The following is a 57,671-nucleotide window of genomic DNA, read 5'->3' as shown; positions in this document are numbered from 1 at the left end:
TCTCGATTTAGCCGATATACCGCGCTTTGCCCAACTTGGGGTTATCGCCTCAATTCAAGCAACCCACGCCACCAGCGATAAAAACATGGCCGAAAATCGTTTAGGTAAAGCCCGTCTAGCCGGCGCTTATGCATGGCGAAAACTGTTAAACGCCAATGCCGTTATCGCCAACGGTTCAGACTTTCCCATCGAGTCACCTAACCCATTTTTTGGATTACATGCATCAGTTACCCGCCAAGATCATGTTAACCAGCCACTCGACGGCTGGCTCTCTAGCGAAAAACTATCACGCATCGAAGCACTCAAAAGCTTCACCATCGACGCCGCCTACGCGGGCCACCAAGAACAATTATTAGGTTCATTAGAACCCGGTAAAAAAGCTGACTTTATCTTAGTCGAAGATGATTATTTTAAAATTGACCCACAACAGATTTGGCAAAACAACGTCATCGCCACCTGGGTCAACGGCCATCAGGTATTTGTACAAGAGTAAATGATTTGGGACGCCGTTTAGCGTAGTAAGTTACTGCGCCTAAACGACTTGGTACTGGCTTGGCTTAACTTGAATCGTCACTTCACTGTGACTAATTGCCAGCCGCAGGCTCAGTGCAGATGATTAAGCGAGACGCCGCAAGCACATCCGTGTGGGCTTAGCCAAAACATCCCTGTTTTGGATACTCGCTGACTCATCTGCACCTGCGATTCTAGTTACTTCGATTTAACCTCATGGTTGTCCGAAGGTAAGATCATATTTGAAAGGTTCTAAAACAGTAGCTAACTCAACTTAGCTACTGCACATTGTTACTGAAAACGTCAAAAGGTTCACATGAAGTGCCTTGATGAAATAACATTTGCCAAGTTTGACCACTCAACTTCCAAGTCGAACAAGGTACAAAATAAGACACTGCTAGATCATTTGGCCCTTTAATCGTTGCTTTATAGATTAACTGAGCCAAGCCTTCTACCAGTATTCGAATTTGATAATCTTGTTGAGTAAAAATAGGCAATACTTCATCTAGAATACGACTCAACGCATGTGACTTATCATAAGGCGCACCTGTACTAGGAATTTCTAAAAAAACATCAGCCAATAGTCGTCCAAGCTCTTCCCGAGAAGAACAAACCTCAGGTTTTAAGCAATACAACTCAATTCTATCAATGTCTCTATAAGTGAGTTCAATCGACTACTATGGCGTTTTAACGCCGCTACAACGGTACAGAATGGCAACCTAACATGATAAGAATCGAACAATAACCAGCAATTTTATGCCAAATTTAATTGTCTGGTATGGCAGCAAGAATTGACCATGTCATCACAACCTAAATGGTGACATAGCCAAAAATGCCGAATAAACGAATTAAGCTTGCGTAAACTGCAGGTAAAGCTTGTCTTTGAGCACGGTTCGGTCAAGCTTGGCTTGATGCATAAAGTCATCACTTGTTGGAGAGTTGCGTAACTCCAGCTTACGAATTTCAGTATCTAAATTATGGTACTGCTTTGCATCTTCTGCAAACTCAGTATCAGTGGCGGTTAACATCAAAATCTTGTCTTGATACTCAGGAAAATCAACTAATAACGCATGGCTTTCACCTAACATATCCTTCTCCATTTCATGTCAATGTTCAATAATGTTAGACCATATTTATACCTCATCGTCAAACTGACAGCGTTATTTTTCAATAGGTCGCACATAAAACTGCAACAGCTTAAGCCTCATAACTGTTAGGATATGCTCATATTCGTACTTGAATGCCACTATTAACGTAATGAGTAATCAATGAAAAAAATTATCCCTGCCATTATTATAAGTCTGCTTGCCACCGCTTGCTCTGATCACAGTACAGCTAATAACAACTCAAAAACAGCCAGCGACCAAACAGGTAACTCAGCGACCAAGCTAAGCCTTAAACAACAAGTAGAGTCGATCACGAGAGATTACTTTCTACTTAGACCAGAAATTGCCACTTACTATGGCGTAAGCGATGCCAGTATCAATGCCAAAGTGATGTCTAAACTCACCGACTACAGCCCATCTGGTGAAACTCACCGTCGAAAAGGCCTTAAGGCAATACTGAGTCAACTGAACAGTATTGATGCCTCAAGCCTTAGCGATTCAGAGAAAATAAGCTTGAGCGCGATAAAATCGGAAGTAAAAGGCGCATTGCTGCCGGCTCAAACAGTGAATTATGGTACGGTATTAGGCGAATATGGTGTGTGGTTTTTACCCTACTCCGTCAACCACCTATCGGGTTTACAAATTGAATTTCCGGGTTATATGGAAGACAAATTTGCCGTAACCAATACCGATGAAGCGAACGCCTATTTAAACCGTTTAAGCATGTACCCTGCAGCAATGGGCACGCTTGTCGATAAGCTTAACCATGATGCCGATATAGGCGTCATTCCACCCGATTTTGTTATTGATAACACCTTACGAGGGTTACAGGCACAAATCAGCAGCCCGGCTAACATGCATCCTTTAGTCACCAGTTTTGGCGCTAAACTTAATACTGCAAAGGTTGCGGGTAGTGATGCGTTAATCAGCTCTGCCGCTGAACTGGTTGAAACTAAATACTATGCCGCAACTCGCCAACTAATCAATGCGTTAGAAGCCGTGCGTCCAAAAGCAACCCATGAAGCTGGCATTGGTCGTTTGCCTCAAGGGGCTAAGCTATATCAGACACTTATCCAACATTTAGGTAACTCAACTAAAACCGCCGATGACATTCATCAACTCGGTTTGGCCGAAGTGGCACGGATTACTCTGGAAATGGACGGACTACTTAAAGAGGTGGGTTATGTTGACGGTACTGTAGGTGAGCGCATGCAAGTATTGCTCAACGACCCACAATATCTTTACCCAAATACGCCAGAAGGTAAGCAACAACTAATGGCCGATATTGATGCCGACTTAGCCTTAGTTGATGCCAAATTACCAGACTGGTTTGGCCGTTTACCTGACCAAGATGTGGCCATTGAAGCGGTACCAGATAGTCGTGCAGCTTCAACTAGCGGTGCATTTTATGATGCCCCATCGCAAGATGGTTCACGCAAAGGCACGTTCTGGATCAGCTTGTATGATACAGCATCACTGCCATCTTATTCATTACAAACCTTGACCTACCACGAAACCAATCCAGGTCATCATTTACAAACCATTATTGGCTTGTCTGATGAATTGCCCCTGTTGAGTACCGTATTTTACTCCAATGCGGCTGGTGAAGGCTGGGCCTTGTACGCTGAACGCTTAGCTGCCGAAATGGGTATTTATGCTAATGACCCAATTGATAATATTGGTCGCTTACAATCTGAGCTACATCGTGCAGTACGTTTAGTGGTTGATACGGGCATGCACGCCAAAGGCTGGAGCCGTGAAAAAGCCATTGATTACGCGGTAGCGACTGAAGGTATTCATCAATCTGAAGCGACAGCTGAGATTGAACGCTACACAGTATGGCCGGGGCAAGCACTGGGTTATAAACTAGGTGAGCTAAAAATTATCGAACTTCGCGAAAAAGCCAAACAAGTTTTAGGTGATAAGTTCGATATTAAAGTGTTTCATGATCGTCTTTTAGAAAATGGTGCATTACCGTTGGATTTAATGGAGCAGAAAATCAATCAGTGGCTTGAAACTGCAGCATAAACAATAACGCAATCAAAAATACGGGGCGAAATATCGCCCCTTATTTTACTGTAATAAACTCACCAGAGTTAATTTTACTGCGCTTGATATTCAGCTAATTGCTGAGTGTATTTACTTTGATAAAACGGATGATCAGTATTGGCGAGCGCTTGTTTTTCAAAAGCGATTGCTTGGTCAATGTCACCTGCTGCTGCATAAACACTGGCTAACGAATGATAAGCGGAGTCAGCTTTTGGGTAAGCGTTAATCGTGTCTTGATACACACTAATGGCTTGCTCCGGAGATAAACTATCAGCCAACGCTAGCAGTGAATCAATCGCAGGTACATCAAAGCCATAAACGTCATCTGAAAGGTGCTTGTAATAGGCTAGAATGGCCTTAGTTCCTTGTTGTGACACCTCAGAGTCTGCCGCTAATACGGTATGCACATCATTAAATATCATCTCAATACCCAATGCCGTCGCCAAAATAGGTTGAGTCATATAATAGCTGCCATCAAAGCGCTTTATTTGATAATTCAATTTGCTATTGGCATGGGTCTGAATAATATTTTCAAGCGTCGCAAACGAGTCGAGCTGCCTTTGCTCAAAGTCGCTGTCGCTGGTGCTCACGAATAAAAATCGCGCCTGGTTTTTCATGCTTTGCAGCTTTTTGGGCGCATCGCTCAACACATAAGCAAACTCTTTAGAAAGTACCGGACTGGCAGCAATATACGCATTAAACAGACTAGGACGATTGATGAGGCTATATAGCACTAAACCCGCATTGCCAGTAAAACCATTAAAAATACGAAAGCCATTGGTGCGATAACGTTTATCTATCGCTGGCAATAAGTCTTGCTCAAAAAAATCCAGTAAAGCTTGGTCGCCTCGCTGTTCAATGGCCTGCTTTTTCAACTTACCTAGCCCTTGATGACCATCTGGCGCGGTGACAATGATAGTCTCTAACCACGGCCATCCGCCATTATGGCTCATCCAATCGTGCATTCCCGACAAATACAAATGGCTACGTGGGTGTAAGTCAAATAACACCACATAACGCTTATCGGTTTGCTTGGTATAACCGTTTGGCAAGGTCACCACAAAGTCAGCTGGGTCACTAAATAGAGTGGAACTGACACTCAGGGTTTCAGTGTTAAGTTGCGGCAATACCTCAGTGGCAGACACCGCGCCTATGGAGAAAAAACTCAGTAATAGCGTGTATCTCGTTATACGGTTAATCCAAATGAGCGGCCATTTGAAATAACGTTTTGTCCCTGTTGTAAGCATGGTGCCTTCCTTGTAAAACTCGAGCATAAAGTTATCCCTGAAGCTACCAGACCGCATCACTCAAGGCAATTTAGCGTTATCTAAACTTAGCTCACACCTTGCACTCAAAATCAGCGAATACAGGGGCAAAGTGATGAATAGCACTAGCCTTAATCCCCAATAAAGCATAGGATCATCATTAAGTTAATTATTGTTTTGGAGTAACAAGTCTTATGAGCATTAGAGCTATTATCGTTGATACCGCCGGTACCACTACCGATCTTAACTTTATTCAGGATGTGTTATTTCCTTACTCAAGAAAGGCTATGGCTGATTTTCTTGAGCAAAACCAACATAACGTAGTCGTTGATTATTGTATTAGCGATGTTAAAGATATCGCCCTAGAACCCGATGCGTCACTTGAACGAGTCATCGAGATTTTACAGCAATGGATCGACGAAGATCGCAAACTTACGCCACTGAAAACCCTGCAGGGATTAATCTGGAAACAGGGTTATAACCGCGTTGAGTTTACTGGCCATATTTATCCAGACTTTATCGAGAGCATTGAGCGCATTAAAGAGAAAGGCATTCGTATTTACAGCTTCTCTTCTGGCTCTGTCGAAGCACAAAAACTGTTATTCAGCCACACCGAAGCAGGCGATTTAACCGGTTCGTTCAATGGTCACTTTGATACCCGAACAGGCAATAAGTTAGACAAACAAGCCTACTGCAATATTTGCAATACCATCAGCTTGAAGCCAAAGCAGATCTTATTTGTGTCAGACGTAGCAGAAGAACTTGTTGCTGCAGAAGCGGCGGGGATGACGACTTGCCAAATGCTCCGTTTTGCCGATCAACGTCAAGCTAAGTGTAAAAAAGTAACTAGCTTTAGTGAGCTAACCTTCGATTAAGACTTTAGCAGCACATATAAAAAACGGCCTCTTGGGTCGTTTTTTTATATGTGCTACTTATTAGCTGCTAGGAAATGCCGGTGAGATGCATTTTTTAACTTCAAAATGATAACCATACACAGCATTGATATCTGGCGTTATCTCAAGTATTTCATAATCATTAAGTTCAACTACATGCGACAGTGGCAGCTTTTGGCAGCGCGATTTAGCATTAGCCTCTAACTGAAAAGCAAACAAGGCAATGGCTTTGCGCACACTGGTAAAATACTGGCTGCGTAAATGGTTATATGGCCGCTTCGCAATCTCATCGATCACGTCACGTTCTTGATCATGCACCAATTCATCAGCACTTTTAATCAACGGAGACTCTGCAACCTCTTGCTGCTCACCTTGTTGTTTTACAACTAAAGGGGTGCCATCATCTGCGATTATTTCATCTTCTGTTTTGGCTTCAACTAATTGCACAACTTGTGGATCATCTAAGGCTTTCTCAATCTGCCCACCCAGATCCATCAGCATGGCAAGGTGATACAGCACAACAGCAGCTAAAATCACCCGCACCCAAAAAGTAGTACGATGAAAATGTTGATGACTAATCAAGCGAAAATTGGTTACACCAAAAGGACGGAGTAAAAAAGACACGGCAAACATCAGCGGGAAAATAAGCTGCAGTACTAACAATACTATACAGCTCATCACCACACTCCATGCTGGGATATACAATAATATGGCAAAGTTATGAGTATAATTAAAACTACTAGCAGCCACACCAACAACATCGTTAACCACTGAACTTGAGCTTGCCAAGGCAAAATTAGCTACGATGGCGTAGAACAATAACAACACCGCTTTACCAGCCAAACTGTGCCACATGCGTTCAAATAAATGCCAGAACTCAATCGACATCGCCATGACGCTGATAATCGCCACCCACACAACGGAGTCAGTACAAAACAACAACACTATCGCGACGAGGTAGAGCTTTTGCGGCGCACTCAGTTGAGTTTGCAGCTTAGCAAACCGTGCAGTAAACACTGCCCAACATGACGATATCCATAAACTCGATGTTGTTAGATAAGTCTCTTTTCGCAAGGTGAAATCCTTATAAGTTCACTGGATATACTTACTGTAATAGCCACTGTCCCTTGTTGTTCATCGTCCAGACTGTTAGATTAACAGTTGAATTTAAACAAGCGTTTAATTTATTAATCCACAACAGAGAACCGCCATGAATGACTTTTTAGCTCAACATTCTATCAGCACAGACATTCAAGTAGCATGGGGTGAAATGGATGCTCTACAACACGTTAATAACTCAGTATATTTTAAGTACTTTGAAACCGCGCGTCTCGATTTCTTTAATCAAATTAACCTACTAAGCGATATAAAAATCACTGGAGTAGGTCCAGTATTGAGCGAAACCAATGCTCGCTTTAAGCGCCCACTGACCTTTCCTGACGCTATCATTGTTGGCGTAAAAATAAGTGACATCACTCAAGACCGCTTTGTGATGCATTACACAGTGTTCAGTAAAGCACAGCAAGCTGTTACGACTATCGGCTGGGCAAAAGTGGTGATGTTTAACTTCAAAACGAACCAAAAAGCCAAATTAACCCCAGAATTACTTGCCGCATTGAAGCTGCATGAATAACGATCTTTTGTAACCGCATGCATAACGACATTAATCTTGCTTAAACAATGCAGCAATCAATAACAATAGAGGACAAGCCATGAGCAACCAAGAAGCTGTAACAGTGCAACATCAAGTCGATCGACATCGTTTTGTGGTCGTCACTCAAGGGGCTGAAGCCGTGCTCGAATACCACTTAGATGGTCAAAGTATCGATTTTCAGCGCACCTTTGTCCCACCCGCATTACGCGGCCAAGGTATTGCCGAAAAATTAGTTCGTACTGGGCTGGCGTGGGCTAAAACGGAAAATTTTAACATCAATACCAGCTGCAGCTATGTGGTCAAATTTATACGTTAAGCCCTTATGTTACCTAAAGCTATTATGGCTCATTAACACCTTAAACCGGACCCGTTAACGCTGCCAATTGCTGACGGACACACTCAGCGAGTGGCTCACTTTTTTCAGTTTGGTAATTATAATGCACCATAGTAGTGGTCGCTTCAGCGGTTTTTTTACCTTGCTGCCAACAGCTTTGTAATATATCGAAGCTGCTATTGCCTAAACGGCTAATATGCGTTTTAACCACAACTTCTGCGCCATAATATGTTGGTGCGGTAAAGGCGACGGTAAAACCAGCAATGATCATGTTCCACTTAGTTAAATCTTGGCCTGGATTTACGATTTCAAAAATGGGCTCACGAGCCGCTTCAAACCACACAGGAATAACCGTGTTGTTAATGTGTCCTAATGCGTCGGTTTCACAAAAGCGCGGTTTGAGAGTCATGCTAAATTGAGTGTCTGTCACAAAGAATCCTTTATTATTATTTTGAGTCCATTGACGTTTTGTTCGTTGAACAAATGTCATTAGCCCATTCTAACGACACATCTCACTCGAGGTCATCAAAAAAGTTATTATCACGTAGGTTTTTTATGGGGGGAGTGCGAGGAGAAATCTGAAATAGTATTCATCTGCCATTACAAAAATCTCCCGGCGATAAAGGAATCAAATCACTATGTTTTCGGGTTGCTAAGCGGCAAATTAGCTACGCTTACTTAACCAAAGTTGTAGCTTCACTATCCTTATTATCGTTCGTGAATTTGCCATATTAACTGAGTTATAAGCCACTCTAATAAAATAAAAAACCTTTTAATATTTAGCTTTGTCTGCAGCAACTTCAGCCGCTATTTCAGCACGAACCTCTTTGATATCTTCTAAGGCATCAAATTGATACTGAACAAATACTTGATAGTATTTACTTTGTAACAAGTAAAGTGACATGAGCAAAAAAACAACAGCTAACAGATATGCATAAATAAATGTTGCCTGCTCTGCGATTAAAAACACTGTTGGCAAAAATATAATAAATAAAATACAGAAATACCATTTTAAGACTTTTACAGCGAAGAAAGATCCTCTAACAACTGCATAATTGAAGCCACTGAAAATAATTACTAATGCCGATAGATATAAGAACAGAAGCTCGCTTCCTATATCAACTATACCAAAATAAAAATCTAAAATGAGCAGATTTAACAGTGCGATGGAAAGCATCATGAATAGTGTCGCAGCTAAAAAAGCCGCTATGGACTTCATAGGTGGAAATAATCCGACAATATCGTCATCACTTTTCTGTTCATTTTGTCTATTCATTAATCGACTAGATCTTCACAGTGACCCATTAGCATCACCCTTTTGATTTATAAGATAAACGTGCTGACGATGCTGGTTACTACCGGAAAATACTCGGATGGAATTGATAGTCTGCCTCTGTTGGATAGCTTAGCGGCTCCAATCAATAATCGTGATACACATGATAGCGACAATGACTAAATACTTGAACACAAGTATCGATCAGATAACACAGATTTAAAGATTAGATTAACAGGCGACAATTCTATAAATAGTGCGATATTTTCCACGAAAATTCAGCCATCCAGTGCTTTAAGTATTTATGGGTGACTTAACGGTTTAATTGCTTTTTTGCAGCAATCTCCGCTTACACAGATTTATAATATTCAACGCTATTTAATCGATGTTGAACAAAAATTTGATATTGTTTGCTGTCTAAAATAAATATTGAGCTAATCGCGATAACAGCTGAAACCAATTTAACAAGGAATACTCCAACGGAAAAATCTTCTATTATCACAACAGGAACCAGCAAAACCAAAAGAGAATATTGAGCAACTCTCAGCACTTTAACGGCAAAAAATGAACCTAGAATTACTTGGTAATTCACCAAGCAAAAACTGATCGATAAAACGGCTAGCACACCTAAAATCACTTCTGCTGAAGGGTCAAAATAAAAATTCAATGTAACAGATGCCGCTACTCCAAATGATATAGTCATCAACACAGAAGCAATTAAAAAGGTTATAAATGACAACAAGGGCGGAAATATCCCAACAGAAACATCTTCACTCTGCGAATTGTTGATCATGTACCACTCATCTCTGCAAAAATACCACTAGCCAACACTTTCTGGCTAAATTGATTGTCATAAAACGACTGAGTGCTAGATCTAAAAACAGGCTTTCCATTTACCGTGATAATTTCCATAGTTCCCTCTATGTTGCCTAATTTTAAAATAGAGTATTGTACCTCTACTGAAAATACTGGCAATTATCACTAAGTATTACAAAAAAGGACGCTAGTGCGTCCTTTAGGATTATTATTGATAATTAATTACTGCCCGTACATGGCATTAATTTCACTATGATATTTGCTGTAAATCATTTTACGACGCAGCTTTAATGTTGGCGTAATGAGTCCAGACTCCATTGAAAATGCTTCATGTAATAAAGTGAATTTTTTGATTTTTTCAAACCCAGCTAGCTCATGCTGCAACTCAATTAATCGCTGCTCGAAATGAGCCACCACTTGTGAGTGACGTAATAACTCAATTGGGTTTTCAACATGAATACCTTGGGCTTTAGCCCAAGTATTTAATGCTTCAAATGCTGGCACAATGAGGGCAGATACATAATTACGCGCATCGGCAACAATGGCGACTTGTTCGATAAACGGACAACAAGCCACCTTACCTTCAACTCGCTGCGGTGCTATGTATTTACCGTTCGAGGTTTTCATTAATTCTTTAATACGATCGGTAATATATAAGTTACCTTGCTCATCAATACGCCCTGCATCACCGGTTTTTAACCAACCATCTTCAAAGGCTTCAGCTGTATCTTGTGGGCGATTGTAATAACCGCGCATCACGGTGTCGCCACGCACTAAGATTTCATCGTCTTTGCCTAGCTTAATTTGCATGGCATCGAGTGGCTTGCCGTTCGATCCCGATACGCGATTATCTAAGGTGTTACAAGTTACTGTGGCGCTGGTCTCTGTCATGCCATAACCACACAATACCGGCACATCAATGCTGTGAAAAAAGCTGCCCACATTCACATCGAGAGCTGCACCGCCAACAGGCATAAACTTTAACCTGCCACCCAGCACTTGCTGTAGCTTACTGTAAACCAGCTTGTTAGCCAGCTGCCACTGTGCACTTAACCACAAACTTCCTGCAGCACGGCCTTGGCTAACGTCAAATTGACGTTTGCCTACTCTCATCGCCCAGGCAAACAGAGCTTGCCTTGGTTTAGAGGCTTGGCCGACTTTATCGTGTACTGCGCTGTATATTTTCTCTAAAAATCGCGGCACAACACATAAGGTATGAGGTTTTACCGCAACGAGGGCTTCTTTAATTCGATTCGTGTCGTTTAGATAGACATTATGGCCGCCGCGACACAATACATACATGCTCCAACCGCGTTCAAATACATGGCTCAGAGGTAAAAATGCCAACGACACATCACCCGCTGTAAAAGGTAACTTACTGTCATGTTGATTGATCATTGAGGCAAAATTACGGTAGTCCAGCATCACACCTTTAGGGTTACCTGTGGTGCCAGAGGTATAAATCAGCGTTAATAAGTCATCTAGGTTGCTATTGGAAAGCCTGGTATTGAGTTCTGCGTTAATCAGCGGATTAAATTGCGCCGCTAATACCTGATCGAAGTACACATGATTATCGGCATTCAGGGTCACATTCGCATCAAACACCACAATATGCTCTACGCAGTCTGCTTGAGTAGCAATGGTACATGCCATGTCGTATTGCTGTTGGTTACCGGCAAAAATTAATTTAGCTTGAGCATCATTAACAATAAACACCGCTTGATCGATAGTACTGGTGGGATACACAGGCACGACCACATTGCGCGCTTTTAGGGCGCCAATATCAGCACAAGTCCACTGTGGGCAGTTTTGGGCTAAAATAACCACCTTGTCTTGTACTTGTAAGCCAAATTCAATTAACAACTGTGCGACTGAGTCGGTGATTGTATTGAATGCACTCCAAGAGACAGTGTGCCAAGGGGCCGGCATATCAAAGCCTTCAAGGGCGATATTATGACCTAGTGACTGACCTTGTTGCTGCAGAAGTTGGACTACGTGGTATTGATCTAATGACATATGGCTGTGGCCTTTTTAGCTTACAGGTGTTCCGCTTTTCGCATTCTACATTAAGCGGCCACAAACCATAAGAGCTTTTGCTCTATTTTTGAGCTTAACGTCACGTTCGGACTAAAATTAGACCTGCTGTTAAGCTGCACTAATGCCATTTTTCCATAACTGACTCTTACCCCACACTAGTGCAAGTATACCGATGACCACTAGCGGAATATCAATAAGCAGCCACATCGTCAAGCTGTCGCCGTCCCTTAAGGCGGCAAAGCTCAGTGACACCAGAATGGAGTGTATCAATACAATCAGCATTGCCGCAGTCGCTTGATAGCTGTTACGACAAGCCGAGCCAGCACCGAGCATAATGGCACTGCCCCAAAAGGTACTTAATCCTAAATGAGCCACAAACGGCAGAGTTATTTGTGGCTCAATAAGCCATTTTACTAGCCCTAGCGCACTGATCATCATCACCAAAACCACAATAAAACGATATTGGCTTCGATAAAATGCATCACGCAATCCGTTCAGGCCACTATAACAAGGTAGTAAAAACAAGGTTTCTGCCGCGCGCCAACGTTGAATTCGACTCCAATGAACGATGGAGCAACTGAGCACCGAAAATTGTGCCAATAAAAATAATGTTGGCAAATTAATCTCAAACAACCACGATAACAACATCAATCCAAGAGCGATAATTGGCAAGCACAACATCATTACCGCCAGCACAGGACCAATGAAAAAATTCATCGGGTGGAAAAAACGTTCAAAGCGGGTAATCCAAGTAAAACCTTTTATGCTTGGCAACCACATCCAGCCCATTTGCACGGCGTTGAGGTACACCACACGCGATTCTCTGTTCCAGCGTAAGCGCCGACACAAGTCAATAACATGATAAGACAGTATCGCAACAATAATCAGCATTATCCACGTCGGTATGGTGAGTACTAATCGATCTAATAAGGGTACCGCTATGAATAACAAAAATGATAAATGAAAACTGTTACTGCGCCATAAACAAGCCCACACAAACAGTAAACCGACCACAATGGCGAGGAGTAATTTGGGGATGACATCATAAGCAGAAAAACTAATACAGATTAATAGCTGTATCAATAACATGCCCGCCGCGATGCTCGCTGCTTGTATGAGTACATGCTGTTGATAACCAGGTATTAGACCGGTCAACTCGGTTGCTGATAACCGATTTAGCTGCCACGCGATTGCTGCTGCAGTAGATACAGTAGCCATTGAAAAAACCAGGCTAACAACTTCAGTTTTACCGCTGATAAAGCACAACAGTCCTAACACTAAGCCTAATCCTGCAGTGGCAATAAAACTGACACTGCCTAAGTCATATAACCATAAACGCAGCATGCCACGATAAGGTTTACGCCATAAGCTATTGCCACGGTTAAACTGCTGCAAACTCATCGATGCAGCTCCATAAATAACTGTTCTAAATTAACGGCCTTGGCACTCTGCACTCCCGTGATGACGGCCGAGTCGCCTTGCGTGTCCACCAGCATATTTAGCCCGCTTTGACTCAAAATTTTGTAGCTTGATGGTAAGGTGGTACCGTCATTTATGCTGAGTAATTTAACCTCTTCTCGCAGGGCATCAATCTCTTTAAACAGCACTAGTTGACCTTTTTTAATCAGGGCAACATGACTGGCAACGCGTTCTAAGTCAGAGGTGATATGCGATGAAAATAATACAGCAGAACCCGAATCAAGCGCGAGATCAAATAAGTCGCTCATAAACTTGCGTCTGGCGATAGGGTCAAGGCTGGCGACGGGCTCATCGAGTAATAACAAACTTGGGCGGTACGCCATGGCCATGATCAAGGCCAATGATTGACGCTGCCCAACCGAGAGTTTTTGCACCGCTTGGGTGACATCTAAATCGAACCGCTCTAACCAATCTTGCTCAAGTGTCATATCCCAGCTTGGGTAGAAGCTTCGATGCAATTCTAATGCTTTATCAATGGTAAAACCTTCATAACCAAAAGGCTGCTGTGGTACATAACCAATACGTTCTTTTGCCTGAATAGATAACGCGGCAGGCGTTTCGCCTAAGGTTAAAATATCCCCTTGATCAATATCAATAATACCTAACGCACAGCGCATTAGTGTCGACTTACCGGCACCATTTTGGCCTAATAATCCGACCACCATCCCAGGATAAAGTGTTATCGATAGATCAGATAATACTGTATGTCCTGCTGCCAATTTATCTTTGACAGCAAAAGTTTTGCTCACATGATTAAAACGTAAAATGGGTTGTTGTTCGGATTCCATTGTCGACTTCCTAGATAATATCCTTAACGATAAAATGAATGAACTGTGTTGCTGCTATTCTTTATCCCAATATTGCGCCAGCAAACGCTGTAATTGGTCATAATCGACTCCTAACTGGCGCGCTTGCTCAACTAACTCAGATAATTGCGGTGCCAGTAAACTACTACCAGAAGCACTATTGGCTGACGTTCTTGCTGCCACACGTGATGGCTGGCCACGACGACGTTCAACCCAACCTTGGTCGACAAGTTGCTGCATAGCCCGCGACACTGTCATTGGGTTTACGGCTAAATGCTCAGCAAGTTGACGTACCGAAGGTAGCACATCTTCAGGATGCAATTGTCCGCCAACAATTAAGCGCACGATTTGATCGTGTAACTGTCGATAAATGGGTTCACCACTGCTGGGGTTGACATTTAATAATTCTAACATTAGCCTTTAGGAACTGTATTAATACATTGATACACTCATACACTAGATGCTAAGGTATCATAATCGTCATGAAATGCAAAAAGGAAACGTTCCGATGATCAACAGGAAGTTTGTCAATACAGCCTTAGCAGAGCGAATTAACCGCCCTGGTTTATGCCATTCGCTAACGCTTACGAGCCGCTGGTTTATTGCTGCTATAAGTATTTTACTCGCCAATTATAGCTATGCCGACACACCAGAGGTTAATCTTGCAGCGGCTGCTAAAACCAGTGCTTGTTACTTAGACGGTTTAGACGAGCAGCTTCAATGCGGTAAAATCAGCGTGTTAGAAAATCCTAAGCTCACTGATGGCAAGAGAATCGACATTCATTTTGCTATTTTACCAGCGATTAAAAACACTCATCCTGGTGAAGCCTTACTGGCCATCGCAGGTGGTCCTGGCCAATCAGCGATTGAAAATGCAGCTGGTTTTAATCGTATGTTGTCAAAGGTTCGTCAGCAACGCGACATTTTACTCATCGATCAACGCGGCACGGGCCAATCGAATATTCTATCTTGTGACGATGACACCACTGAATTACTCAGCATGAATGATGACGATATCGATGTGATTGCCATGACCGAAAAATGCCTCGCCGACATTGATGCCGACATCACACAATACGGTAGCAACTCAGCATTAAAAGACTTTGAAGCGGTACGCAAATTTTTAGGCTATCAAAAACTGCATTTATACGGCATTTCTTATGGTACACGCATGGCACAGCTTTATATGCGCCACTATCCAGAAGCACTATTGACAGTGACATTAGATGGCGTGGTGCCCATGCAACAAAGTGTTGTCGCCATTGGTAGCTCAATAGAACGTGGCTTAAATGTATTATGGCGCGACTGTAAAAGTACTCCTGCTTGCCAACAGCAATTTCCTGAATTAGCTGACGAGTTCAATAAAGTCGATATGCTACTCGCGAAAGCCCCCATTAGTCAGCAAGTACGTGATCCGCTTACCGACGAACTCAGTGACTTTTTACTCACACGCGGTAAGTTTAGCGGCGCAATCCGCATGGCGATGTACATGCCAAACATACGCGCACTGATCCCTCATGCGATTCACCAAGCTGCACAAGGTAATTATCAACCCATATTAGGTATTTACACCTTAACTGCTGACAGTACAGGTATTGCTATCGGTATGCATGCCTCTGTGGTGTGCGGCGAAGACATTCATCGCATTACTTCACAAATGCGCAAAGATGCTAAAGACTCCTACATCAGTGGCAACATGCTAGAGGGGCTAGAAAAAACTTGCCAAGCTTGGCCAATGCCATCTGAGAGTGAGAATTTCAGCGAACCAATCCACAGTGACATACCGACCCTACTATTATCTGGCGAGCTAGACCCGGCTACGCCACCTAACTGGGGCGCGCTAGCGCAAGAGAAACTCACCCATTCAAAACATTTTATTGCGCCTTATGCTACCCATGGTGTAGCAGGACAAAGCTGTGGCAATGACCTAGTCGCCCAGTTAGTTGAACAAGGCTCGGTAAAAGACATCAATGGCGAATGTTTGCAAAAAGATGTTCGTCGCAGTTTTTACCTCAACGCGAATACTGTAGAAGCATTGCCAGTTGTCAAAACGCCGACAGACATAGAAACAACAGCGCCAGCGAATACTGCTGCAGATAAGGAATAATCATGATTACTGTTGCAAACTTAACCAAAAAGATTGGCGATGTGCAGGCGTTAGATGATTTAAGTTTTAGCGCTGAAAATGGTCAAATCACTGGATTACTTGGCCCAAATGGTGCCGGTAAAACCACCTGTTTACGCACCTTATTTGGCTTACTTAAGCCTGACTCAGGAACCGCTACCGTCAATGATATTGATGTCGCTATCGATCCTATTGGCGCTAAAAAGCAGCTAGGTTTATTCCCCGACCCTTTTGGTTTGTATGAGCGCCTTACGCCGCGTGAATACATTAGCTTCTTTGCCGAGCTCAGTGGCATGTCGCGTAAACAAGCCAGGCAAGCCACCGCCGATGTGATTGCACAATTGAAGCTTGAAGACATTAGCGACCGTCGTTGCAAAGGTTTTTCCCAAGGCCAACGAATGAAAACGGCCTTAGCACAAGCCATAGTGCACAAGCCAAGTAACATCATTTTAGATGAGCCCACTCGCGGACTCGATGTCATGAGCACTCGCTTACTGCGCGATATTTTATTGCAACTCAAAGCTGAAGGTCATTGCGTGCTGTTTTCAAGCCATGTAATGCAAGAAGTCGCCGCCTTGTGTGATCGCGTCATCGTAATGGCTAACGGCAAAGTTGTTGCCATTGGTAGCCCAGATGAACTGTGTCAGCAAACAGGTAAAGACTCGCTTGAAGATGCATTTATCGAACTTATCGGAACAGACGAAGGGATTGCAGCATAATGAAAATGATACTCGCAATGGTGCGTAAAGAACTCGTCGACGCCGCACGCGACAAACGATCGGTAATGGCTGGTCTTTACTATGCCATCGGTACACCGTTGATCATGTGCGCCATGTTTATGGTGTTAATTGGCCAGTTATCTAGCCCTGAAGATTTAAACATCAACATCCACAATGCCGACAAGGCGCCAGATTTAGTGCGCTACTTAAGTAATAACGGCATAAACCATGGTGAAGATGAACAAGCTAAAAAAATCATCTTAACCATTAGCGATGATTATGCCGCTAACATGGCTAAAGCCAAACCGGCAGAAGTATTATTGATTGCTGATAATTCAGATGAGAAGCTACAAAAGTCGATTCGTCGACTTGAACGTCAGCTGCAAACATATAGCGCTGAAATGGGCAGCATACGTTTAATTGCCCGTGGAATTAATCCGCGCATTACCCAGCCACTCAAAATAAATATTGAAGATCAAGCCACACCGGACTCTAAAGGTGGAATGATTTTGGGTATCGCCATTTTCACCATGATGTATTCAGTGTTTATCTCTGGTATGAACCTCGCTATCGACACCAGTGCTGGTGAGCGCGAACGTAATTCGTTAGCGTTATTGCTTAGCCATCCCATGAGTACCCGCCAGTTAGTGATAGGTAAAATCATTGCCGTAACCTGTTTTGCTTTACTGGGGTTAATCTTGATTTTACTGGTATCTAAAGTGGCTTACCCTTTTGTTCCGTGGCAAGAAATTGGCTTTACCGTCAATATCACTCAAGATTTTATGGGCTTAATGTTCTTAGTTGGTATTCCCGTCGCGTTAATGGCTGCAACCTTGCAACTGTATGTGTCGTTTATGGCTAAAACCTTCAAAGAGGCACAATCATACTTAACCATGGTGTTATTTGTCCCCTTGGCACTTTCTATGGCCGCTAGTTACAACATAGCTCCAGACGTATTGCAGTGGCTACCTGTGTCGGGCCAGCAACAAGCCTTAATGGACTTTATTAAGGGCCGTGAAATTCCAATGATGCAATTAATCGTGTCGTCTGTGGCCACATTAGTAATAGCCATTGGATTAGCCACTGGCTTAGAGAAGTCACTTAAGAGTGAAAAAGTGGTCTTTGGCTTATAACTACTGTTATCAGCGTTAATTGATAACGGTGTGACGCCAGCCTTAACGGTTTAGAGTAAGGCAGGTAGATTTACAACCAATTGATTCAAAACTGATTCACAAGAATTGATATAGCAAAGAGCATTAACAAGGAGCATATTATGGACAACGATATTGCGATCATAGCGTTAGTATTTATTGTTATTGTCGGCACCACGGCATCCGAAATGTTTAAACATTATTTAAAGCATAAACAAAAAGCTGACGCCGATGGTGTCGCCGATATAAAAGCCCAAAACCAAGCATTAATCGAACGGATACAAGTGTTAGAAAAACTGGTAACTGACAGCGATTTTGAGCTTAAGCAGCAATTTAAAAAGTTGTAGTGCTTGTGCTAAAGTGCCAAATATCGAGTTAACTCATCGGTATTTGGCATATTTAGTTGCTAAACCTCGCCACGATGACGGTATTACGCCCCGTTTGTTTGGCCAAATAAAGTTGCTCATCTGCATGTTGTAGTACATCGCTAAAGTTGTATTTTTGTACGCCGGCTAATTTATCATCAACCACAACAACACCAATACTAACGGTGACCCAATTTCGGCCATCTATTTTATTGGGGATCTGCAATTGCTCGATAGACTCACGAATTTCTTCTGCGACTTTCAATATATTTTGATAATGATTATCGGCCCAAATTATACAAAACTCCTCACCACCATATCGAGAAGCAAGCGCATCATATGGAGCCATGACCTTTACCAGACAGGTCGCGACGGCAACTAATGCATCATCGCCATTAAGATGACCTTGTTGATCATTAAAATACTTAAAATTATCGACATCAATCATCATCACACTGAAACCAATATTTTCCAGATGCCAACGTGAAATAATTCGCTTTGAAAATGATTCTAGTCCTCTCCGGTTAGTAATGCCTGTGAGCGAATCTTGAACCGCTAAGGTCTCTAAGTAATTTTGTTGAGCGTTAAACTTAAGCAGTAATTGATTAAATGAGTAAGACACATTTTCGATTTCATCGATGAAATGATTGGAAGCCATTTTGCTCATAAAATTATTATCTGATGAGTCATTAATGCTTTTGTTAAAACGAATAAGCGGCTTAATAAGCAGTCTTGATAATGCCATTAACGAGAGAGAAACAATCAACACTATTGACAACAATATCGTTATGGCCGAGACCCAATTCAATTGGGGTAACGACACTTTTTTATGGTGTAAAGTCACCTGTATTGCTTGGTTATCAAATGTATTACGAATTAGCCAACTGTGTGATGGCGCAATGTTTTCAATTGGTTTTAAACTAAAAAACTCTTGCATGCTTTTGGTTGATGTTTGTACAGCAGCAATTGAAAAGTTCACTAAAGAAAACTGACTGATATCTTTAATTAACGCTTTATCCACTAAGCGGACCATAGTTAAACTACCAACGATTTCACCGTGACCAGTCGATGGTAAAATAGTGGTATTACTAAAGTAAATGAGCGCTCCGCCAAAAACGATATAACCACTGCGGCTAGACACTGTTTGTGATGCAATTTCTGCTGTTGTCGGCAAAATAGCAAAAGATGGTATATTTTGCTGATGAATTAAATCAACGAGTGACAATCTGGATGATGTTAATGAGTCATCCTGATAATCCCAAACCAACTCATTATTAATGTCACTGACAAAAACAGCATCAATATTTGCAGCTTTAAATGCATTGTCAGGCATACTGCGTTGAACAAAATCATCAGTCGGGTTACCAATATATTCAACTAACTCATCCCACACGGCGTAATCGTAACATAAGGTCGTTAAGCTGTTTTTTGATAACGATAATGCAGAATACAACAAATTATATTCTTGTTGTTGCTGATCTAAAATTTCAGTTTTTATTCCAGGAAGGTAGAAAAAATAGTAAATACTCACCAATAACATGGTTATTGCAAGTAATAGTGAAGACAACAATAAAAGCGAAAAACGTTTTAATGTCATAATGAACCAGCCCTACTGAAGATATATTGCTAGTGTAGTACTAAATATGACTGAAAGTACTTTTTACAACATAATCAATAATAAGAAACACAAACAGGTACAAACATAAAACTCATCTATCACAGCAAATGAACCCGGTTATCAAGCAAACGTTAATGAATAATCGCAATGGTCATTAGCTCTGTATTGGCCTGCAACAACAGCAAACTAATACAGAGCTAGCTTATTAATACTACTTAGCTTTCGGTCTAAACGGTTTTATCACGGCTTCGTCACAGACTAAAAATGGTCCGTCCATTAAGTCGATACAATAAGGTATTGCGGGAAATACAGCATCCAAACATTCGCGGATTGACTTAGGTTTACCAGGTAAATTAACAATTAACGAGTTGGCACGAAGACCCGCAGTTTGACGAGACAAAATAGCTGTTGGCACAAACTTTAATGATTCGGTGCGCATTAGCTCACCAAAACCAGGCATCATTCTGTCGCACACAGCTTCGGTGGCCTCTGGCGTTACGTCGCGTTTTGCAGGGCCCGTGCCGCCAGTGGTGACAATTAAACAGCAATCTTGATTATCGGCTAAATCAATCAATGTGGCTTCAATAACGTCACGCTCATCAGGTATCACCTTGTAAACAGGTTCCCATTCAGACGTTAAATACGCATTCAATACTTCAATAATGGCTTTACCAGACAAATCTTCGTACACGCCAGCGCTGGCACGATCACTCACAGTCACGATGCCGATTTTAGCTTTGCTCATGGTTATTTTTCCCTTATGAGGTTAAATCAGTAATGCATTTATAGGAGAGTAATCTACCAAATAAATGTGAGTTCACAAAATCTCAAGTTGATAAACAGAGCCCCCTTAACACAATGGCATAACCTTAGGGGCTATTGATAGGATGATTATCTGTGTACTGGGTTTAATTGCCGACACCCACAAGAGTTATGCATATAATTAATCGCAGGGGTTCTTCCTATTGAGTCAGTTGCGATGAGCCCACAGTCGATGCTAAATGCTAACCAGACCTTTTGATTGCTCGGATTGGATAACCATCTATATTACAAAAGGATACGATAAAATTGGGAGCTATAGCTCAGCTTATTCGGTAAACTTATCTGTTGTGGTTAAAGCAACATTTTATAGTATTACCATAGCGACTGTTAGAGCTTAGTAACAAGCAACAGATAGAGAAGATGTCTAGAGAATAGTGGATGTTTAAACAAGATTGATACTGCCACAAAGTACAGTATCAATTGATTTACGAGTTAATTTTGAGAATGAGTAACTAGGTTACTTAGGATTAATGTACAAAATCAAAATGCCATCTACGGCCATGTTGGCAATTTGCAGTAACTCTTCAATGCTTGCCCCTTCAGATGCCTGAATCGACATCCCCTGAAACAAGGTCGTAATCAATTGAGCTAACACTGCAGGCTGACAATCTGCATTTAACTCACCTTGCTGCTTAGCTTGCTCAAATCGAGCGACCAATTGGAGCTTATGCCGTGCTTTGCGCTCTAAAACGGCTTGCTTAATTGATTCGCTCGCTTCACTACAGGACAGGGTGCTGTTAATTAATGCGCAACCTTGAGGATGGCTACAGTCAGTAAATTTGGCTGCAGCACCAAGCAATAGGCCGCGAACCACATCAGCAATATGTTGATGTTTAAAAGCTGTATTAAATAATGAATCTGGACGGTTTTCATATAAATCGATAGCTTTTAAAAATAGCTGCTCTTTATTACCAAATGCGGCATACAAGCTAGGCTTCTTAATCCCCATCGCCTCGGTGAGCTCGTTTAAAGAAGTTCCTTCATATCCATGACGCCAGAAAATATTAAGCGCTTGCTCTAATGCCAAGTCGATATCGAACCCACGAGGGCGACCAACACAAGCTGCTTTGGTTATTGTCATAAATAGTACCTCTTATATTAACGGAGCTTTATTTATCAAAAGCTTAACTAACTTTTATGACAAACAACCCGCATACTTTAGCATAATATTAAGCCACATCAGGGTTAATATTATGCAGATTAGTCGCAACTATAACAATTTAACAAGTATTGATTAACGCTATTTCATCGCAACAAATCACCTTACAAATAGTGATGTTACTTTATTTTCCCGCTTATTGAACCTCTTGTCAAAATAATTTAATACCTATCGGTACAAAAGTCATTGACAGGGTTATTTTAATCTATATATTACCGTTCGGTACAGAACATTTTATACCTATCGGTATAAAATAAACTCGTATACCAATGTAACGCACCCTACAGCCTGCTGAAAAAACGTAAATGCTATTGATTAAAGGACCGCACCATGAAGACGTTAAAATCAATTAAAATCACTTTACTAGTTAGCCTAACGGCATTGCTATTAGTGGCGTGTGGAGAACAACCTGCACAACAGGCGAATACACCTGCAGCGCCTAAAGTAGACGTAGCTAACGTGCTTTATGAGCGCATTACCGAGTGGGATCAATTTACCGGACGCTTACAAGCTCCTGAAAAAGTGACCTTAGTCCCTAGAGTATCAGGCTATATTGAATCGATTAACTTTAAAGAAGGCGCACTGGTTCAAAAAGGTGATGTGTTATTTACCATCGACTCGAGAGTTTTTACTGCTGAATATGAGCGTCTTAAAGCAGAATTAACCAGTGCAATATCAGCTAATCAACTTGCTGAAAATGATTATGAGCGAGCCAATAAACTGTTTCATCAAAAAGCGGTTTCAGAAGAGCTGATTGATACTCGCCGATCTAACATGCATCAAACTGCAGCAGCGGTTGCGTCAGTTAAAGCAGCATTAACTAGTGCCCAACTTAACGTTGAATATACCCAGGTTACCGCACCTATTACTGGTCGAGTGTCATATGCTAATGAAACGGCAGGCAACTATGTCACTGCGGGTCAAACGCACCTCACCAGTTTAGTCTCTACATCGCATATGTATGCTTATTTCGATATCGATGAGCAAACGTATTTAAAATATGCCGCGTTATCGTTTGAGAACAAACGTCAAAATCCACGTTTAGGTAACAACGCTGTGGTTATGGCTCTGGCAAATGAAACCAGCTTTAATCATCAAGGTGTGATCGACTTTGTCGATAATACCGTTGATCAGCAAACTGGTACTATTCGGGTTCGAGCTAACTTTGCCAACCAAGAAAATCAATTATTACCCGGCTTATTTGCCCGTATCAGCATTGCTGGTAGTGAGTCATACGACAGTATTTTAATTGACGACAAAGCCATTTTTACCGACTTAAATAACAAGTTTGTTCTGCTGGTAAATGACAAAAACACCCTTGAATATCGAAGTGTCAGCCTAGGTGAAAAACTTCATGGCTTACGTATTATTACTGCTGGCTTATCACCTAACGACACCATAGTGGTAAACAGTCTGCAGAAAGTGCGCCCTAATGTCACTATTGAGCCAAACCTAACCGACATGGCTGATAGCGAAAAATTAGAAGCATTACATCAAGCACAACGCCTCCTCGATAACCAGCCATTAACAGCACGTGTTGCTGATGACGCAAGTCAGGGTTAAGGAAACTACATAATGTTGTCTCAATTCTTTATTAAAAGACCAATTTTTGCCGCTGTTTTGTCGCTGCTGTTCTTTATTTCAGGCGCACTAGCAGTATGGCAATTGCCCATTACCGAATACCCAGAAGTGGTACCACCTACCGTGGTTGTTACGGCAAACTACCCAGGTGCTAACCCTAAAATCATTGCTGAAACAGTTGCATCCCCGCTAGAACAAGAGATTAACGGCGTCGAAAACATGTTGTACATGTCTTCTCAAGCCACGTCTGATGGCCGCATGACGCTCACCATCACCTTTGCAATTGGTACTGATGTTGATTTAGCTCAAACTCAAGTACAAAGTCGTGTTGAGCGAGCAAAACCACGGCTACCAGAAGAAGTACAACGCTTAGGCATAGTCACTGAAAAATCATCACCAAGCTTAACCATGGTGGTGCATTTAACCTCACCCGATGACCGTTATGACATGTTATACCTGTCTAACTATGCGGTATTGAAGGTCAAAGATGAATTAGCCCGTATTACCGGTGTAGGAGCTGTGCGCGTGTTTGGCGCCGGCGATTACAGCATGCGCGTGTGGCTAGACCCTAATAAAGTGGCCGCCTTAAGCTTATCACCGAGTAATATTGTTGCTGCTATTCGTGAGCAAAACCAACAAGCTGCAGCTGGCAGTTTAGGCGCACAACCAAGTGGCGACAGTGATTTCCAATTACTGATTAACGTCAAAGGTCGTTTATCCAATGTTGAAGAGTTCGAAGACATTATTGTTAAAGTGGGCGATCAAGGTCAGATCACTCGTTTAAAAGATGTTGCCCGGGTGGAATTAGGTGCGTCGACTTATGCCCTGCGCTCAATGCTAGATAATAAAGACGCGGCTGCATTACCAGTGTTCCAAGCATCAGGCTCTAACGCAATTCAAATATCTGATGATGTTCGTTCTAAAATGGCAGAACTGTCTAAGTCATTCCCAGAAGGCTTAGCCTACGACATCGTCTACGATCCAACCGTGTTCGTGCGTGGCTCAATTAAAGCTGTGGTACAGACACTGGTCGAAGCATTATTGCTGGTTGTATTAGTCGTAGTACTGTTTTTACAAACCTGGCGCGCATCCATTATTCCATTAGTGGCGGTTCCGGTATCACTTGTGGGTACCTTCGCCTTTATGCACCTAATGGGCTTCTCATTGAATGCCTTATCACTGTTTGGCTTAGTGCTGGCGATTGGTATCGTGGTCGATGATGCAATTGTGGTAGTTGAAAACGTTGAGCGAAATATCTCTGACGGATTATCGCCCGTTGCTGCCACGCAAAAGGCAATGAAAGAAGTTACCGGTCCAATTATTGCCACCACATTGGTATTGGCAGCGGTATTCATTCCTACTGCGTTTATGTCAGGCTTAACCGGGCAGTTTTATAAGCAGTTCGCGCTAACCATTACCATATCCACTTTTATTTCGGCAATTAACTCATTAACCCTTAGCCCTGCATTGTCGGCATTATTGCTTAAAGGTCATCACGAGAAAAAAGATCTGCTGACCCGTGGTATGGATAAACTGCTAGGCGGCTGGTTATTTAAACCGTTTAACCGCATGTTTGCGCGTATGTCTGACGGTTACGGCTGGTTAGTGAAGAAAATCATTCGTTTTGGGGCTGTCATTGGTATTTTGTATATCGGTTTAGTCGGCTTAACTGGCTTACAATTCTCAAGCACTCCAACAGGTTATGTACCTGGGCAAGATAAACAATATCTTATCGCCTTTGCTCAGTTACCTGACGCAGCATCATTAGATCGCACCGAAGCTATCGTGAAAGAAATGTCGCGTATTGCACTAGATCAACCTGGTGTTGCCCATGCTGTCGCCTTTCCAGGTTTAAGCATTAATGGCTTTACCAATAGCACTAACAGCGCCATTTTGTTTACCCCGCTGGATGACTTTGCCGATCGCACAGATCCATCATTATCGGCAGGTGCTATTGCTGCGGCGTTAAATCAAAAATTCGCCGCGATTAACGGCGCATTTATTGCGATTTTCCCGCCACCGCCAGTGCAAGGCTTAGGCACCATTGGTGGCTTTAGATTACAAATTCAAGATCGTGCTAATTACGGTTACGAAGAGTTGTATAAAGTGACCATGCAAGTGATGCAAAAAGCATGGGCAACGCCTGAGCTAGCTGGAGTGTTCTCGAGTTATCAAGTCAATGTGCCACAACTTGAAGTGAATATTGATCGCACCAAAGCCAAACAGCAATCGGTGTCGTTAGACGAATTGTTCTCCACCCTGCAGGGATACATGGGTTCGGTTTACGCCAACGACTTCAACCAATTTGGTCGCACTTATCAAGTTAACGTACAAGCAGATGAGCAGTTTAGACAAACGCCTGAACAAATCGCCCAACTAAAAGTACGTAACAACCAAGGTGAAATGGTGCCGATTGGTTCATTTATTAATGTCACCAATTCATCTGGTCCAGACCGAGTGATGCATTACAACGGGTTTACCACAGCCGAACTCAATGGTGGTGCAGCTCCTGGCTTTAGTAGCGGTGAAGCACAAGCTGCCATTGAAAAGATTTTAGCTGAAACCTTACCTAATGGCATGACGTACGAGTGGACTGAACTCACCTACCAACAGATCCTAGCAGGTAATGCGGGCGCGTATATTTATCCATTAATTATCTTGTTAGTGTTTATGGTTTTAGCGGCGCAATATGAAAGCCTAAGCTTACCCATAGCCATTATTCTGATTATTCCAATGACGCTATTGTCGGCATTAACAGGGGTTCTTATCTACGGTGGAGATAACAATATCTTTACCCAGATTGGGTTAATTGTCCTGGTGGGGCTAGCAACCAAAAATGCGATTCTCATTGTTGAGTTTGCCAAAGAGTTACAAGATGATGGCATGGAACCATTAGAGGCCATACTTGAAGCCGGCCGCTTACGTTTACGACCTATTTTAATGACCTCGATAGCCTTCATTATGGGTGTGGTACCTATGGTGTTTTCTAGCGGACCAGGTTCAGAAATGCGTCAAGCAATGGGTGTTGCGGTATTCTCTGGCATGATTGGGGTAACTATATTTGGCCTTATCTTAACGCCACTGTTTTATTATGCCCTCGCAAAACGTGGCAAAAATAAAACCGAATTAGCTGAATCAAGCATAACCCAAGATTAACCACGTTATTGATTCAATGATAACCAAAAAGAGGTCACCTTAGGGTGACCTCTTTTTATGACTAATAACGCTACTCTACACCCACTTGATCCATTATTGCACTTGTGACCAAACGGGCAACGCAGGAAATGCGCCTTTTTTCGCACACGTTATCGCACCACACTTAATCGCAAACTCAGCAGCCGTTTGAACCTTCACTCGATTAAGCAATTTTTGCACTAAAAGCTCTGGCGCTAAATATCCTTCATCACTGCCAAGTTCATATAAGAACCCCGCAACAAAACTATCTCCGGCGGCTGTAGTATCTGTGGCGACAATTTTAGGCACCGGCAACTCAAAGGAAAATTCAGCGCTGTGGCATAAAATGGACTCTGGGCCATTGGTGACCAAAATTAACCTCACCCCTTGTCCAATACAGAATGCTAAATATTCGTCAAATGATGCCCCACGCTCCTGAGCCAAATACAATGCTTCCTCTTTACTCATTTTAAGCACGTGAGTATAACGAAAGCATTGCTCCACACGGGCTGATAACAACCGAGTGTCTTGCCATAATGACAAGCGTAAATTAACATCAAAACTGACTAATGCTTGTTCCTTATGCGCTTTTTTAGCACCATAAAGACTGGCATTGAAAATAGCCTTTTCAGTAAAGGTATTAGAACAAAGATGAAAAATATCAATTTTTGACCAGTCGATAGCATCAAAATCAGCTTCACGGTATAGCATGTCAGCAGTGTTCTGCCGATTAAAGCTAAACGACCGCTCCCCCTGCGCATCCAAACTAACTAACACTGTGGCAGTAGCAGCATCTGGTATTAATGCTAAACAACTCACATCAACACCTTGTTCTACCAGTGTATTTGTTAACAACTGGCCATGATCGTCAGCACTAATGCCACCAGCAAAAAGACTCTTACCACCTAATTTAGCGTAACCCACAGCGACATTGGCAGGCGCGCCGCCAGGGATAGGCTCGTGAACCAAACCAGAATGGCCCACCGGAAGTAAATCAATTAATACTTCACCAAAACTCAATAATGTACTCATATAAAACGTCCAAAAAAAAGCCCATTTGCATGGGCTTGTTAACAGGGATTTCTAAAAACTAATACAACTAATACTATTACAACTAAGGTTATGACAATAAACGATTAAAACTCGTACTTAACCGTGGCGCTGGTTGTACGACCGTTAATGGTTCTGGCACGAATGATATTGTTATCGGGTACAGAACCTTCTTCAGCTTCGGTAATACCCACAGTATCAAACAAGTTATTGACGTTAAGCGCGACGGATAACGCATTGGTTAACTGGTAAGATGCAAACGCATTGACTTGAGTATAACCATCAAAACTTAGGTCATTATTATCTTGAGCATAAGACTCAGTGGTACCAATCAAATTGACCCCAACAGAGCCTTTATCAAAGTTATAACGACCCATTAGCGAGTAAATAAAATCAGCTTGGCGACGAGGTGTGTTGCCAATTACACTTGGATTAAGGGCATCTTTAACAATTTCAGCATCGGTCCAGGTTACGTTACCGCGGAAGTCGAAATCACCAACATAATAAGCACCTTCTAACTCAATCCCTTTGGCTTCATATTTACGGTCAAAGAATATTTGGCTAGTGGCTTCAAAGTTTTGCTCTTCTGTTTCAGAGTAAAACGCCGTGGCAAATAGCGACACGCTATCGTAACGATACTTCACACCCACTTCGTACTGGTCTACTTCATCCACAGAGTCTTCGTCAGAAACTGAACCATCGGCATTCACTTTACCAAACAATAAACGGTCAGCATTGGCACGACCACCATGACTGATACGACCAAATGCGGCTAAATCTTCAGATACTTGATAGTTAGCACCTAATGAATATGATAGGTAACCCCAGTCATAATTCACTAACTGTGGGTTAGCATTATCAATTGACGACACACTTAGCTCAGGCTGAGAAATCACCCCATCACGGTTCATATCCACTTGTGATTGCACATTACCCGCATAGTAACCACTGGCATCGCCAGAGTCATAGCGCACGCTACCGTCTAATGATAAATCGCCGAACTTAGATGACGCAGCAATATACGGTGCTTTAATAGTGTAGTCTGAATCATAGTTACGTTGACAGCAATTGCCCCAGTAAGGCACGCCATAAGCGTATAAACCATTATCTGAGTACTCAGTGCCATCGGCACCGACCACATCTAAAAGTGCCGCATTATCGCCTTGCACTTCCATCAAATAAGAGTTCCACATCCAAGTCATATTGATATTTTGCGTGGCAGTATAAAAACCAAAAGTGACATTAGAATCATCAAACGTCTTGGTTAATTTCATGTCATTGACGATAGAACCAAAGTCATTCATGGTCACATCAAAACTGTGTACGCGCATAGCTAAATCACTATCAAATGCTTGACCCGCTTTGGCACCATTAGCATAAATCAGTGATGATCCGCTGCCACCAATACTGTCAGCAATACTCGAGCTGTTAGCCACTTCGGCAGGCATTAACGACATAAAATTACCGCTAACATCCGAGATGCGGAAACGGTTTTCAACTAACCAGTCATCGCCTAAATCAAATGAAGCTTCTAGTCCAACTGAATTCACAATCGGATTCATACCATCACGCATATCACCACGGCTGATATTGCCGTCAGCATCTAAGCGCAGGGTTGATAACATGTTAGCCGAATGAACCGTATCAGATTGGGCATCAAATCCAGGTATTGAACTGCCATCTGAATACATTGGCATCGGCAAATAACCAATGCTCTTATCATTTAAGTGCTTTACATATAAACGCACATAACCAGAATCAAATTCTTTGGTTAAGTTAGCTTTAATTTGGCCACCCTTGTTCGCGGTGTAACCAGGATCACGCGGACCATCACCGGTACGCACAAAGCCACCAATATGAAAACGCATTGAGTCATTAATGCTTGCGCCATATTCAAAATCAGTACGCAAAGTATCGTAATCAAGACCCACAGTAGACGAAATACTGCCAGCATCACTGGTGCCCGTTTTACTAATGACGTTAATAATACCGCCTGGTGCGTTACTGGCAGCTGTTGAGGCTGAACCACCACGGATTGATTCAATAGTTTGTGTTGTAGAATCAATACGTAAGAAAATATCCGCATTACCAAATGCAATATCACCAAACTGTAAAATAGGTAAACCATCTTCTTGAATTTGCAAGAATTTAGCTCCACCAGAGGCAACCGGTAAACCACGTACTGCAATGTTGGCGTTACCTTCACCACCGGTCGATTCAACCTTCATGCCCGGAATAATACGGAACGCTTCGGCTGATGAACGAGGTGAGCTAATGGCTAAATCTTCTGGTGACACACTGCTCACTGACACGCTCGAGTCCATTACACGTGTACCACGTGCGACACCCGTTACCACAATGCGCTCAAGACCAATGGCGTCTTTTTTAGTTTCCACCGTGTCAGTGTCAGCAGCCCACAAGCTTGAACTGACCATCACAGCTAGCGTACTCAATACAAATTTTTTAGATGTGCTTTTTATCATTTTTATGTCCCCACATAGAGTGTATTGATGTTGTCTTATCTCCCCATAACAACATCAGTAATATATTCATCAATCGAACTAAGCCCCAAACTATCTCAATAGCTAATCAAGGCGCTAAACTTAAACCTTTTACTTAATCGATTAAGTTACAAGTTAGCAACTAAATAGTAAATTGCAAGTACAATTTATGTTCAATTATCGTTAACCGGATTAAAAAATCGCCTAAGTAGATGTTTAATAAATTAAATATTTATAATAGTAGTTGTTGATTATTTAGCGTCAGCGGTTAACAAATGCCCTGAGGGGTCACGAAACAGATTGTATGCTGCCAAAAAGCACAACATAAATGCAAAGCCGGTGGCTAAATAAAACCCGTATTTAACATGACCAAATATGTCGCCTACCAGTCCCATTAACAAGGGACCTAATGCAGCAGAAAGTGCAGTAAAGAATAAAATGACCCCAGCAACCGAACCATGTTGATCAACTGGGAAACAGCTGATCCCTTTAGAATTTAATGTCGGATACATCATAGACATAAACAAACCTGATAAAGGCAATAAAATAACCGCAGCCGAAATGCCATACACCATAGCGCCTAAATAACATAAGCTAATTGCCAGACTGAACCAAAACATCACCTGTTGCCAACTGAATTGATTGAGGATCCATCCACCCAGAAAACGTCCCAATGCCCGCAATGTGAAAAAGATAGTTAACGCATACGTTGCGATTAATGCCAACTCACCTTCATAGTTGAGTAATAACGTCGGCATCCAAACATAAATAGCCACTTCAGTAGCAACATAAAGCCCAATAGCTAAAGAGTAGCCTAATGCATAAGGGTTTTTCATCATGCTAAACGTACTGGCGAGATTAATATTTTGAGTAGATGAGCGCTTAAGTTGCGGGTATTCAGCCTTGTAAGCTAACCAACATAATATTAAACAAAACGCCCCAGCACCAAAATACAGATACTTCCACGACACGCCTGTTATCAATAAATAACTGACAATCGCCGGACCAACCATAGCACCCACACCAAAAAAGCCTTCAACGGTATTCATGGTACTTGAATGTTGTTTTGAGTTAGTTGAAATATCACCAATTAACCCTAGCGCGCCAGTTTTGAATACTCCAATAGCAATACCCACTAGTGCCAACAAACATAGAAAATAATAAAATGACTCACCTAAAGCGAACATAAAACTGGCCAGCGCAAACAACAGTAAGCCAATTAAAATCGTTACTTTCCGGCCTAACTTATCTGCCAGAAAGCCTAAAAACAGCCCACTTAATGCAATAAAAAGCATTGGCATGTAATGAAATGCGCTCGCTTGTGACATCGATAAGTCAAATGTGTTAATCAACTCAGGAATAATCACTCCCACTGCATCAGAGGTCATGGCAAACATAAAAAACATTAAATACGTTAGTATTCTTATCCTAGAGTTACCGCAATTATCTAGCTCTTTCATATGGTTAACCATACTTCTCACCTTATTGTTATATGTTTTCTTTGTGGTCACACTGTCTATTTATGGCGACACATTCGTCTTCTCCCACAGAAAACGAATTCAATATTTAAACAAAGCCCTTGAATAATGTTTCATATTGGTTAAATATACAACTTAATCGATTAAGTTTTTTTAAATACTTACTTTAAGAGTCACCAAAATGAAAAATAATGTTCAGCTGATCACTTACGTAGATCGTATAGCGCACTCAGACTTAAAAGGACTCAAACAGGTTCTCGACACAGAACTTCATAATCTCTTTGGTGGCGTACATCTGTTACCTTTTTACTATCCAATTGACGGCAGCGATGCTGGCTTTGACCCTATAGACCATGCAAAAGTAGATGAACGTCTTGGTGATTGGAATGACGTAAAGCAGATTGGCCAGCAATACGACATCATGGCCGACTTAATCGTTAACCACATGTCAGCGGAGTCTACCGAGTTTCAAGACGTACTTGCCAACGGTAAAAGTTCTGTTTACTGGGATTTATTTTTAACTAAAGAGAGCGTATTTCCAGACGGGTTGAGCGCAGAAAACCAAGCTAAAATTTATCGTCCACGTCCTGGGAGTTGCTTCACTACCTATAAACTTGCCGACGGGACAGAAGCCGAGTTTTGGACGACTTTTACCTCAAACCAAATTGATATTAATGTGCATACCGCTGCAGGTCAGGCGCATTTAAACAAGGTGCTAACGCGTTTTCATGAAAGCAAAGTCGATCTTATTCGTCTTGACGCTGCTGGCTATGCGATTAAAAAGCCGGGCACTAGCTGCTTTATGATTGAAGAGTCATTTGAATTTGTCGATGAGTTAGCCAAAAAAGCCAACAGCCTAGGCATGACGACCCTTGCCGAAATTCACTCGCACTACATGACCCAACTCGATATCGCTAAGCGGGTAGACATGGTGTACGACTTTGCGCTACCGCCATTGATCCTTCACAGCCTATTTAGCCAAGATGTCAGTGCATTAAGCCACTGGCTATCCATTGCACCACGCAACTGTGTCACAGTATTAGACACTCATGACGGTATTGGTATTATCGACGCTGGCCCTGTCGGCAATAAAGCAGGTTTATTAACCGCTGCAGAAATTGATAACCTAGTTAATCGCATCCATAGCAATAGCAAAGGTGAAAGCTTACAAGCAACGGGCGCGGCAGCCAGCAATGTCGATCTATATCAAGTTAATTGCACCTACTACGATGCGCTTGGCCAAAATGACATTGATTATTTAATCGCTCGAAGCGTACAATTTTTTGCTCCAGGTATTCCGCAGGTGTATTACACCGGTTTATTGGCTGTGCCTAATGCCATGGAATTGCTGAATCAAACTCAGGTAGGTCGTGACATTAACCGCCCTTATCTACAGGTAAGCGACATTCAAACCGCGATGCAAAAACCGGTTGTTAAAACGCTATGTGAGCTGATCACTCTTCGCAATAATGTCGATGCCTTTAATGGTGAGTTCACCATGACAAACCAGGCTAATCAGTTAACTCTTTCTTGGGTGCATGGCGACAGTTCAGCCAAGTTAAGCGTGAACTTTGCCACTAAAGAAACCCATATCAACATAGTTGCAGCGCAACAATCGACCCACATTGTGCTGGCCGATTTATTGGCCAAACATAGCAAATGATCTGACGGGTAATTTAAGCTCAAACGTAAATAAGGCGCCTATTAGGCGCCTTATTTGTATCAACATATTTGTATCGAAATCGTCCGGTCATCAATATTACATCAACAACTGCCACCACGTGACAATTCATAACCTAACACTTCAGCATGATGGGCATCAGCAATAAACATTTCAGCGGCTTTACGGCCTTTTTGTTCTGAATACTGGAACACAGTCGTCAGCGGCGGGATCGCCCGAGTACCTTCGTCAATACCATCAAAACCCACCACTCGAACATCTTGTGGGATACGTAAACCTTGTTGGATTGCCTCGCGCATTAAACTCAAAGCAATTAAATCACTCATGCACAAAAATACATTCGGACGCGGTACACAATTAAGCGCTTCTTTGGCAGCTATGGTTGCAAAGTCGGCATTACTTTCAGGGATATTCCAAATGCGGTCATCACCAAGCTTAACCCCTGTATCACCAATGGCATCCAAATAACCTTGCAAACGCTGATGCGCTACAGACGTGTCAATTTCCATAGAATGAATATCATACACGCGGCAGGTTAAATGGGTATCAAGCAAGCGTAATCCAAGAATTGCGACCTGATCTAGCTCAGATTGAATCGCCAACTTAGCCACTTCATAGGCACCGGCTTTATTATCGATACTCACCGAAGCACTACGGTGAATATTAAAGTCGACCGTTACCACTTTTTTACGGATTTTTTTCAATTGCTCTGCCAATAAACGGTTACGGGGGCGACCATAACAAATAAAGCCATCGACAAAATCATTGACGCCATTCACATTGTCAGAGCTACCAGAAAACAACAGTAAATTAATTTTATGTTGCTCGAAAACGGCCGCAACACCTTTCATAAATTTACTGGCCACAGGATCTGATACCATGTATTCAATACTGTCCGACAACACCAATGCGACCGTATCAAATTTACCACGCCTTAAAGATTGCGCGGCTTTATTAGGTCCAAAATATCCTAGCTCGTTGCAGGCAGCGAGAATGTCTGTGCGGCGTTTTTCCGACAACTGATCTGGACGATTAAACGCATTAGATACCGTCGCATTCGACACACCTAATTCTTTGGCAATACTTTTTAAGGTCCAATGCTTGGAGTCTGGCATAACGGGTCCGTTTACGTCGTGGTTTTAGCCTAAACAGCTATTTATAACATGAATATATCGATGCTAAGCGGTGAAAACAACCCAAGCAATACTTCAAATGCAGGCCTAGGGTTGAAGCAAATAAACGGCACCAGCTGTTAAACTGCTGCTAAATTATAAATGGTCTTGCTGTTGAACATGTTCGACCAAACTGGCTATCGACATGTTTTGTTCAAACGTTGGATTGTCTATGCGTTTTGCAAACCAGAAACGAGGCTTCCAATAGATATTATTCAAACTCGAAATTTTTACCCCTTTTTTAGTCGAGGCATGTAAAAAACGATCATTGCCCATGTAAATACCGACATGATGAACCGTCCGAGTGGTTTTAAAAAAAACTAAATCGCCGGTTTGTAACTGGCTGCGCGGCACGTCTTTACCCAAAGTCCCCTGTGAATTCACTGTACGAGGTAGTTTGTCGCCGACAATGTTCAGGTAGGCCAAATACACAAACCCTGAACAATCTACGCCATTTCGGCTCAGGCCACCTAAACGATATGGCGTACCTTTCCATTGATTATGAAAACTTAACAGGCTTGACTCGCTCCACTTGGGCGCTGCTTGCTTAAGCATGGGTGGAACTACCACAGGCTTAGGTGCGATAACCACTTGCGGACTAGACGCACATGCCGACAGCAGTAAAACCAAACAACTAAGTAATAATCTTTTAGCCAATTAACCCTACTCCAAACACCGAAAAAACCGCTCTATATAGCAATATTGTTTTCACAATACACGCTCAAAATCACTGCAGCAGCACTTGAATCTATCGAGTCATCATCTGCATACACTGCACTAAAGCTCGCTTAGCAGCCATTTTATCGACTTTAATTTGGCAGCGTAGCATAGTTCCTTGCCAGTTCGCCCAAAAAACACTCGCTAGTGTTAACGCTGGCAAGTCTGTACGGATATGGCCTTGCAGCTGCCCCTGCTCGATAAGCGCACTCAATAAGCCCAACCATTGATCATAAAGGTGGTTTAAGGTTTGATGCAATAAAGGCGCTTTGCTACTGACTTCAACCATCAAGTTACCCATTAAACAGCCACGAGGCTCACTGCCACTAAACAGCTCATCAATGAGTTGATGATACCCATTAAGCATTGTTGATAAATTAGTTTTAAAATTTACGCTTGAATCGATAGCAATAGGCTGAATACGTAATTGAAAATAATGTTCGGCAACGGCTGCCGCAAACGCCTCTTTACTGGCAAAGTAATGGTAAAAAGACCCTTTAGGAATACCGACCTCGTCGAGAATTAATTTAATGCCCACGCCACTATAACCGTGTAACGCAAAAAGCTTTTCGCCTACGGCGCATATTGATTGTCTACTTGCTGCACTTTTGTTCATTGAGCCTCCATTTCAATGACAGGATAAACAAGAATAGACCAGTCGGCTAACTTTAGTTGCTAATAATCAAAATATAGTGACTTATTGCCTATTTTAGGCATAAAAAAACCAGCCCAAAGGCTGGTTTAAAGATTATCAATAGATTACTGAGTGACACGTAACTTATTAACAACATCTTTTACGTCATCAGTATTTTTGGCAATCATTAAAGCTAAATCACGTTCAGCATCACTCGATACCGAACCTTTTAATGTTACCACGCTATTTTTGACCTCAACGTCAATATCGGTACCAGATACGTCGGCTGAGAATAATAGTCGCGTTTTGACTACGGTAGCGACTTTTGAATCGGTGAGGGTTTTAGCGAGATCATTAGTGTCTTTATCGCTATCAGGCTTCATTACCGACAATTCATTATTGACGTCTTTAACGCCATCTAAGCTTTTCACTAATTCTCCGGCAAGTGCCTTATCAACACTACTGTTAACTTTACCTGTTAGGGTCACATTGCCATCATGTACGTCAGTATTAATATCGAATGAATTCAAATTAGTATTTAACAAAAGTGTGGTTTCAGCTTTACCATCGATCCACGCATCTTTTGCATCATCTTGCCAATCTTGTGCTGCACTTGCACCGAATGCCATTGAACCTAACATGATGCTCATTACTACAGATAATGTGGTCTTTTTCATAAAGATTTCCTCCGTTGTTAATATCAAGGATTATAATGCGCGAATCATGCCAACAATTATAACCACATGTAAAATAACAACTAATTAAATTTTTTCATTGCTATGATGACTTTTAATAGTAATGTTATCGGACTTTTTTACCGATACTAGGTAAATTTTTCCTCATGGCAATCAAGAGTGGCTTAACCTCGACTAGACTTAAAAGGTGACGAAGCGAACATCAACAAAAAACGCCTGAGAATCAACATTATCAGGCGTTTTTATTACCCGCAGACTAATTACCTGCAACGGAAAGGTGTTTCATGGTATCAAAACTCATCTGTAGCCAAGCAATGCCTTCGGCAAGTTGCCCTGCGACACGCTTATTTTTAGTTTTTTTAGCGGCGTACTTTAATTGAGTTAATACTTGTTGCTCAGTTTCAACCAATACTGCAATCACCTGCGGTAATGGTTTATCCTGTATCAGGTGTTCAGCCTTAGCATAGTGTTTATATGAAGATTGTTGGTGAAAGGTTTTACTGTCCATAGGTCTTGCTTGGCTGGATCGCATCAACGTAAATAATGGTGTTAAACGCGTTAGCATGCATTTTCTAATGTCAGCCATATGGATAAAAACCCGCTTAATGTTGTAATCGTCGGCCCCTAGTATTGCTTGGGCATAAAATTGCTCGCCCTCTTGGCATAAATCAATCGCTTCATGCAAAAGCCACACATCGGACTCAACTTGTTCGTCTCGAGTATATGATTTCAACGCAAATCCTCCTGTATTCGATAATTTAACTAGTACTTTGCTCTATAGGTTGTATAACCTATAGAGATCCAGCACATATTATGTAAGCAAAGCCTAAACATAAGCACGTCTGCACATGGACAAAATTTAATTAACCATCTGATTATTAGTGTTATTATAATATTTTGTTACACGTTAATGGCCTAACAACACTGAATGATTGTCTTTAGTTGTCACACGACACCCGAGACAAACATTGGACTACATACCACAGGGAGTGAATCGGCATGCCACGTCCAACACTTTTTTACCATTTACACCGTCAAGAAGGTGAAGCTCGTCTACTTGCTTTACCAAGTAGCCAGCACTTTAATAAGATTGCCAGCTCAGTTGACCAGTCCTGGTTAGACCAACTGAAGAGTAACTCAATAGACGTTGCTATCATTGAACTGTCACAATTAAGCCAACAAGAATACGCTGAGCTAACTGACAGTTCGATAATGTCTGATATTGAGCTCATCTTCTTAACCGAAGGTAAGCCAAACCCCAACTTAGATCATTTAATGTCAAAAACGGCTGGTTATCATTTTCGCCAGCCTTACGATGCTGATGTGATTAACGACACGCTAGAAGACTTTGCCCGAGACTTCAAATCGCAATCGACTAAGCAAAAACAGCCTTTTTCGAGTGAACTAGACCAATATGGTTTATTGGTTGGTTCATCGCGTGCGATGCACAAGTTATATCGCACTATTCGTAAAGTCGCTGTCACCGAGAGCAACGTGCTCATCGTTGGTGAAAGCGGTGCAGGTAAAGAGCTCGTTGCCAATACTATTCATTTGGCTAGTCATAGAGTCGACGAACCCTTTATCGCAATTAACTGTGGTGCATTAAGCCCTGAACTGGTCGACAGCGAACTGTTTGGCCATGTAAAAGGCGCTTTTACTGGTGCCCATCGAGATCACCGTGGTGTATTTGAGCAGGCAGAAGGCGGCACCTTATTTCTTGATGAAGTAACCGAAATGCCGTTAGAACACCAAGTAAAATTACTACGCGTACTCGAAAATAATGAATATCGCTCGGTAGGCTCACAACATCTTAAAAAAGCCAATGTTCGTATTATTGCCGCCACTAACCGCGATCTAGCCGACGCTATTGATGCGGGTCATTTTCGCGAAGACTTATATTTTCGTTTAGCGCATTTTCCCATCCAAGTGCCACCATTACGCAACCGTAACAACGACATAAGTGGACTCGCACAGCACTTTTTGGCATATCGAAACACAGCTGAAAAACTCACAAAAATGTTTTCAGATGATGCTCTTAACCTGATCCAACAACAAAAATGGCCTGGTAATGTCCGCGAATTGAAACACGCTATTGAACGTGCATATATTCTGGCAGAAAACGAAATTTTACCGAGCCATATCATGGTGTCATCGCTAGAACCTTCAACAGAGCCGTTAACTGACGGCGTACAAATACCTGTGGGCATGCGCCTCGACGAACTAGAAAAAGCTGCAATTTATCAGGCCCTTGATGAATCTATGGGCAATAAAAATGAAACTGCAAAACAATTAGGTATCAGCGTTAAAACCCTTTATAACAAGTTAAGTAAATACCAAGACCAAACGAGTCCTGACGAACCTTAACAGCGTGCTAAGTGATTAAATGTGTTTGCTCGCTTGAGGCAGCAACACATTTAATGACTTAGGTTTAACCTTGATGCATAAATCTTCAGACTCAAATAACTCACCATCAATAACATATTTGCACAACGAGTCCGTGCTCAACTGAATCGTCTTAGCTTGCTCATGATGAATTCCACTCTGCTGATCATCTTCACGCTCGCCTGTTAATCCGGCAAATAATAGCTCGGTCATACTCAATAATTGTTGTGGTGATGTCTCACTGGACTCAATCCAAGTAATGTCTAACAAACCATCGGTAATATTGGGTTCACCATTTCCTTGGGCTAATACACTGGTGAATGGCGCCGCATTGGCAATCACTAAACTCGTGGTGTTAATCATTTGAATGTCACCACTATCAAGCTGTAATTTCATCGACAAAGGCTGATTTTCATCTATCGCCTCCCACAAACCATTAAGGTAAGCCAACTGTCCGAGCTCATTTTTGCGGTCGCGATCGGCTTTCTGTATCATTTTCCGCTCAAAGCCCAAGCCCGCTAGCAACAACATCAATTGCTCATTACACATGGCAGTATCTATGCGCTGAGAATAACCTTGAATCAAAATATCAAGCGCTTGCGATACCGGTACTAACTTACTGGTGATACCAAACAAGGTGTGACTAAGTGCATTAGTGGTGCCCATAGGAATAATACCTAGATAAATATCACTGTCGACAATCACCGATGCAACCTCGTTAACTGTGCCATCTCCACCACAAGCAACAATAATATCAGCACCCTGTTTTTTGGCATGTTCGGTTAGTTGCACCGCAGACTTGTCTTTAGTGGTATATAAGACTTCAAGCTGAAAATAATCGCTCAAGGTTTGAGTTATATGATCGGCTTCATCATGCCACTTACCGCCACCTGACACTGGGTTCACAATCAACCAAGCACGTTTATGGATATGAATTTGATTCAGGCGATGCATTTTTTCGACGGCCGCTAACTGCCATTTATTTAACCGCGCGGTTTGACGAATACTACTGATAGATTTCAGCACATCATTAACATTACGATTTTGCTCACGGCACACTAAGTAAGCGGCTAGCACTAACACCGAACGCCCTCGACCTAATGCACAATGTACTACGACATTTTTGCCATTACTGACTTGGTTATGTAACCAATTAATCGCTTGATTTAACTGTGCGACGCTAGGTACGCTGTGATCCAATACCGGAATATTTAAATAGGCAATATTTTCATCAACCAGAGTCCACTCTAATGCATCAAATTCTGCAGTAACATCTAAAATAGCATCAATTTTCTCATGCTTAAGTCGGTCAATATCGCCCGAAAACAACCGGCAGGCTAAATACAGCTGCTTATCAATTTTTTGTATTGCAGGAACTTTGTCATTTTTTCTCGCCCAGGCGTTATATAGCTGGCAACCCAATAAAAACGGAATAAAGCTCCAACCTATATACCAAGGAATACTGCCATCTTGGCGTTTACGGAAAATACCTGCACTATTAAACCAATACGCCGAACTCACCAAGCCTAAAGATAATGCAAGCCACGCAAAAACAAGCTTAAGTAACACATAAGGAAGCGCCACACATAAGCACGCAGCCAATAACGTACCAAGGGTATAATAATATTTAATATGGATACGGGTGAGCATTGTGGTCCTCCTTTTTTAAAAAAAGCAGCACATGAGTGCTGCTTAAGACAATACTTATCACTATAACTATCTAATCACTTCGCGCCACGCTCTTAAGCATTCCACATTGACTTATATGAGTTTAAACAAGTCGTGACCTTTGACATCAATGTACTTTACGTTAATAACCTAACGGCTCTGAACGGATTAAATAGTTAATCAGATTGCACTGTATTTAACAGTCTGGATCTTCTGACTTCATGCCTTCTTTTACATCTTCACATGCATCTTCAACAGCATTACCAGCATCTTGGATCATTTCATCCACTTTTTCACCAGCATTCTCAGCTTTGTTGTCTGAACATGCTGATAAACCAGCCGTTAAAAACACCATTAAACTTGCCATTGTCAGTAATTTTAATAATTTCATATTCATCTCCTAGATGATGGTTGTAATCGAATAACGTTTTGTCGCTAACCTTAACTCGGCTTCAGAGCTCAGGTTACCTACTATGCTCGGGGACCTTTACCTCTAATCGCACTGGATAATAATGAAATCACCAGTAATACAATAAAGATGAAGAAAATAATTTTGGCGATCCCTGCTGCGGCTCCAGCAATACCAGTAAAACCCAATAGTCCTGCTATAACGGCTATAACTAAAAACATTAATGTCCAGCCCAACATAAAAACCTCCTTGGTGTACGATTTACAGTATGGTGCGTGATGTGCTAATCCTTTTGATATCGACCTCATACCTAACCATCTGAGAATTAACCATTTACACAACGACTATGTTTTTACTAATGCCAACATCGTGCCAACAGTAAATAAAAAATTAAAGCTATGATTATAAAGAATTTAATTTCATATCGAAAAATGAGCTATGGAAGAGCCACAGACTTGTAGGCACTTTTTACCGATGTTTCCGGTAAGAGTTTCAGATACTAGCGAACCAGTATCGAAAGGAGCAATGAAAAAGAATCAACATAAGCGCCGCCAGAATAACACCAAGCATTACAACGTATACGGCAGCTTAAATGATATTAATGTTGCTAGCGCTATAAAGCCACTCGATATCCACAAACAAGCTTCTAAACCGTATATTTGATACACCAACCCCGAAAGAACGGTGCCGATAAGACGTCCCATGGCGTTGGCCATGTAATAAAATCCCACATCAAGTGACACGCCATCATGACCTGCATAACTAACAATCAGATAACTGTGCAGTGACGAGTTAATGGCAAACACAGCGCCAAATAGCATTAATCCGGCAATTAATGTCACGTGGATATAAAAGTTAAAGTGCAACGCAAGAGCAATAGCAGCAGGAATAAGTAATAAGTAGCCAGCCCATACAAAGGCTGCGCGTCCTGTTGGTACTTTGCCATGTTTTTTACCAGTAACATAAGGCGCAAATGACTGGACGATGCCGTAGCCAATCACCCAACTCGCCATAAAACCGCCCACCCACCAATGATCCCATTCAAATGTCACCGCTAAAAACACTGGTAACGCCACCACAAACCATACATCTCGAGCACCAAACAAAAACATTCGTGCTGCCGACAACAAATTAATCGCCGGACTTTTGGAAAAAATATCGATAAATTTAGGTTTGTTTTTCGCTTTGCCTAAATCCGCTTTTAAGCTCAATAGACTCATCACCCACACACAAGCTAATAAGGCTGCCATCAACAGCACTGCACCGCGAAATTCAAATAGCGTGAGCAAAATGCCACCTAAAAAGAACCCCAGTCCTTTTAACGCATTTTTAGATCCAGTAAGAATGGCCACCCATTGATACAACTTGCCCTGCGCATCACTAGGCACCAACATTTTAATCGCACTCTTGGCGCTCATTTTATTGAGGTCTTTAGCAATACCCGACAAGGCTTGCGCAACCATGACATACATTATGGTCAACATGTCCGCTGGTACGGCCAACATAGCTAGCGCAACTATTTGTAACCCTAAGCCAATGTTCATGGTGTTATTTAAGCCAAGCCTTGCCCCTAGCCAACCACCGACAAGATTAGTGACGACGCCAAAAATCTCATAAAACAAAAACAACATCGCGATATTGAACGGGCTGTAACCTAGCTGATGAAAATACAGCACCACCAGCATACGCAGTGCACCATCGGTTAAGGTAAATGCCCAATAATTACCAGTGATTATTAGATATTGCTTAATGTGAGATGGCAATGTACTGAAAGTTAACAGCCCCATGTTAGCTTATTCCTTGTCCGCCAAACCTACTTTGCGCGCAAGCTCAGCGGTGCGGTTAGCGTAACCCCACTCATTGTCGTACCACACATACAGCTTAACTTGGGTATCATTAACCACCATAGTCGATAAGGCATCGATAATACTTGAGCGTGGATCGGTTTTATAATCGACCGACACTAATGGGCGCTCTTCATAACCCATAATCCCCTTAAGTTCGCTATCAGCTGCTTGCTTCAAAAGCTGGTTTACTTCTTCTGCCGTTGTGCCTCGAGCCACTTCAAACACACAATCGGTAAGCGATGCATTGGCTAGCGGCACCCGAATCGCATGGCCATTTAACTTGCCTTTCAATTCAGGAAAAATATGAGTAATAGCAGTAGCAGAGCCGGTGGTGGTTGGAATTAAACTGATGCCACACGCACGGGCGCGGCGTAAATCTTGATGCGGTGCATCTAAAATCGTTTGGGTGTTAGTAATGTCATGAATAGTGGTCATCGAGCCATGTTTAATGCCTATTTTTTCGTGGATCACTTTTACCACAGGCGCTAAACAATTGGTGGTACAAGAAGCTGCCGTTACGATTGGATGAATCGCTTTATCGTATAAATGCTCATTTACGCCCATCACAATATTGAGCACGCCGTCTTCTTTAACCGGCGCGGTTACTACAACTCTTTTGACCCCTTGATCTAAGTAAGCTTGTAGCAAGACTTTGGTTTTTATCTTGCCGGAGGCTTCAATCACTACATCGCATTTTGACCAATCAGTGTCTTGGGTGGCCACATTACGACTGCAAGGAATAGCTTTACCGTTAATCACTATGGCATCACCATCATGTGTCGCTTCATGATGCCAACGACCATGAACTGAATCAAAGGTCATTAAGTGCGCAAGGGTAGCAGCATCGCCAGCGGGATCATTAATGTGCACAATTTCAACATCGTCCCAATCATACGCCGCACGCATTGATAAACGTCCCATACGGCCAAAACCGTTAATGCCTATTTTTATTGTCATAATGGTGTCCTAAGCTTGCTCTGATTTTTAAGTGGTAATGTTAAAGGTTAGTCACTACATGCTAACCATTAAATGCATCAAAATATTCACGCTGAACCGGATGAGTCAGCGCCTTGGGTCGCAGAGTTTGCACTGCATTAATCACTTTATCTTTAGGCCAGCCTAAGCTTACTAATATCAGACCAATGACTAATCCCGTGCGGCCCGAACCGCCTTTACAATGCACTGCAATAGCGCTTCGGTTATTCAGCAATTCAATAATCTGGAGTTTATGGGCTAACCACTGAGTTTCAAACGCTTGCCCTGGCGCAGCATCATCAGCAATGGGAAATTGCACCCAAGTAATAGCCTGTGAGGCACATTCTGCGGGTAAATCCTCCGCTTTATTACGCACCATTTCGTCATCAAACATCAAAGTGATTAGCATTTTTGCACCCGCCGCCTTTAATGTGGCAACTGACGCAGCTAATGCTTCATCTTTGGTACCAGGACACGGGGTAAAAATCAGCTTGGCGCCATTATCTAACGCTAAAACATCATAAGGATGAGCTTGCATGGTTAACTCCAACAAGTAACTTCAAAATATGTTCATAAATTGATTCACAAAGCCGAATTCACAAACTGACTTAATTAATGGTTAAACCAATGTTGAGTCCGATTGATAATGGCCACCAGCGATAACATCACCGGCACTTCAACTAATACCCCTACAACCGTAGCCAACGCAGCTCCTGAGTGCAGCCCAAATAACGATATCGCCACAGCGACAGCTAGCTCGAAAAAGTTAGATGTACCAATTAAACAAGCTGGGGCGGCGATGTTATGGGCTAATTTCAGCCATTTAGCTGCTATGTACCCAATAATAAAAATACCGTACGTTTGAATAACTAGTGGTATGGCAATTAAGCCAATGGTTTGCGGATCTGACACAATCACTTCAGCTTGAAAACCGAACAACAACACCACTGTGGCCAGTAAACCGATAATCGACCACGGTTTTAAGTTGGCCAAAAATGAGTTAACAGCTGCTAAGCCATGACGACGATTAAGCAAGTAACGCGTTGTCACACCGGCCAATAATGGCAACAACACATACAGTAATACCGATATAAGCAAGGTTTCCCATGGCACCTGAATATCGCTTACACCCAGTAATAATGCAGTAATTGGCGCAAAGGCAAAAATCATAATTACGTCATTAACTGACACTTGCACTAATGTGTAGTTCGCATCACCTTTAGTTAATTGCGACCACACGAACACCATTGCGGTACAAGGTGCAACGCCTAATAAAATCATCCCTGCGATATACTCTTGCGCAGATGCAGGGTCGACCAAATCGGCAAACAGCACCTTAAAAAACAACCAGCCCAATGCTGCCATGGTAAAGGGTTTAATTAACCAATTAATGACAATGGTGAGTAATAATCCCTTAGGGTTTTTACCTACATCTTTCATTGCCGAAAAATCAATTTGCACCATCATTGGATAAATCATCACCCAAATAAACACCGCAACAACCAAGTTAACGTGGGCGATTTCAAGATTAGCGATAGCCTGAAAGACCTCGGGCTGCCATAAACCTAACAACACTCCGGCCAACATGCTTAAGCCAACCCATACCGATAAAAACCGTTCGAACGTTCCCATACAAATGACTCCAAACCACGAGGTATACCACAACGTATTCTTAAAATGACAACATCAGACTAGCGACAAAAGCTCACCTTATTAGGCCTATTTTGCATAATGTCTAATCGTTGTAATGACGACATAATCAACCCAAGGTTGTTTTCGGTGGTTTGTGCTATTACTGATTTGGCCCATAGAGGTAAGTTAGGATTAATGCGATAAAACACCCATTGACCATTTTTTCTGTCGCTAATAATCGCAGCCTTTTTTAACAAGGCTAAATTACGCGACACCTTAGGTTGGCTATCTTCATTGAGCGCTGCCATTAGCTCACACACACACAATTCACCGTGGTAATGGGTCAACATTAAGCTTTTTAAGCGAATGTCATCGGTAAGGCATTTATAAAACGCGAGGGGATCAATACTGGAGAATTCAGCGGCATTCAATGCAGACTGAGTCTCTAGCGACATTGGCTCTGTAGTTGGTTGCTCCACTGACAAAAACATCGTCAGGCGGTTGTTGATGTCATTTAAGGTGGTCAAAAATGCTTGTTCACCTGCGCGATTTTTAGGATCAGGAAAGTCCCACGCCAGTTGCTTACCCGCGCCAGGATAACTACGACATTCGTTATTGGCTTTGTCACAAAGGGTAATCACGTAATCAAATGTTTTACCAGCAAAGGTTTGTAACTTTTTAGACACCAAACCCCGAGTGTCAGCGCCAAAGCGAGCTATAGCGTCAATGGCCCTTTGGTCAATATCTTCAGGCTGCGTGCCAGCACTAAATACATCAAATAGATCCGCAGCTCTACTTCTTAGTAAGGCTTCAGCCATTTGCGAGCGCGCCGAATTGCCAGTACAGAGAAACAACACCGTTTTCTTTTTCATTGTTGACTCACTAACACGCAATACAAAATATACACCTGAGTGTATATATGATTATTTACATATACAAGCTTGAGTTATAAAAAAACCGATCCAGTTCAATGAATCGGTTTAGCAAAAAATGCGGCTATTGTTATCGTTAACAATTATTTAAAACATATGCAGATATATTCCACCCAGAAAAAACATTGTCTCAAAAGCCACTATGGGCAAACTTTAGTGCTTACGGGCAAACTTTATTGTCTCTACACAAATCTAAACCGCCAACCCTGCCGCGACACCGGATGACCAGGCCCATTGAAAATTAAACCCGCCTAACCAACCACTTACATCCATTACTTCACCAATAAAATACAATCCTGGTACTTTGTTAGCTTGCATGGTTTTAGATGACAGCTCATTAGAATCAACACCACCTAAAGTCACTTCTGCGGTGCGGTAACCTTCTGTGCCATTCATAATAATTGACCAGTTATTTAATTCGTTTGCTAACTTTTCACGCTCGCCGTGCCCCAGTTGATTTAGCGCTTTATCTAATAGCGACTCTTCAAACAGCGCATCGACCAAGCGTTTAGGTAACCATTGGCTCAGGGTATTACGCAAGCTTTGTTTCGGATGATGTTTCAGTGCAAATTCAATTTTGTCTAACGCGTTTTCACCCGGTAATAAATTGATAGAAATGGCTTCACCTGGCTGCCAGTAGTTTGAAATTTGCAGTACCGCGGGGCCTGATAAGCCGCGATGAGTAAATAATAAGGCTTCGCTAAACTGGGTGCCATCTTGCGCGGTAATTGTGGTTGGTACAGCAATACCCGATAACGGCTCAAAACGGACTTTTTGTTCGGCATGCCAAGTAAAAGGTACCAAACCAGCACTGGTCGGCAGAACCTTTAAACCAAATTGCTCTGCAAGCTTGTAACCATAAGGCGTAGCACCTAATTTGGGCATGGATAAGCCACCAGTGGCAATAACCAGTGATCCGCAACTAAAGTCGCCATTAGAGGTGCTTAAGGTAAATCCGGTATCGGTTTTGTTGACCGATAAAATCTCAGTACGCAGCTGAACCTTGACCCCGGCCCATTCGCACTCGGTCATTAACATGGTGACTATGTCTTTAGCGGAGTCATTACAAAATAATTGTCCATGATCACGTTCATGGTATTCAATGCCATGACGTTCAACCAAGTCAATAAAGTCACTTGATCGATAGCGCGCTAATGCCGATTTAACAAAGTGCGGATTGCCACAAATGAACTGGTGCGGCTCCACTTTTTGGTTAGTGAAATTGCAACGCCCGCCACCGCTGATAAGAATTTTTTTACCAGCTTGTTTGGCGTTATCTAACGCCAACACATCACGACCTCTATAGCCCGCTGTCGCAGCACACATTAGTCCTGCCGCACCGGCACCGATAATGATTACGTCATGATGTTTCACGTTTTACTCCACACTGTTTCAATTGGTTGTTTAATAGTTAACTGATAAACATCAAATACAAAAAAGGATGCTATTTTAGCATCCTTTTTTGTTACTACTCACGATTAACTTAGCTTCTGTGTGACACTATTTTTTGAGTGTTTCAGACGTTTTTTCACGGCTAAGTAACTCTTTAGCAGCTTCAATTGGCGCTTTGCCTTGATAAAGCACCTGATAAATTTGCTCGGTAATCGGCATTTCTACCCCAAGGCGTTTAGCCAAGGTAAACACTTCTTTGGTATTGCGGTAGCCTTCAACCACTTGTCCAATTTCTTCTTGCGCGGTGATCACGTCTTTTCCCTGACCTAAAGCTAAGCCAAAACGACGGTTACGCGATTGATTATCGGTACAAGTTAATACCAAATCACCTAAACCCGCCATGCCGATAAAGGTTGAGGCATCTGCGCCGAGCGCAACACCTAAACGGCTAAGTTCGACTAAACCGCGGGTAATTAATGCTGTACGTGCATTAGCACCAAAACCAATACCATCTGACATACCTGCACCAATAGCAATGACGTTTTTAACCGCACCACCTAATTGTATGCCAGTAAAGTCGTCATTTGCGTATACACGCAGACGTTTAGGGCTATGAAGTAGTTCGACCAAATCATGAGTAAACTCGGGGCAAGTACCCGCTACAGAAATAGCTGTCGGTAAGCCTGCGGCTAGCTCTTTAGCAAACGTAGGCCCTGACAATACCGCTAATGGATATTGTTCACCTAATTGCTCACGTGCAACATCTTGCAATAAACGACCAGTTTCAGGCTCTAAGCCTTTGGTTGCCCATACAATCCGTGCATCTTTTCGCAGTAATGGCTTTGCTTGTTTTAGTACATCACCAAACACATGGCTGGGCACAACCACTAAGATATTTTTGCTTGCCGCGAGTGCTTTGCCTAAATCCGGTTCGATTGCTAAAGAATCGGGGAACTGGATACCAGGAAGAAAACGCTCGTTACAGCGACTGTCAGCTAACACTTGCATGCTCTTAGGATCGTGACCCCAAAGCAATGTCTTATGACCGTTACTGGCTAAAGAAATAGCAAGGGCGGTGCCATAAGACCCCGCCCCTAATACCGTAATTTCGGCAGCATTATTCATAAATTATGCAGTTGCTGCTTCAGTTGCAGCAGCTTGGCGCTGTTGAACGTACTGAGCAAATAGTGCATCAAAGTTAACTGGAGCAAGATTCAGTTGTGGGAAAGTACCACGACCAACTAAGTTACCGACTAATTCACGTGCGTACGGGAATAATACGTTAGGGCAATATGCGCCTAAAGAATGGGCAAGTTGTTGTTCAGTTAAGCCAACGATTGAGAAAATACCCGCTTGCTGAACTTCACATAAAAAGGCAGTATCTTCGCCATTTTTAGCAGTAACAGTTAACGATAAGATAACTTCAAATGTGTCATCTGACAGCTTGTTGCTACGAGTATCTAAATCCAATTTTACTTCTGGGTTCCATTCTTTCTGGAAAACAGCAGGGCTATTTGGCGTTTCAAAAGACAAATCCTTTGTATAAATACGCTGAATGTTGAACTGTGGTGCTTGTGCTTCGTTGTTTGCTACTTCAGCCATAATTTCCTACCTATCAATGTTATTTAGCTTTTCTGTGAAGCTAATTGTGTTGGGCTGTCACACTTAATGTATAAAGAATTAATCTAACATTAGTGCTATCCCGTAAAGTTGATCCAGCTCGATAAATCATAACGAGCAAGATCTTGATAATAAACAGTGTTAATTCATACCCAAATGCATTAACACTGAATACAATTAAGCAACCATATTAACGCTTGCTTTTAACTACGGGTAAATTAGCACCCTGCCATTCACCCATGCCACCCTTAAGGTTAAACACATTCTCAAATCCTTGTTTAGTAAGAAGTTGAGCGGCTTGTGACGATGTCATACCTGAGTTACATACTAATATAATGGGGCTGGTTTTGAACTTTTCAAGGCTAGTGACTTGATTATTTTTTATTTCAGACAAGGTCACATTAAGCGCATCAACAATATGACCTTTTTTAAATTCTTCTTTTCCACGCACATCAACAACTTTAGCATCTTGCTTATTTACCATGAGTGTTAGCTCTTGATGGCTAACGTGCTTCACTTTTGATGTACCAGATTTAATGACACTAACAACAAGCGCTACAAACAAGCCGACCCACGCTAAACTTAACATTGGGTTCGCTTTAAAAAATTCCATATATTCTTGCATAATTACTGATTTCTCTGACGATGACTAAGATGAGATGGCCCGAGTATATCGTTTTGCTCGGCAGTTTTCATTAAAGAAACACCGAAAATAAACGCTTTACGCTGAGTTATTCGTGACTCGCCCCTCGTTATCAGCAGCTTTGGTTATATCTTCAAACCTATATGCCTTTTGCACACTATCGATAAGTAGTAATATTCATACAATTGAAATTTTCTAACTCTTCTATTTCCAACTTAAAGGTATTTGCATAATGACAAAGAAACGTCCACTCGCATTACTTATCCTTGATGGCTGGGGTTATAGTGAAAACACGCAAGATAACGCGGTTTTTCATGCTAAGACTCCTGTTTTAGATAAGCTCAATGCACAATATGCTCACAGTCTTATTTCGGGTTCTGGTATCGACGTCGGCTTGCCTGATGGTCAAATGGGTAACTCTGAAGTTGGCCATATCAATATCGGCTCAGGCCGCATCGTGTATCAAGAGCTCACTCGCATCAGCAAAGCGATTGCCGATCATGAGTTTGAACAAAATCCTGCGCTTAGCAATGCAGTAGACAAAGCCATTGCCGCAAATGGTGCGGTGCACATTATGGGGCTGTTGTCTGCCGGTGGTGTACACAGCCATGAAGAACACATTGAAGCAATGTGTCGCATGGCTATTGAACGCGGCGCGACTAAAGTGTACTTGCATGCCTTTTTAGATGGCCGAGATACACCGCCTCGTAGTGCTAAAAATAGCTTGGTTCATTTTGATGAACTATTTGCTGAATTAGGTCATGGCCGTACCGCATCGCTTATTGGTCGCTACTTTGCGATGGATCGCGACAACCGTTGGGATCGAGTATCGCAAGCCTACGAGTTAATCACTGAAGGTAAAGGCAAGTTTACCTATGCTTCTGCGCCTGAAGCACTTGAAGCGGCCTATACTCGTGACGAAAATGATGAGTTTGTTGCTGCATCTGTGATTGTTGATGCTCAAGGCGAGGCTGCTGAACTTAACGATAACGATGCGCTCATTTTTATGAACTTCCGCGCAGATCGTGCTCGTCAAATTACTCGCACCTTTGTCAACCCAGATTTTGACGGTTTTGTACGTAATAAAACACCAAAAATTAACTTTGTGATGCTAACTGATTACGCGGCTGATATTAAGGCTCCAGTAGCCTATCCATCGAGTGATTTAGTGAATACTTTAGGTGAAACCCTGCAAAATCTGCATAAAACTCAGTTACGCATTTCAGAAACTGAAAAATATGCCCATGTGACCTTCTTTTTTAATGGCGGTAAAGAAGAGCCATTTGAAGGCGAGGATCGCATTTTAATTGAGTCACCTAAGGTCGCAACTTACGATTTACAACCTGAAATGAGTTCAACTGAATTAACCGACAAATTGGTCGCCGCAATTGAATCAAATAAATATGATGTGGTTATTTGTAACTATCCAAATGGTGACATGGTAGGCCATAGCGGTAAGTTTGATGCTGCAGTTAAAGCTTGTGAAGCCGTTGATGCTTGTATCGGTCGAGTTGTTGAAGCCTTAGCTAAAGTTGATGGCGAATGCTTGATTACTGCCGATCATGGTAATGCGGAGAAGATGACAGATCTGTCTAATGGACAAGCATTTACAGCTCACACCAGTAACTTAGTGCCCTTCGTTTATGTCGGCCGTGATGCGGTAATAAAAGATGGTGGACGTTTGAGCGATATTGCGCCAACTATGTTAACCTTAATGGGCCAAAGCATCCCGAAAGAAATGAGTGGACGCTGTATCATTGACCTTAAAGAGTAAACATTAACTCGTGATAACTCGTTTATTTGTTAAAGCCAGCATTATTGCTGGCTTTCTAATCTTCTCATTTACGGCAACTAGTGCCGATTTGTCTTCACGCCAATCGGCTTTGAAGTCTATCCAAGCGCAAATAAACCAACAACAAAACTCCCTTAAAGATACCTCGAAGCAACGCGAGAAGCTCATTTCACTGCTTAAAAGTGATGAAAAAGCGATTGCAAAAGCCGCTCAACAAGTTAATCAATCACAAAAGGCATTGTCTGAGGTTAACATCAAACTTAAAGAGCTGGATAAACAACAAATTGACTTAGCTAAACTGAAACTAAGTCAGCAAGACACCTTATCAAAACAATTATCGAGTGCTTATTTAGCCGGTAATCATGATTACACCAAGATGATGCTTAACCAGCAAAATCCAGCCACGGTTGAACGTATGCTGGCGTATTATCAATTTCTGAATAATGCCCGTATAGACGCTATCCAGCAGCTGAAGCAAACCAGTATTGACCTTAATAAAGTAAAACAACTACAAGTCACTGCGCAGCAAAAACTCAATGCTTTAGTGATAGATCAAAAACAACAAGCACTGCAATTAACCAAAGAGCAAGGTCAACGCCAGCAAACTCTGACTCAATTACAGCGCACCTTATCGAGTAAAGGCGCAGAATTAGAACAACTGCAAATAGAAGAGGCAAGTTTAAAGCGCATCGTGCAACAAGCCATGGTCGCCGCCAAATCTAACCCAACAATGGATGGGTTATTGAATCAAAAAGCCAAATTAACATGGCCAACCAAAGGTAGAGTGAGTAAACGCTTTGGCAGCAGTCGCTCAGGACAGATTGTTTGGAAAGGCACAGTACTTTCGGCGCCAGAAGGACAAAATATCAATGCGGTTGCATCAGGTAAAGTCATTTATGCCGACTGGCTACGAGGTTTTGGTATGGTGTTAGTGATTGATCATGGTAAGGGCTATATGAGCCTCTATGGTCACGCCCAAACATTATTAAGACAACCTGGCGACATGGTCAAAACGGGTGAGTCTATTGCACTTGTCGGTCGTTCAGGCGGACAAAGTGAGCCAGGACTGTACTTCGAAATTCGCAACAAAGGTAAGGCCGTCGATCCGGCTTATTATTGCCGTTAAGCTTAACAAAACGCGATATAAAATCGGCTCACGGATAAGTAATAGCAGATATAAAATAACACTGCACGGCGCTATTCAGTAGCACTGCCTTAACAAATGCTATATCAAGCTATGTAACTGTGTTTATAATCGTCTTGTTATGCATGTCATTGAACAATTAAACTCACCCAACTAGATAAGTCAAATTCGTGCGCAATCTACTATTTATCTTACTCAGCCTCTGTAGCATCGTGCCTGCCACGGCAGCCAAACTAGCCATTATCATTGACGATATAGGTTATCGTTCAACTGACGAAGCCGCATTGTTATTACCCAATGCCATCACTTTATCGGTATTACCGCATACTCCGCTAGGAAAAAAGCTGGCCACTGATGGTTTCAACAAAGGCCATGAAATTATGTTGCACCTGCCAATGCAAGCCTTAAATGGTAAAGCATTAGGGCCGGGAGGATTAACCAACGACATGACTGAAGCGCAAATTAAACAACAGTTACAAAGTGCGTTCGCTAATATTCCGTTTGCGAAAGGGGCTAATAATCATATGGGCAGCTTACTGACTCAAATGGATAAGCCGATGTTATGGGTAATGCAGAGTTTAAAAGAGCGACAACTGTTTTTTATCGACAGCTTTACGACTAAATATACTAAAGCTAGCAACAAGGCGATGCAGCTTGGTGTGCCATCAATGAGAAGACAGATATTTTTAGATAACGACACTAGTGAGCGAGCGCTTGAAAAACAGTTCCAACTGATAATTACACAATCAAAACAACAAGGTAAGCTGATTGCTATTGCCCATCCTTATCCTGAAACCATCCGATTTCTGAACGCTAATTTGGCTCGTTTAAATGACAATGGCATTACATTACTACCAACATCTCAATTATTTGATGATCTCAATGTTGCTTTATCAACTCAAGCTACTCCACCTGCAACACTGAGATAGATAAGTCTGGTAACGTTGCTAGAATTTCTGATTTATTCGCGACAATATCTGCTAATGTGTATTGGTCAAGCACCACTAAATAAGCTGAAACAGCCTGCGCTAACACGCCTTTTAATCGGCATATTGGTGTAAAGCGGCAATATGGTGACTCACAATCGATAGGCGCTAATGAGTGCTCTAAATCACGAACCAATTGCCCTATTAACACCTCATCGGCTGGCTTTGCCAATCTAAAACCACCACTCTTGCCTCTGACCGTTTGCAAATATCCCATCTTGCCTAATTGATGGATTATCTTTGCCACATGATTTGAAGAAAGATCAAATACACTGGTGACTTCGGCAATTCGAAACAAAGTTTCGCGTTCAGATTGCACAGCAAGATACATTAAAATGCGGATACCAAAATCTGTATATCGGGTTAGTTGCATGGTCTAAAATATCCAAAATAAATAATAAGTGCAGATTAACATGTTGATGACTCTAAATCAGTGATCAACCATAAAGCTTGATCATTGCTAGTACCACATACATCGATACTTGCACTAAACTCAGCGCATACCTCTGGACGCTCTGGCTGACCAAATATCATACATAAGTTAGCATCATTTAATTGGATACAACGCACCCCTGCAGGTTTGCCATTTGGCATTCCCGGTATTGCACTAGTAATAGAAGGCGCAATACAGCAAGCACCGCAACCTAAACGACAATTCATAATCCTACCTACTTAATAAAACCACACTGTAGCGTAAAACAACCCATCCATCACGGCATGGTTAATGACAAATTACATTGAGAGATTTGCAACAACTCATGAGCTAAGGCAAGTTACTGCGGCTCGATTATCTTAACCACTATGCCATGGTATTTTAGATCACATTTTACTTTTTAAGCATTAAGCCAACAACAATGATAGTGGTACATTATACCTTCTTATTGAATAAGGAAATTATCCATGAAACGTCCTGTTATTCTCGACTGCGATCCCGGTCATGACGATGCCATCTCACTTATTTTAGCACTAAGTTCAGCAAAACTTGATGTGTTGGCCATTACCACGAGTGCCGGTAACCAAACACCAGAAAAGACCTTAAACAATGCATTGCGCGTACTTACCCTATTAGGCCGACATGATATTCCGGTTGCAAGTGGCGCTCCGAAACCATTAGCTCGCGAGCTTATTATTGCTGACAACGTTCACGGTGAAAGTGGTCTTGATGGGCCAAAACTTCCCGATCCGGCATTTGCACCAGTACAACAAACCGCTATTGAACTAATGGCCGATAAGGTGCGTGGCAGCAAGCACCCCGTCACCCTCGTTCCTACAGGACCGTTAACTAATATTGCCCTGTTTCTCGCTGCACACCCTGAATTACATTCCAACATAGATAGTATCGTACTGATGGGCGGTGCAGCAGGTGTGGGCAATTGGACTCCTGCGGCAGAGTTTAATATTTTTGTCGACCCAGAAGCTGCTGACATGGTATTCAAATCTGGCTTACCGATTGTGATGTGCGGACTCGATGTAACCCACGAAGCACAAATCATGGATGAAGATATTGAACGTATCAGAGCAATCAACAACCCAATAGCCAAATGCGTCGCCGAACTGCTCGACTTCTTTATGATTTACCATCGTGACCCTAAATGGGGTTTCACAGGTGCACCATTACATGATCCTTGCACCATAGCATGGTTACTCAATCCATCATTGTTTACCGCTGTTGATTGCTGGGTTGGCATTGAAACTAAAGGGCAATATACCCAAGGTATGACAGTGGTTGATCGATATCAATTAACCAACAATCCACATAATGCCAAAGTCTTGTTTAATATAAACCGAACGGGTTTTGTAGACTTTATTATTGAGCGTTTAAACGATTACTAACGAACTCATGCCATGCCGATTCAACTAGATCGGCGTGGCAACTAAGGATAAACATGAGTACTTTATTAGTTGTCGGCAGTGCTAATGCCGATCATGTTCTAACATTTAATGAGTTACCCCAAGCTGGGCAGACGTTGATTAGTCAGCAATATCGGCTAGAACTTGGTGGCAAAGGGGCAAACCAAGTTGTGGCTGCAGGGAGATTGAGTAACCCTCAACAGAAAGTATATTTCATCTGTGCTCTGGGTGATGATAGTAACGCTGCAATAATGCGCAAAACTTGGGCTGCTGATGGAATCAATTTAAGTGGCTGTTATGATATTGCTAATCAGAGTACCGGCACTGCCGTAATATTTGTTAATCAACACGGTGAGAATAGCATCGGAGTTGTACCTGGTGCTAACGCCTATTTGTCTGCGGAGCACATTCAGCAGCAACAAGCATTGTTTGCTCAAGCAGATTACGTACTAGTCCAACTAGAAACCTCGTTAGACACTGTTCATCAGGCATTAATCCTCGCCAAGCAGTATCACTGCACGACCATACTCAATCCAGCTCCAGCAGCTAAACTGAGTAATGATTTGTTGCGCTTAATCGATATCATCACCCCAAATGAGACAGAAGCCTTTGCATTAACTGGCATTGAGGTTATCGATCAACAAAGCGCAGAGAAAGCAGCACAAGATCTTCATCATAAGGGCGTTAATACCGTTATTATCACACTTGGAAGTAAAGGCGCTTATGTCAGTGAAAAAGGCCAAGGACAAATCATTCCTGCGCCCATAGTTAATGCAATTGATACGGTTGCAGCCGGAGACACATTTAACGGTGCACTAATGGTGGCATTAGACGAAGGAAAATCATTAACAGATGCAGTAATGTTTGCTAACTTAGCCTCATCAATAGCCGTTACACGCAGCGGAGCACAAAGCAGCATTCCTTATAGAACAGAGCTGACTTAAAACCGTTTATTAGATGAAGTGATGCAATAAATTTTTAAATAAATGACCAAGGCCTCACATTGCAAATGAGGCCTATTATCGATAAATGCGCGGGTGATTATTGATATAAGTACCACAGGTCCTCGGTTAACACAGTACAATACCGTCTATCTGATATAGATAACATCAACTGAAAATCTGTGTATCAGTGATAACTTCGCTAATATTTTTTACCTATTTGACCAAATTACAGGCACAAAAAAGGCCTTTGCATTACAGCAAAAGCCTTCTACTTACGTTGTTTTGCTGGAGCGGACGGGTTTAATCCGTGAGTTTTTGTGACACAAACAGGCCGCAGTCTGTTCATAAAGAGGCTAACAACCCATGGATGGGGCCATGCACTATAATCTCGCAACCTTGTCACTTCAACGAACCGCCGCGGGATTTTAAGTTGTTATCTTTTTATCGCCCTATCTTTTTATCGCGCAACGAAAAAAGCCCTAGCATTTCTGCTAGGGCTTTCATCTTAAGTTGGCGGAGCGGACGGGACTCGAACCCGCGACCCCCGGCGTGACAGGCCGGTATTCTAACCAACTGAACTACCGCTCCTT

General features: G+C 42.2%; 54 protein-coding genes and 1 tRNA gene (1 of these 55 running past the window's edge). 18 read left to right on the top strand and 37 right to left on the bottom strand.

All coding sequences use genetic code 11. The annotated features are described in order from the left end of the window. Nucleotides 1-493, top strand: the 3' end of a protein-coding gene (locus tag H5123_RS12835) for an amidohydrolase (protein WP_182698210.1). 1,169 nt of this gene lie to the left of the window's left edge; 493 of the gene's 1,662 nt are visible here — the last part of the coding sequence; its start codon lies beyond the left edge, outside the window; it ends in the stop codon at nt 491-493. A gap of 295 nt (nt 494-788) precedes the next feature. Here the strand turns inward: H5123_RS12835 and H5123_RS12830 are convergent, their stop codons facing one another. Further along, a complete protein-coding gene (locus tag H5123_RS12830; protein WP_259395662.1) occupies nt 789-1,145 on the bottom strand; it encodes a DUF4440 domain-containing protein in 357 nt (118 codons plus the stop codon). Between the two features lie 213 nt (nt 1,146-1,358). Next, complete coding sequence (locus H5123_RS12825) at nt 1,359-1,598, bottom strand: YdcH family protein (RefSeq protein WP_182698208.1); 240 nt, start codon at nt 1,596-1,598, stop codon at nt 1,359-1,361. Between the two features lie 180 nt (nt 1,599-1,778). Here H5123_RS12825 and H5123_RS12820 point away from each other — a divergent pair, with 180 nt between their 5' ends. Next, nucleotides 1,779-3,644 (top strand): DUF885 family protein, encoded by a 1,866-nt coding sequence (locus H5123_RS12820; RefSeq protein ID WP_182698207.1) that lies wholly within the window; start codon nt 1,779-1,781, stop codon nt 3,642-3,644. 74 nt (nt 3,645-3,718) lie between these two features. On the opposite strand, the gene H5123_RS12815 is transcribed toward H5123_RS12820, so the two are convergent. Then, a complete protein-coding gene (locus H5123_RS12815; RefSeq protein WP_259395661.1) occupies nt 3,719-4,939 on the bottom strand; it encodes an alpha/beta hydrolase-fold protein in 1,221 nt (406 codons plus the stop codon). A gap of 185 nt (nt 4,940-5,124) precedes the next feature. Between H5123_RS12815 and mtnC the strand changes: the two genes are divergently transcribed. Continuing rightward, nucleotides 5,125-5,805: an acireductone synthase gene (gene mtnC, locus H5123_RS12810; RefSeq protein WP_182698206.1), complete on the top strand. Its 681-nt coding sequence runs from the start codon at nt 5,125-5,127 to the stop codon at nt 5,803-5,805. A gap of 60 nt (nt 5,806-5,865) precedes the next feature. Here mtnC and H5123_RS12805 read toward each other — a convergent pair whose 3' ends face one another. Further along, nucleotides 5,866-6,897 (bottom strand): hypothetical protein, encoded by a 1,032-nt coding sequence (locus H5123_RS12805; protein WP_182698205.1) that lies wholly within the window; start codon nt 6,895-6,897, stop codon nt 5,866-5,868. Between the two features lie 136 nt (nt 6,898-7,033). Between H5123_RS12805 and H5123_RS12800 the strand changes: the two genes are divergently transcribed. After that, a complete protein-coding gene (locus tag H5123_RS12800; RefSeq protein WP_182698204.1) occupies nt 7,034-7,456 on the top strand; it encodes a thioesterase family protein in 423 nt (140 codons plus the stop codon). 79 nt (nt 7,457-7,535) lie between these two features. After that, a complete protein-coding gene (locus tag H5123_RS12795; RefSeq protein ID WP_124016665.1) occupies nt 7,536-7,793 on the top strand; it encodes a GNAT family N-acetyltransferase in 258 nt (85 codons plus the stop codon). Between the two features lie 40 nt (nt 7,794-7,833). Here the strand turns inward: H5123_RS12795 and H5123_RS12790 are convergent, their stop codons facing one another. The 7 genes from H5123_RS12790 to H5123_RS12760 all read right to left on the bottom strand — a co-directional run bounded on the left by H5123_RS12790 (nt 7,834) and on the right by H5123_RS12760 (nt 14,636). Continuing rightward, the gene (locus H5123_RS12790; RefSeq protein WP_371698145.1) at nt 7,834-8,220 is read right to left on the bottom strand and encodes an acyl-CoA thioesterase; all 387 of its coding nucleotides are present in this window, start codon (nt 8,218-8,220) and stop codon (nt 7,834-7,836) included. 363 nt (nt 8,221-8,583) lie between these two features. Beyond that, the gene (locus H5123_RS12785; protein WP_182698202.1) at nt 8,584-9,087 is read right to left on the bottom strand and encodes a hypothetical protein; all 504 of its coding nucleotides are present in this window, start codon (nt 9,085-9,087) and stop codon (nt 8,584-8,586) included. 346 nt (nt 9,088-9,433) lie between these two features. Then, on the bottom strand, nt 9,434-9,877 hold the full coding sequence (locus tag H5123_RS12780; RefSeq protein ID WP_182698201.1) for a hypothetical protein: 444 nt from the start codon (nt 9,875-9,877) through the stop codon (nt 9,434-9,436). A 245-nt stretch (nt 9,878-10,122) separates the two neighbouring features. Next, nucleotides 10,123-11,916, bottom strand: coding sequence for a long-chain fatty acid--CoA ligase (locus H5123_RS12775; RefSeq protein ID WP_182698200.1), 1,794 nt, complete (start codon nt 11,914-11,916; stop codon nt 10,123-10,125). A 129-nt stretch (nt 11,917-12,045) separates the two neighbouring features. Beyond that, nucleotides 12,046-13,338 carry an ABC transporter permease gene (locus H5123_RS12770; RefSeq protein WP_182698199.1) on the bottom strand — a complete coding sequence of 431 codons (1,293 nt, stop codon included), beginning with the start codon at nt 13,336-13,338 and terminating at the stop codon, nt 12,046-12,048. After that, nucleotides 13,335-14,204 carry an ABC transporter ATP-binding protein gene (locus H5123_RS12765; protein ID WP_182698198.1) on the bottom strand — a complete coding sequence of 290 codons (870 nt, stop codon included), beginning with the start codon at nt 14,202-14,204 and terminating at the stop codon, nt 13,335-13,337. The genes H5123_RS12770 and H5123_RS12765 overlap by 4 nt, the downstream gene beginning before the upstream one ends. Nucleotides 14,205-14,258: 54 nt before the next feature. After that, on the bottom strand, nt 14,259-14,636 hold the full coding sequence (locus H5123_RS12760; RefSeq protein WP_124016658.1) for a GntR family transcriptional regulator: 378 nt from the start codon (nt 14,634-14,636) through the stop codon (nt 14,259-14,261). Nucleotides 14,637-14,730: 94 nt separating this feature from the next. Here H5123_RS12760 and H5123_RS12755 point away from each other — a divergent pair, with 94 nt between their 5' ends. From H5123_RS12755 to H5123_RS12740, 4 genes are all read left to right on the top strand, one after another. Then, entirely contained in the window at nt 14,731-16,329 is a 1,599-nt protein-coding gene (locus H5123_RS12755; RefSeq protein ID WP_182698197.1) for an alpha/beta hydrolase, read from the top strand. Nucleotides 16,330-16,331: 2 nt separating this feature from the next. Continuing rightward, nucleotides 16,332-17,066, top strand: a complete 735-nt coding sequence (locus tag H5123_RS12750; protein ID WP_182698196.1) for an ATP-binding cassette domain-containing protein — start codon at nt 16,332-16,334, stop codon at nt 17,064-17,066. Continuing rightward, the gene (locus H5123_RS12745; protein WP_182698195.1) at nt 17,066-18,199 is read left to right on the top strand and encodes an ABC transporter permease; all 1,134 of its coding nucleotides are present in this window, start codon (nt 17,066-17,068) and stop codon (nt 18,197-18,199) included. Before H5123_RS12750 ends, H5123_RS12745 begins: the two co-directional genes overlap by 1 nt. A 140-nt stretch (nt 18,200-18,339) precedes the next feature. Then, the gene (locus tag H5123_RS12740) at nt 18,340-18,564 is read left to right on the top strand and encodes a hypothetical protein (protein WP_124016654.1); all 225 of its coding nucleotides are present in this window, start codon (nt 18,340-18,342) and stop codon (nt 18,562-18,564) included. A gap of 52 nt (nt 18,565-18,616) precedes the next feature. Here H5123_RS12740 and H5123_RS12735 read toward each other — a convergent pair whose 3' ends face one another. The 3 genes from H5123_RS12735 to H5123_RS12725 form a co-directional block, all read right to left on the bottom strand. Next, nucleotides 18,617-20,179 carry a diguanylate cyclase gene (locus H5123_RS12735; RefSeq protein ID WP_182698194.1) on the bottom strand — a complete coding sequence of 521 codons (1,563 nt, stop codon included), beginning with the start codon at nt 20,177-20,179 and terminating at the stop codon, nt 18,617-18,619. A gap of 232 nt (nt 20,180-20,411) precedes the next feature. Continuing rightward, nucleotides 20,412-20,945 carry a molybdopterin adenylyltransferase gene (gene mog / locus H5123_RS12730; RefSeq protein ID WP_182698193.1) on the bottom strand — a complete coding sequence of 178 codons (534 nt, stop codon included), beginning with the start codon at nt 20,943-20,945 and terminating at the stop codon, nt 20,412-20,414. A 534-nt stretch (nt 20,946-21,479) separates the two neighbouring features. Beyond that, nucleotides 21,480-22,103, bottom strand: coding sequence for a TetR/AcrR family transcriptional regulator (locus H5123_RS12725; RefSeq protein ID WP_124016650.1), 624 nt, complete (start codon nt 22,101-22,103; stop codon nt 21,480-21,482). 408 nt (nt 22,104-22,511) lie between these two features. Between H5123_RS12725 and H5123_RS12720 the strand changes: the two genes are divergently transcribed. Next, nucleotides 22,512-23,744: an efflux RND transporter periplasmic adaptor subunit gene (locus H5123_RS12720; protein WP_124016649.1), complete on the top strand. Its 1,233-nt coding sequence runs from the start codon at nt 22,512-22,514 to the stop codon at nt 23,742-23,744. 9 nt (nt 23,745-23,753) lie between these two features. Continuing rightward, the gene (locus H5123_RS12715) at nt 23,754-26,918 is read left to right on the top strand and encodes an efflux RND transporter permease subunit (protein ID WP_371698144.1); all 3,165 of its coding nucleotides are present in this window, start codon (nt 23,754-23,756) and stop codon (nt 26,916-26,918) included. A 93-nt stretch (nt 26,919-27,011) separates the two neighbouring features. Here the strand turns inward: H5123_RS12715 and H5123_RS12710 are convergent, their stop codons facing one another. The 3 genes from H5123_RS12710 to H5123_RS12700 all read right to left on the bottom strand — a co-directional run bounded on the left by H5123_RS12710 (nt 27,012) and on the right by H5123_RS12700 (nt 31,959). Then, nucleotides 27,012-27,968: a carbohydrate kinase gene (locus tag H5123_RS12710; protein ID WP_124016647.1), complete on the bottom strand. Its 957-nt coding sequence runs from the start codon at nt 27,966-27,968 to the stop codon at nt 27,012-27,014. A gap of 104 nt (nt 27,969-28,072) precedes the next feature. Further along, the gene (locus tag H5123_RS12705; protein WP_124016646.1) at nt 28,073-30,469 is read right to left on the bottom strand and encodes a TonB-dependent receptor domain-containing protein; all 2,397 of its coding nucleotides are present in this window, start codon (nt 30,467-30,469) and stop codon (nt 28,073-28,075) included. A gap of 269 nt (nt 30,470-30,738) precedes the next feature. Beyond that, entirely contained in the window at nt 30,739-31,959 is a 1,221-nt protein-coding gene (locus H5123_RS12700) for a sugar MFS transporter (RefSeq protein ID WP_124016645.1), read from the bottom strand. 187 nt (nt 31,960-32,146) lie between these two features. On the opposite strand from H5123_RS12700, the gene gtfA reads away from it, so the two are divergent. Further along, nucleotides 32,147-33,628 carry a sucrose phosphorylase gene (gene gtfA, locus H5123_RS12695; protein ID WP_182698191.1) on the top strand — a complete coding sequence of 494 codons (1,482 nt, stop codon included), beginning with the start codon at nt 32,147-32,149 and terminating at the stop codon, nt 33,626-33,628. Nucleotides 33,629-33,729: 101 nt separating this feature from the next. Here the strand turns inward: gtfA and H5123_RS12690 are convergent, their stop codons facing one another. From H5123_RS12690 to H5123_RS12670, 5 genes are all read right to left on the bottom strand, one after another. Continuing rightward, nucleotides 33,730-34,761 carry a LacI family DNA-binding transcriptional regulator gene (locus H5123_RS12690; RefSeq protein WP_182698190.1) on the bottom strand — a complete coding sequence of 344 codons (1,032 nt, stop codon included), beginning with the start codon at nt 34,759-34,761 and terminating at the stop codon, nt 33,730-33,732. A gap of 153 nt (nt 34,762-34,914) precedes the next feature. After that, a complete protein-coding gene (locus H5123_RS12685; RefSeq protein WP_124016642.1) occupies nt 34,915-35,475 on the bottom strand; it encodes a C40 family peptidase in 561 nt (186 codons plus the stop codon). Nucleotides 35,476-35,566: 91 nt separating this feature from the next. Then, a complete protein-coding gene (locus tag H5123_RS12680) occupies nt 35,567-36,151 on the bottom strand; it encodes a TetR/AcrR family transcriptional regulator (RefSeq protein ID WP_182698189.1) in 585 nt (194 codons plus the stop codon). 143 nt (nt 36,152-36,294) lie between these two features. Beyond that, nucleotides 36,295-36,846, bottom strand: a complete 552-nt coding sequence (locus H5123_RS12675) for a BON domain-containing protein (RefSeq protein ID WP_182698188.1) — start codon at nt 36,844-36,846, stop codon at nt 36,295-36,297. Nucleotides 36,847-37,120: 274 nt separating this feature from the next. Then, a complete protein-coding gene (locus H5123_RS12670; protein WP_124016639.1) occupies nt 37,121-37,597 on the bottom strand; it encodes a hypothetical protein in 477 nt (158 codons plus the stop codon). Nucleotides 37,598-37,863: 266 nt separating this feature from the next. Here H5123_RS12670 and H5123_RS12665 point away from each other — a divergent pair, with 266 nt between their 5' ends. Beyond that, nucleotides 37,864-39,228 carry a sigma-54-dependent Fis family transcriptional regulator gene (locus tag H5123_RS12665; protein ID WP_124016638.1) on the top strand — a complete coding sequence of 455 codons (1,365 nt, stop codon included), beginning with the start codon at nt 37,864-37,866 and terminating at the stop codon, nt 39,226-39,228. 15 nt (nt 39,229-39,243) lie between these two features. Here the strand turns inward: H5123_RS12665 and H5123_RS12660 are convergent, their stop codons facing one another. From H5123_RS12660 to H5123_RS12605, 12 genes are all read right to left on the bottom strand, one after another. Next, a complete protein-coding gene (locus H5123_RS12660; protein ID WP_124016637.1) occupies nt 39,244-40,896 on the bottom strand; it encodes a diacylglycerol kinase family protein in 1,653 nt (550 codons plus the stop codon). Between the two features lie 214 nt (nt 40,897-41,110). After that, nucleotides 41,111-41,305, bottom strand: a complete 195-nt coding sequence (locus H5123_RS12655; protein WP_124016636.1) for a hypothetical protein — start codon at nt 41,303-41,305, stop codon at nt 41,111-41,113. Between the two features lie 80 nt (nt 41,306-41,385). Then, complete coding sequence (locus H5123_RS12650) at nt 41,386-41,562, bottom strand: DUF1328 family protein (RefSeq protein ID WP_124016635.1); 177 nt, start codon at nt 41,560-41,562, stop codon at nt 41,386-41,388. Between the two features lie 330 nt (nt 41,563-41,892). Continuing rightward, nucleotides 41,893-43,110 (bottom strand): organoarsenical effux MFS transporter ArsJ, encoded by a 1,218-nt coding sequence (arsJ, locus tag H5123_RS12645; RefSeq protein WP_182698187.1) that lies wholly within the window; start codon nt 43,108-43,110, stop codon nt 41,893-41,895. Nucleotides 43,111-43,116: 6 nt separating this feature from the next. Then, entirely contained in the window at nt 43,117-44,127 is a 1,011-nt protein-coding gene (locus H5123_RS12640) for an ArsJ-associated glyceraldehyde-3-phosphate dehydrogenase (protein WP_182698186.1), read from the bottom strand. Between the two features lie 61 nt (nt 44,128-44,188). Beyond that, complete coding sequence (locus tag H5123_RS12635) at nt 44,189-44,683, bottom strand: tyrosine-protein phosphatase (RefSeq protein ID WP_182698185.1); 495 nt, start codon at nt 44,681-44,683, stop codon at nt 44,189-44,191. A 74-nt stretch (nt 44,684-44,757) separates the two neighbouring features. After that, nucleotides 44,758-45,777, bottom strand: coding sequence for an ACR3 family arsenite efflux transporter (gene arsB / locus H5123_RS12630; RefSeq protein WP_124016631.1), 1,020 nt, complete (start codon nt 45,775-45,777; stop codon nt 44,758-44,760). A gap of 59 nt (nt 45,778-45,836) precedes the next feature. Next, nucleotides 45,837-46,649 (bottom strand): metalloregulator ArsR/SmtB family transcription factor, encoded by an 813-nt coding sequence (locus H5123_RS12625; protein WP_124016630.1) that lies wholly within the window; start codon nt 46,647-46,649, stop codon nt 45,837-45,839. Nucleotides 46,650-46,901: 252 nt separating this feature from the next. Beyond that, a complete protein-coding gene (locus H5123_RS12620) occupies nt 46,902-48,083 on the bottom strand; it encodes an NAD(P)/FAD-dependent oxidoreductase (protein WP_182698184.1) in 1,182 nt (393 codons plus the stop codon). Nucleotides 48,084-48,209: 126 nt separating this feature from the next. Continuing rightward, nucleotides 48,210-49,226, bottom strand: a complete 1,017-nt coding sequence (gpsA, locus tag H5123_RS12615) for an NAD(P)H-dependent glycerol-3-phosphate dehydrogenase (protein WP_124016628.1) — start codon at nt 49,224-49,226, stop codon at nt 48,210-48,212. 3 nt (nt 49,227-49,229) lie between these two features. Beyond that, nucleotides 49,230-49,703 carry a protein-export chaperone SecB gene (gene secB, locus H5123_RS12610; protein WP_124016627.1) on the bottom strand — a complete coding sequence of 158 codons (474 nt, stop codon included), beginning with the start codon at nt 49,701-49,703 and terminating at the stop codon, nt 49,230-49,232. A gap of 208 nt (nt 49,704-49,911) precedes the next feature. Continuing rightward, a complete protein-coding gene (locus tag H5123_RS12605) occupies nt 49,912-50,346 on the bottom strand; it encodes a rhodanese-like domain-containing protein (RefSeq protein ID WP_124016626.1) in 435 nt (144 codons plus the stop codon). Between the two features lie 247 nt (nt 50,347-50,593). Between H5123_RS12605 and gpmM the strand changes: the two genes are divergently transcribed. The 3 genes from gpmM to H5123_RS12590 all read left to right on the top strand — a co-directional run bounded on the left by gpmM (nt 50,594) and on the right by H5123_RS12590 (nt 54,229). Then, nucleotides 50,594-52,138: a 2,3-bisphosphoglycerate-independent phosphoglycerate mutase gene (gene gpmM / locus H5123_RS12600; RefSeq protein ID WP_182698296.1), complete on the top strand. Its 1,545-nt coding sequence runs from the start codon at nt 50,594-50,596 to the stop codon at nt 52,136-52,138. Between the two features lie 10 nt (nt 52,139-52,148). Continuing rightward, nucleotides 52,149-53,282 (top strand): murein hydrolase activator EnvC, encoded by a 1,134-nt coding sequence (locus tag H5123_RS12595; protein ID WP_124016624.1) that lies wholly within the window; start codon nt 52,149-52,151, stop codon nt 53,280-53,282. A gap of 188 nt (nt 53,283-53,470) precedes the next feature. Further along, a complete protein-coding gene (locus H5123_RS12590; protein WP_310736141.1) occupies nt 53,471-54,229 on the top strand; it encodes a divergent polysaccharide deacetylase family protein in 759 nt (252 codons plus the stop codon). On the opposite strand, the gene H5123_RS12585 is transcribed toward H5123_RS12590, so the two are convergent. Further along, entirely contained in the window at nt 54,204-54,659 is a 456-nt protein-coding gene (locus H5123_RS12585; protein WP_182698183.1) for an Rrf2 family transcriptional regulator, read from the bottom strand. The genes H5123_RS12590 and H5123_RS12585 overlap by 26 nt on opposite strands. Nucleotides 54,660-54,694: 35 nt before the next feature. Then, nucleotides 54,695-54,946, bottom strand: a complete 252-nt coding sequence (locus H5123_RS12580; RefSeq protein ID WP_124016622.1) for a YkgJ family cysteine cluster protein — start codon at nt 54,944-54,946, stop codon at nt 54,695-54,697. A 240-nt stretch (nt 54,947-55,186) separates the two neighbouring features. Here H5123_RS12580 and rihA point away from each other — a divergent pair, with 240 nt between their 5' ends. Together rihA and rbsK are read left to right on the top strand one after the other, a co-directional pair. Then, entirely contained in the window at nt 55,187-56,119 is a 933-nt protein-coding gene (rihA, locus tag H5123_RS12575) for a pyrimidine-specific ribonucleoside hydrolase RihA (protein WP_124016621.1), read from the top strand. Nucleotides 56,120-56,172: 53 nt separating this feature from the next. Further along, complete coding sequence (rbsK, locus tag H5123_RS12570) at nt 56,173-57,081, top strand: ribokinase (protein WP_182698182.1); 909 nt, start codon at nt 56,173-56,175, stop codon at nt 57,079-57,081. A 511-nt stretch (nt 57,082-57,592) separates the two neighbouring features. Here rbsK and H5123_RS12565 read toward each other — a convergent pair. Beyond that, a tRNA-Asp gene (locus H5123_RS12565) sits at nt 57,593-57,669 on the bottom strand. Nucleotides 57,670-57,671 lie beyond the last annotated feature (2 nt).

The organism is Shewanella sp. SR43-4, from assembly GCF_014163845.1.
Classification (GTDB): domain Bacteria; phylum Pseudomonadota; class Gammaproteobacteria; order Enterobacterales; family Shewanellaceae; genus Shewanella; species Shewanella vesiculosa.
This window is presented reverse-complemented; position numbering and strand designations above follow the sequence as displayed.

Coding starts and splice junctions, on each gene's coding strand:
- H5123_RS12725 (WP_124016650.1), bottom strand. CDS start 22,103: ATGACAATAACCAAAGCAGCTTGTGTTGGTCGCCCTCGTGGGTTCGAT.
- H5123_RS12640 (WP_182698186.1), bottom strand. CDS start 44,127: ATGACAATAAAAATAGGCATTAACGGTTTTGGCCGTATGGGACGTTTA.
- H5123_RS12690 (WP_182698190.1), bottom strand. CDS start 34,761: ATGCCAGACTCCAAGCATTGGACCTTAAAAAGTATTGCCAAAGAATTA.
- arsB (WP_124016631.1), bottom strand. CDS start 45,777: ATGGGAACGTTCGAACGGTTTTTATCGGTATGGGTTGGCTTAAGCATG.
- H5123_RS12705 (WP_124016646.1), bottom strand. CDS start 30,469: ATGATAAAAAGCACATCTAAAAAATTTGTATTGAGTACGCTAGCTGTG.
- H5123_RS12635 (WP_182698185.1), bottom strand. CDS start 44,683: ATGCAAGCTCATCCTTATGATGTTTTAGCGTTAGATAATGGCGCCAAG.
- H5123_RS12780 (WP_182698201.1), bottom strand. CDS start 9,877: ATGATCAACAATTCGCAGAGTGAAGATGTTTCTGTTGGGATATTTCCG.
- H5123_RS12665 (WP_124016638.1), top strand. CDS start 37,864: ATGCCACGTCCAACACTTTTTTACCATTTACACCGTCAAGAAGGTGAA.
- H5123_RS12625 (WP_124016630.1), bottom strand. CDS start 46,649: ATGAAAAAGAAAACGGTGTTGTTTCTCTGTACTGGCAATTCGGCGCGC.
- H5123_RS12760 (WP_124016658.1), bottom strand. CDS start 14,636: ATGTTAGAATTATTAAATGTCAACCCCAGCAGTGGTGAACCCATTTAT.
- H5123_RS12580 (WP_124016622.1), bottom strand. CDS start 54,946: ATGAATTGTCGTTTAGGTTGCGGTGCTTGCTGTATTGCGCCTTCTATT.
- H5123_RS12770 (WP_182698199.1), bottom strand. CDS start 13,338: ATGAGTTTGCAGCAGTTTAACCGTGGCAATAGCTTATGGCGTAAACCT.
- H5123_RS12740 (WP_124016654.1), top strand. CDS start 18,340: ATGGACAACGATATTGCGATCATAGCGTTAGTATTTATTGTTATTGTC.
- H5123_RS12585 (WP_182698183.1), bottom strand. CDS start 54,659: ATGCAACTAACCCGATATACAGATTTTGGTATCCGCATTTTAATGTAT.
- gpsA (WP_124016628.1), bottom strand. CDS start 49,226: ATGAATAATGCTGCCGAAATTACGGTATTAGGGGCGGGGTCTTATGGC.
- H5123_RS12660 (WP_124016637.1), bottom strand. CDS start 40,896: ATGCTCACCCGTATCCATATTAAATATTATTATACCCTTGGTACGTTA.
- H5123_RS12825 (WP_182698208.1), bottom strand. CDS start 1,598: ATGTTAGGTGAAAGCCATGCGTTATTAGTTGATTTTCCTGAGTATCAA.
- H5123_RS12680 (WP_182698189.1), bottom strand. CDS start 36,151: ATGAACAAAAGTGCAGCAAGTAGACAATCAATATGCGCCGTAGGCGAA.
- H5123_RS12650 (WP_124016635.1), bottom strand. CDS start 41,562: ATGTTGGGCTGGACATTAATGTTTTTAGTTATAGCCGTTATAGCAGGA.
- H5123_RS12745 (WP_182698195.1), top strand. CDS start 17,066: ATGAAAATGATACTCGCAATGGTGCGTAAAGAACTCGTCGACGCCGCA.
- secB (WP_124016627.1), bottom strand. CDS start 49,703: ATGGCTGAAGTAGCAAACAACGAAGCACAAGCACCACAGTTCAACATT.
- H5123_RS12720 (WP_124016649.1), top strand. CDS start 22,512: ATGAAGACGTTAAAATCAATTAAAATCACTTTACTAGTTAGCCTAACG.
- H5123_RS12775 (WP_182698200.1), bottom strand. CDS start 11,916: ATGTCATTAGATCAATACCACGTAGTCCAACTTCTGCAGCAACAAGGT.
- gtfA (WP_182698191.1), top strand. CDS start 32,147: ATGAAAAATAATGTTCAGCTGATCACTTACGTAGATCGTATAGCGCAC.
- H5123_RS12765 (WP_182698198.1), bottom strand. CDS start 14,204: ATGGAATCCGAACAACAACCCATTTTACGTTTTAATCATGTGAGCAAA.
- H5123_RS12815 (WP_259395661.1), bottom strand. CDS start 4,939: ATGCTCGAGTTTTACAAGGAAGGCACCATGCTTACAACAGGGACAAAA.
- H5123_RS12605 (WP_124016626.1), bottom strand. CDS start 50,346: ATGCAAGAATATATGGAATTTTTTAAAGCGAACCCAATGTTAAGTTTA.
- H5123_RS12735 (WP_182698194.1), bottom strand. CDS start 20,179: ATGACATTAAAACGTTTTTCGCTTTTATTGTTGTCTTCACTATTACTT.
- rihA (WP_124016621.1), top strand. CDS start 55,187: ATGAAACGTCCTGTTATTCTCGACTGCGATCCCGGTCATGACGATGCC.
- H5123_RS12750 (WP_182698196.1), top strand. CDS start 16,332: ATGATTACTGTTGCAAACTTAACCAAAAAGATTGGCGATGTGCAGGCG.
- H5123_RS12675 (WP_182698188.1), bottom strand. CDS start 36,846: ATGAAAAAGACCACATTATCTGTAGTAATGAGCATCATGTTAGGTTCA.
- H5123_RS12820 (WP_182698207.1), top strand. CDS start 1,779: ATGAAAAAAATTATCCCTGCCATTATTATAAGTCTGCTTGCCACCGCT.
- H5123_RS12655 (WP_124016636.1), bottom strand. CDS start 41,305: ATGAAATTATTAAAATTACTGACAATGGCAAGTTTAATGGTGTTTTTA.
- H5123_RS12755 (WP_182698197.1), top strand. CDS start 14,731: ATGATCAACAGGAAGTTTGTCAATACAGCCTTAGCAGAGCGAATTAAC.
- H5123_RS12785 (WP_182698202.1), bottom strand. CDS start 9,087: ATGAATAGACAAAATGAACAGAAAAGTGATGACGATATTGTCGGATTA.
- rbsK (WP_182698182.1), top strand. CDS start 56,173: ATGAGTACTTTATTAGTTGTCGGCAGTGCTAATGCCGATCATGTTCTA.
- mog (WP_182698193.1), bottom strand. CDS start 20,945: ATGAGCAAAGCTAAAATCGGCATCGTGACTGTGAGTGATCGTGCCAGC.
- H5123_RS12790 (WP_371698145.1), bottom strand. CDS start 8,220: ATGACTCTCAAACCGCGCTTTTGTGAAACCGACGCATTAGGACACATT.
- H5123_RS12795 (WP_124016665.1), top strand. CDS start 7,536: ATGAGCAACCAAGAAGCTGTAACAGTGCAACATCAAGTCGATCGACAT.
- H5123_RS12800 (WP_182698204.1), top strand. CDS start 7,034: ATGAATGACTTTTTAGCTCAACATTCTATCAGCACAGACATTCAAGTA.
- arsJ (WP_182698187.1), bottom strand. CDS start 43,110: ATGGGGCTGTTAACTTTCAGTACATTGCCATCTCACATTAAGCAATAT.
- H5123_RS12700 (WP_124016645.1), bottom strand. CDS start 31,959: ATGGTTAACCATATGAAAGAGCTAGATAATTGCGGTAACTCTAGGATA.
- mtnC (WP_182698206.1), top strand. CDS start 5,125: ATGAGCATTAGAGCTATTATCGTTGATACCGCCGGTACCACTACCGAT.
- H5123_RS12710 (WP_124016647.1), bottom strand. CDS start 27,968: ATGAGTACATTATTGAGTTTTGGTGAAGTATTAATTGATTTACTTCCG.